Annotated in this window: 30 protein-coding genes, 2 tRNA genes and 1 riboswitch (1 of these 33 running past the window's edge); of the genes, 16 read left to right on the top strand and 16 right to left on the bottom strand. The window is 50.5% G+C overall.

What is annotated here, in order from left to right; all coding sequences use genetic code 11:
* Positions 1-100: 100 nt before the first annotated feature.
* Positions 101-3,256, bottom strand: a complete 3,156-nt coding sequence (gene lacZ / locus GWG06_RS20360; protein ID WP_160715548.1) for a beta-galactosidase, LacZ type — start codon at positions 3,254-3,256, stop codon at positions 101-103.
* Between the two features lie 295 nt (positions 3,257-3,551).
* Here lacZ and GWG06_RS20355 point away from each other — a divergent pair, with 295 nt between their 5' ends.
* From GWG06_RS20355 to GWG06_RS20335, 5 genes are all read left to right on the top strand, one after another.
* On the top strand, positions 3,552-4,433 hold the full coding sequence (locus GWG06_RS20355; protein WP_127034794.1) for an AraC family transcriptional regulator: 882 nt from the start codon (positions 3,552-3,554) through the stop codon (positions 4,431-4,433).
* Between the two features lie 87 nt (positions 4,434-4,520).
* A complete protein-coding gene (locus GWG06_RS20350) occupies positions 4,521-7,226 on the top strand; it encodes a DUF1553 domain-containing protein (RefSeq protein ID WP_160715546.1) in 2,706 nt (901 codons plus the stop codon).
* Between the two features lie 46 nt (positions 7,227-7,272).
* Entirely contained in the window at positions 7,273-8,754 is a 1,482-nt protein-coding gene (locus GWG06_RS20345) for a DUF1501 domain-containing protein (protein ID WP_160715544.1), read from the top strand.
* Positions 8,755-8,886: 132 nt separating this feature from the next.
* Positions 8,887-9,807 carry a sugar phosphate isomerase/epimerase family protein gene (locus GWG06_RS20340; RefSeq protein ID WP_160715542.1) on the top strand — a complete coding sequence of 307 codons (921 nt, stop codon included), beginning with the start codon at positions 8,887-8,889 and terminating at the stop codon, positions 9,805-9,807.
* Between the two features lie 13 nt (positions 9,808-9,820).
* Positions 9,821-11,266, top strand: a complete 1,446-nt coding sequence (locus GWG06_RS20335) for a c-type cytochrome domain-containing protein (protein ID WP_160715540.1) — start codon at positions 9,821-9,823, stop codon at positions 11,264-11,266.
* A 123-nt stretch (positions 11,267-11,389) separates the two neighbouring features.
* On the opposite strand, the gene GWG06_RS20330 is transcribed toward GWG06_RS20335, so the two are convergent.
* Together GWG06_RS20330 and GWG06_RS20325 are read right to left on the bottom strand one after the other, a co-directional pair.
* Positions 11,390-11,953, bottom strand: a complete 564-nt coding sequence (locus GWG06_RS20330) for an HPP family protein (RefSeq protein WP_127034802.1) — start codon at positions 11,951-11,953, stop codon at positions 11,390-11,392.
* A gap of 35 nt (positions 11,954-11,988) precedes the next feature.
* Complete coding sequence (locus GWG06_RS20325) at positions 11,989-12,999, bottom strand: helix-turn-helix transcriptional regulator (protein ID WP_160715538.1); 1,011 nt, start codon at positions 12,997-12,999, stop codon at positions 11,989-11,991.
* A gap of 262 nt (positions 13,000-13,261) precedes the next feature.
* Between GWG06_RS20325 and GWG06_RS20320 the strand changes: the two genes are divergently transcribed.
* The 4 genes from GWG06_RS20320 to GWG06_RS20305 all read left to right on the top strand — a co-directional run bounded on the left by GWG06_RS20320 (position 13,262) and on the right by GWG06_RS20305 (position 17,167).
* A tRNA-OTHER gene (locus GWG06_RS20320) sits at positions 13,262-13,386 on the top strand.
* A 76-nt stretch (positions 13,387-13,462) separates the two neighbouring features.
* Positions 13,463-13,582: transfer RNA gene (locus tag GWG06_RS20315), tRNA-OTHER, on the top strand.
* Between the two features lie 86 nt (positions 13,583-13,668).
* On the top strand, positions 13,669-15,900 hold the full coding sequence (locus tag GWG06_RS20310; protein ID WP_160715536.1) for a hypothetical protein: 2,232 nt from the start codon (positions 13,669-13,671) through the stop codon (positions 15,898-15,900).
* A gap of 115 nt (positions 15,901-16,015) precedes the next feature.
* Positions 16,016-17,167: a BamA/TamA family outer membrane protein gene (locus tag GWG06_RS20305; RefSeq protein WP_160715534.1), complete on the top strand. Its 1,152-nt coding sequence runs from the start codon at positions 16,016-16,018 to the stop codon at positions 17,165-17,167.
* Between the two features lie 9 nt (positions 17,168-17,176).
* Here the strand turns inward: GWG06_RS20305 and xseB are convergent, their stop codons facing one another.
* Genes xseB through lgt form a run of 4 tightly spaced genes read right to left on the bottom strand, consistent with a single transcriptional unit; the run spans position 17,177 to position 20,597 of the window.
* Complete coding sequence (gene xseB / locus GWG06_RS20300) at positions 17,177-17,392, bottom strand: exodeoxyribonuclease VII small subunit (RefSeq protein ID WP_235938442.1); 216 nt, start codon at positions 17,390-17,392, stop codon at positions 17,177-17,179.
* Positions 17,367-18,806, bottom strand: a complete 1,440-nt coding sequence (gene xseA, locus GWG06_RS20295) for an exodeoxyribonuclease VII large subunit (RefSeq protein WP_160715532.1) — start codon at positions 18,804-18,806, stop codon at positions 17,367-17,369. The genes xseB and xseA overlap by 26 nt, the downstream gene beginning before the upstream one ends.
* A gap of 47 nt (positions 18,807-18,853) precedes the next feature.
* Positions 18,854-19,789, bottom strand: a complete 936-nt coding sequence (locus GWG06_RS20290) for a CobW family GTP-binding protein (RefSeq protein ID WP_127034812.1) — start codon at positions 19,787-19,789, stop codon at positions 18,854-18,856.
* On the bottom strand, positions 19,731-20,597 hold the full coding sequence (gene lgt, locus GWG06_RS20285) for a prolipoprotein diacylglyceryl transferase (protein ID WP_202183070.1): 867 nt from the start codon (positions 20,595-20,597) through the stop codon (positions 19,731-19,733). The genes GWG06_RS20290 and lgt overlap by 59 nt, the downstream gene beginning before the upstream one ends.
* 83 nt (positions 20,598-20,680) lie before the next feature.
* Here lgt and GWG06_RS20280 point away from each other — a divergent pair, with 83 nt between their 5' ends.
* A complete protein-coding gene (locus tag GWG06_RS20280; RefSeq protein WP_160715528.1) occupies positions 20,681-21,442 on the top strand; it encodes an MBL fold metallo-hydrolase in 762 nt (253 codons plus the stop codon).
* Between the two features lie 139 nt (positions 21,443-21,581).
* Positions 21,582-23,894 carry a patatin-like phospholipase family protein gene (locus GWG06_RS20275; protein WP_160715526.1) on the top strand — a complete coding sequence of 771 codons (2,313 nt, stop codon included), beginning with the start codon at positions 21,582-21,584 and terminating at the stop codon, positions 23,892-23,894.
* A gap of 6 nt (positions 23,895-23,900) precedes the next feature.
* Here GWG06_RS20275 and GWG06_RS20270 read toward each other — a convergent pair whose 3' ends face one another.
* Positions 23,901-24,779: a DUF4349 domain-containing protein gene (locus GWG06_RS20270; protein ID WP_160715524.1), complete on the bottom strand. Its 879-nt coding sequence runs from the start codon at positions 24,777-24,779 to the stop codon at positions 23,901-23,903.
* A gap of 115 nt (positions 24,780-24,894) precedes the next feature.
* Here GWG06_RS20270 and GWG06_RS20265 point away from each other — a divergent pair, with 115 nt between their 5' ends.
* Positions 24,895-25,653: a hypothetical protein gene (locus tag GWG06_RS20265; RefSeq protein ID WP_160715522.1), complete on the top strand. Its 759-nt coding sequence runs from the start codon at positions 24,895-24,897 to the stop codon at positions 25,651-25,653.
* On the opposite strand, the gene GWG06_RS20260 is transcribed toward GWG06_RS20265, so the two are convergent.
* Complete coding sequence (locus tag GWG06_RS20260) at positions 25,654-26,628, bottom strand: helix-turn-helix transcriptional regulator (protein WP_160715520.1); 975 nt, start codon at positions 26,626-26,628, stop codon at positions 25,654-25,656.
* 164 nt (positions 26,629-26,792) lie between these two features.
* Between GWG06_RS20260 and GWG06_RS20255 the strand changes: the two genes are divergently transcribed.
* Positions 26,793-27,626 carry a lysophospholipid acyltransferase family protein gene (locus GWG06_RS20255; protein WP_160715518.1) on the top strand — a complete coding sequence of 278 codons (834 nt, stop codon included), beginning with the start codon at positions 26,793-26,795 and terminating at the stop codon, positions 27,624-27,626.
* Positions 27,627-27,744: 118 nt separating this feature from the next.
* On the opposite strand, the gene GWG06_RS20250 is transcribed toward GWG06_RS20255, so the two are convergent.
* Together GWG06_RS20250 and GWG06_RS20245 are read right to left on the bottom strand one after the other, a co-directional pair.
* Complete coding sequence (locus GWG06_RS20250; RefSeq protein WP_127034827.1) at positions 27,745-28,200, bottom strand: cold-shock protein; 456 nt, start codon at positions 28,198-28,200, stop codon at positions 27,745-27,747.
* Positions 28,201-28,385: 185 nt separating this feature from the next.
* Positions 28,386-28,817: a preQ(1) synthase gene (locus GWG06_RS20245; protein ID WP_160715516.1), complete on the bottom strand. Its 432-nt coding sequence runs from the start codon at positions 28,815-28,817 to the stop codon at positions 28,386-28,388.
* A 242-nt stretch (positions 28,818-29,059) separates the two neighbouring features.
* On the opposite strand from GWG06_RS20245, the gene GWG06_RS20240 reads away from it, so the two are divergent.
* Positions 29,060-30,346 carry an OmpA family protein gene (locus GWG06_RS20240; protein ID WP_160715514.1) on the top strand — a complete coding sequence of 429 codons (1,287 nt, stop codon included), beginning with the start codon at positions 29,060-29,062 and terminating at the stop codon, positions 30,344-30,346.
* A gap of 138 nt (positions 30,347-30,484) precedes the next feature.
* Here the strand turns inward: GWG06_RS20240 and GWG06_RS20235 are convergent, their stop codons facing one another.
* Positions 30,485-32,362 (bottom strand): M1 family metallopeptidase, encoded by a 1,878-nt coding sequence (locus GWG06_RS20235; RefSeq protein WP_127034833.1) that lies wholly within the window; start codon positions 32,360-32,362, stop codon positions 30,485-30,487.
* A 119-nt stretch (positions 32,363-32,481) separates the two neighbouring features.
* Positions 32,482-33,288, bottom strand: coding sequence for an alpha/beta hydrolase (locus tag GWG06_RS20230; RefSeq protein WP_235938440.1), 807 nt, complete (start codon positions 33,286-33,288; stop codon positions 32,482-32,484).
* Positions 33,289-33,562: 274 nt separating this feature from the next.
* Positions 33,563-33,661: riboswitch (TPP riboswitch) on the top strand.
* 100 nt (positions 33,662-33,761) lie between these two features.
* On the opposite strand from GWG06_RS20230, the gene GWG06_RS20225 reads away from it, so the two are divergent.
* Complete coding sequence (locus GWG06_RS20225; protein WP_160715512.1) at positions 33,762-34,268, top strand: hypothetical protein; 507 nt, start codon at positions 33,762-33,764, stop codon at positions 34,266-34,268.
* Positions 34,269-34,425: 157 nt separating this feature from the next.
* Here GWG06_RS20225 and GWG06_RS20220 read toward each other — a convergent pair whose 3' ends face one another.
* From GWG06_RS20220 to GWG06_RS20210, 3 genes are read right to left on the bottom strand one after another with little or no spacing between them, the layout of a single operon-like run.
* Positions 34,426-36,810, bottom strand: a complete 2,385-nt coding sequence (locus tag GWG06_RS20220) for a WG repeat-containing protein (protein ID WP_160715510.1) — start codon at positions 36,808-36,810, stop codon at positions 34,426-34,428.
* The gene (locus GWG06_RS20215) at positions 36,803-39,088 is read right to left on the bottom strand and encodes a WG repeat-containing protein (RefSeq protein ID WP_160715508.1); all 2,286 of its coding nucleotides are present in this window, start codon (positions 39,086-39,088) and stop codon (positions 36,803-36,805) included. The genes GWG06_RS20220 and GWG06_RS20215 overlap by 8 nt, the downstream gene beginning before the upstream one ends.
* Before the next feature lie 10 nt (positions 39,089-39,098).
* Positions 39,099-40,295 carry a WG repeat-containing protein gene (locus GWG06_RS20210; protein WP_160715506.1) on the bottom strand — a complete coding sequence of 399 codons (1,197 nt, stop codon included), beginning with the start codon at positions 40,293-40,295 and terminating at the stop codon, positions 39,099-39,101.
* 229 nt (positions 40,296-40,524) lie between these two features.
* On the opposite strand from GWG06_RS20210, the gene GWG06_RS20205 reads away from it, so the two are divergent.
* Positions 40,525-41,191, top strand: partial view of a hypothetical protein gene (locus GWG06_RS20205; protein ID WP_127034845.1) — the 5' portion only. 449 nt of this gene lie beyond the right edge of the window; the window shows 667 of its 1,116 coding nt (coding positions 1-667); its start codon is at positions 40,525-40,527; the stop codon falls past the right edge of the window.

The raw sequence follows: 41,191 nt of genomic DNA, 5'->3' as shown, positions 1-41,191 counted from the left end.
AGGAGCGAAGACATAAGCGGATAAAGGACTTTATCCGCTTATGTCTTCGCTCCTCATTCGTAATTCGCAATTCGTAATTCGTAATTAATTACTCCCATCGTTACTTCGAAACTGGTTTAATCCAGTAACTATACGCACAATCTCCAAACGCCACCCTGTACTCTTTCAGCGGCATGGAGCCCCAGCTGTCAATACCCTGAAGGCCAGACTGCTGCAGGTCTATGTGCATATAAACCTGGTTGCGTGGTACCAGTTCACCGGAGTGATATTGTTTTTTGTCGGCTTCAGGATCCAGGTCATCCAAGCTGTAAGGCAGTGCAGAGAAGTTCAGCAGGCTGTCGGCATATTCAATGCGGATGCCTTTACCTTTTCTGTTGGTCATGGTTACCCAGCGGACATCAGATTTGTTGCCGCTTTCCTGCGGACGCGCGTAGGGGAAGTATTGGTCAGCTACTGTTTGTTCGTAGATACCGGTGAAGGATGCTGTTTTTCTGTCCCAGTAGTTTTCCCATGGGCCACGGCCGTAGAAGCGGATCTGGTTGAATTGTCCGTTCAGCTGCAGGTCGTTGCCGATACGCAGCATCAGGGGATATTTACCTTTTATGGCATGAAAGCGGTTGGTCACTTTTATCGTGCCGTCGCCATACACGTGATAGGTTTGTGTGATGGTGGCATCGCCGTCCAGCAGTTCTTTCTGTAATACTACTTCATAACCGCCGGCAGTTTCCTTTACGCCGGCATCCAGCAACTTACCGGAAGCGTAGGCGTTGCGCCATTTGCGCAGGCTATGATTGAAGTCAGCGCCGATGTCGTTATCAGTAGGGGCACGCCAGAAAGCAGGTTGCGGGCCGTTTTCCAGCAGTTGTTCGCCCTGTACCGTATAGCTGTTCAGTATACCTTTGCTCATATCAAACGCTAAGGAGAAGTTACCGCCTTTTATCAGGAGGTTACCGTTGCTTTCCTGTTTGCTGAGTTTACCGCCGCCGGGTGTGATCACAGGCGCCATGCCCTGCTGCAGTGCAAATTGTTCCGCCGCCTGTTCAAAGCCTGCAGGCAGGAAAGGTTCTTCTTTCTTCAGTACATAACGGATGTTCAGGAAATAATCCTTACCGCTTTTCAGGTTAGTTTTTACCGGCAGAGAGATGGTGGCCGACTGTTGCGGAGCGATGTTCAGGTCTTTTACCGTACCACGTTCTGTTATTTTTCCATCTTCCAGTATTTCATAGTTCAGCTGGTAGTTGGAGAGGTCGCGGAAGAAATATCCGTTGTGTACCACTACGGTGTTGTTGCCGTTGTAAGTGGTTTTGATGTGCTGGTATACTTTCTTCACTTCGATAGCCATCGGTGTAAGTCCGCGCCAGGCTGTGACCACACCTTTCACGCAGAAGTTGTTATCGCTGAAAGTCTCGTTCACAGGGCCGCTGAGCGGGAAGTCGCCACCATATGCCAGGATACGTTTTCCGTTCTTTACGGTATCAATGCCCTGATCTATCCACTCCCAGATGAAGCCACCCTGCAGGAACGGGTTATTCTCGATAGCGGTCCAGTATTCCTGGAAGTTACCGAGACTGTTACCCATGATATGCGCATATTCGCTCATAATCATCGGGCGGTCCGGGTTATGTTTGGAATATTTTACCAGCCAGTTGGGATCCGGGTATTGCGGTACGATGATGTCTGTATTGTAGTCGTGTTCCGCGCGTTCGTACTGAACAGGGCGGGAATCTTTCTTTTTCAGCCAGTCGTATGCTTCGTAGAAGTTTACTCCGTTGCCGGCTTCGTTACCCAGTGACCAGGTGACTACGGAAGGGTGGTTTTTATCTCTTTCATACATGCGCTGAATCCTTTCCAGGTGTGGCATGCGCCATTGCCTGTCGTTCGCCAGCGTATAGCCGAGATCGTAGTAGCGGCCATGGGATTCGATGTTGGCCTCATCAATCACGTACAGGCCGTACTCATCGCAAAGCTGCATCCAGTAAGGATCCGGAGGGTAGTGAGAATGACGCACCGCATTTACGTTCAGCTGCTTCATCATTTCCATATCCTTGCGCATATCTTCTTTTGTCAGCGTATGCCCTTGTGTGGCATTGTGTTCGTGGCGGTTTACTCCTTTGAGGAATACGCGTTTGCCGTTAACGAGGAAGTTGCGGTCTTTCAGTTCTATAGAGCGGAAGCCGATGCGTTGCGGCACTACTTCCAGCACTTTGCCGTTCCTGTCTTTCAGGGTGATGTATAACGTATAGAGGTAAGGCGTTTCGGCGGACCATACCTTTACTCCCGGTACTTCTTTCTGAAAGCTGACAGCAGATTTATAGTTGCCCAGCGCACGTTGTACGCCTTTGGTTTCGTCCTGGAAAACGGTTTTGCCGGCAGCGTCCTGCAGCTCGATGGCTACGGAGAAGGTGTCGGGCCGGCTGTGCAGCGTTTTCTGGTCCATCCGGTAGTTGTTTACTTCCAGATCCAGTCCGAATACGCCGTTGGTATATGATTTATCCAGGGTGGAGGTTACTTTGAAATCGCGCACATCCAGCAACGGGGTAGCATATACGAAAACCTCTCTTTCAATACCGGAGATGCGCCACATATCCTGGCATTCCAGGTAGGAGCCATCGCTCCAGCGGTATACCTGCAGTGCTACCAGGTTTTCACCGGGTTTAACATATTTTGTAATGTCAAATTCTGCTGCCAGTTTGCTGTCTTCGCTGTAACCTACTTTCTGTCCGTTTACCCAGATGAAGAAAGCGGATTTCACGGCGCCCAGATGAATGAACACCTGGTGGCCGTCCCAGTTTTGCGGGATATTGAATTTTTTACGGTAAGAGCCTACCGGATTATTATCTTCCGGAATATCGAACGGCGGCTTTAAGGCAGCGCCCATTTTTGCGCGGCCGGTAAACTCATACGGATGATTTACATAGATGGGCAGGCCGTAACCGTTCACTTCCCAGTTGGCGGGTACTTTAAAGTTATCCCATGCTGCATCGTTGAAATCCGTTTTATGGAAATTTTCCGGACGTTTCCGGGGATCCTGTACCCAATTGAATTTCCAGGTGCCGTTCAGTGAGATGAAGTAGCCTGACTGCGTTTTATCCCCCTGGCGGGCCAGGTTAAAGGACTCGTAGGCAAAGGAGCTTGCCCGCATCGGCATTCTGTTGACAGACACCACTTCCGGCGTTTGCAGTTCCGTAGGTAATTGTTGCGCCCACCCCTGCATAGCGCCGGCAGTGAGGGCAATAAGTAGTACGCTTTTTTTCATTGTTCAGATTAATATTTTACTACAGCTGTTCCCTATAAAATAATAAGCGTATAAAGTACGTGTTATTTTTCAGTAAGTTAGATAAAATTGTGATGAGCGTATAAAAAGAGTTTTGGCGGGGAAACGGGCAGGAGGCAAAAAACGGTGACCGGTAGTGACCAGGCAGGAGCCCTTCCCTGTGTGGCGGCAGGTTTCAGCAGCCCCCCACGATGGCTGCATTACTGTAGCAGGCATATCAGAATATTCCCGCTGCTTTGATGGATTTTATTACTTTTATCCCAAACCTCCACGTTACATGATCAGAAAAGGCGAAGGCTTCAAGGGACAGCGCGCGATCGTTATTCCACGTAATATACTCCGCGGGAAATGTGCAGCAGAGCCGGTGATGATGCCGTTATATATCACCGACATCGGATATTATCCCAAGGCACAGTACCACTACCGCAAACGCATACGGGGCGCGGATGAACACATACTTATCTATTGCATAGAAGGCAGGGGTGTTATCACCGTCAGGGGCGAAACCCACCAGATCAGGGGGGGCGACTGCTTCATCATTCCGCGGCGCTGGGAGCACGAATACAGCGCACACCATGACGATCCCTGGACGATCTACTGGGCGCACTACACCGGGCAGACCGCCGATGCCATCACAGCTGCAGCGAGGCAGCACCATAACGGTCATAAGATATTCCTCCCACATTCTGCTGAACGGCTGGCACTCTTCAACAACATCTATCAGCAGCTGGAAAACGGCTACCGTACGGAAAATCTCACCTATGTAAATATGAGCTTCTGGGCATTCCTCTCCTCCTGTATATATCCGGGGAATTACAGTCCGGGTAAGGCTCAGCCGGAACACAGCGCCGTAGACAAAGTGATTGAGTTCATGAACAAACACCTGGACCAGATGCTGACACTGGATCAGATGGCGCAGTCTGTAAACCTTTCCGTGTCGCACTTCTCAGCGCTTTTCAAATCAAACACCGGCTTCTCTCCCATCGAATATTTCAATCACCTGAAAGTACAGAAAGCTTGCCAGTACCTGCTTTTCACACATCTGCGGATCAAGGAAATCGCTACCCGGCTGGGGATGGAAGACCCGTATTACTTCTCCCGCCTTTTTACCAAGGTGATGGGTGTTTCTCCCAATAATTACCGCGAGAAAAAAGGATGATCATAAAATAATCCATCAAAATCCAAATATCCTCTATCCACATCAACAGAATATCCGCCTACTTTTACAGCAGACCAATGAAGAAAAATGCGCCGATTATCCACGTTTATACCTGCGTTAGCATGTACGCTCATGTTCTCCTGCGAGTCGCGCAGGAAGGTAGACTTCAGCAGTGAAGTAAAGCCCATTCTTAATAAACATTGTATCAGCTGTCACGGCGGCGTCAAGCAGAGCGGTGGTTTCAGCGTATTGTTCCGGGAAGAAGCGCTGGGCAATACCAAATCCGGCAAGCCTGCCATCATTCCCGGTCATCCGGATCAGAGTGAATTTATCCGCCGCCTTACCTGTAAAGATCCCAAAGAGCGGATGCCGCAGAAAGGGGAACGGTTGTCTGCCGCCGACGTGGAAACCCTTACCCGCTGGGTGGAGCAGGGCGCCGAATGGGGTGAACACTGGGCTTACGTACCGCTGAAGCCCGTGCAGGCGCCGGATATAAAAGTGGAGGATGGTAATGATATTGATAAATTTATCCGGGAGAAGTTATCCGAAGAAGGATTAAAACCGGCTGCCCCGGCAGATAAGATGACCCTGCTGCGGCGCGTGAGCCTGGATCTCACCGGGCTGCCACCGACTCCCGCTATGGCAGCGGCTTACGAAGCAGATAACAGTCCGCGCGCCTACGAAAAAATGGTAGACAGCCTGCTGGCCTCCCCGCATTACGGCGAACGCTGGGCCGCCATGTGGCTGGACCTTGCCCGCTACTCCGATACCAAAGGTTACGAACGTGATGCCAGCAGAAACATCTGGCATTACCGCGACTGGGTCATAGATGCTTTCAACCGGGATATGCCGTATGACAGCTTCACCATTGCACAGCTTGCCGGCGATCTGCTGCCGCAGCCTACCAACGCCCAGTTTATCGCCACCGCCTTTCACCGCAACACCATGACCAACGATGAAGGCGGCACACAGGATGAAGAGTTCCGCACCGCTGCCGTGATGGACCGTGTCAATACCACCATGGAAGTATGGCAGGGCGTTACCATCGGATGCGTGCAATGCCACAGCCATCCCTATGATCCCTTCCGCTTTGAAGACTATTACAAGCTGCTCGCCTTCATGAATAATACCCGTGATGAAGATACGCACATGGAACATCCCAAACTGCGTTTATACGATAGCGTTAGTACCTCAGAAGTAGCCCGCATCAGCGAATGGGTAAAGCAACACGGCAACGGGTCACAGCTGGCCAGCGTACAGGAGTTTCTGAAAGTGCTGGAGCCCAAGGTACATGCACATGACTGCGACCAGTACATCAACGGCGCCCTGTACGATACCAAATACCTGGGCGTACGGCACAACGGCAGCTGCCGCCTGCCTGCACAGCAGCTGAGCGGCAAAACACAGCTTCTGATGAATTACTGGACCGGTAATAAATCCGGCAGCCTGGAGTTCCGCCTCGACAGCCTGAAAGGCCGGACCATATTAAAGCAGCAACTGGCGCCTACCGGCGGCCGGCAGGTTATCGCCATGAACTTACCGCCGGTAGCAGGCAAACATGACCTGTACCTCGTATTCAGTAATACCACCCTGGCCCCCAATGATCCTGTCTGCATGGTAGAATGGTTTGCTTTCCGGGAAGATCTCCCCGGAAAAGGTCAGCCCGGCTATGAGGCCGTCAGCAAAGAGATGCTGGCGCTTATCAACAAAACGCCCGAAGAGATTCCCGTGATGATAGAAAATCCGGCAGAGATGCAGCGCACCACGCGTGTATTTGAGCGCGGTAACTGGCTGGTAAAAGGTAATGCCGTAACACCCGACGTACCACATTCTCTCAACCCGTTCCCCGCCAACGCTCCGCGTAACCGCCTGGGGCTGGCGCGCTGGATTACCGATACCCGCAATCCGCTCACCGCCCGCGTGATGGTGAACCGCCTGTGGGAGCAACTGTTTGGCACCGGCATCGTAGAAACCATCGAAGACTTCGGCACACAGGGTTTCCTCCCATCGCATCCAGCGCTGCTGGACTGGCTTTCGTATAAATTCATGCAAGACAACCGCTGGCATATGAAAGCATTACTGAAAGAGATTGTGCTCTCCGCCGCCTACCGGCAAAGCTCCGCTACCACACCTGACCTGCAGGAAAAAGATCCCGCTAACCGGTTGCTGGCCAGGGGCCCACATTTCAGGCTGACGGCAGAAGAAGTACGCGATCAGGCCCTCGCCGTAAGCGGATTGCTCAACCAGGCCATGCATGGCCCCAGCATAATGCCGTACCAGCCGGAAGGCATCTGGCAGAGCGTCTGGAGCGGCGAATACTGGAAACAGGCACAGGATGGCAACCAGTACCGCCGCGCGGTATATGTGTTCCAGAAACGTACCAGCCCCTATCCGTCCATGATTACCTTCGACGGCTCCAGCCGCGAAGTATGCCTGCAGCGCCGCATCCGCACCAATACACCATTGCAGGCCCTCGTTACGCTCAATGATCCCGTATATATGGAAACAGCGCGGCAGCTGGCGCAGCAGATGCTGAGAAATGGTGGTAAAGATGCTGCAGCGTGTATCCGCTGGGGTTATAAGGCTGCTATGTTCAGGCAGCTGCCCGATAATAAGCTGACCGTTCTGCAACAGCTCTATAACAATGCGCTGCAGCAGTACCGCAAATCGCCTGCAGACGCCGTAAAGCTGCTGCAATGCAAAGAGCAGCCACCACAGATAGCCGAACTGGCAGCCCTCACCGTAGTGGCCAACGTGATGATGAATATGGATGAATTCCTGACCAAATCATAAGATAACAATTACGCATATACGCAAACGCACGCTATAACTGACTACCATGTACGAAAAACTAATCCGAGAAGCGAATGAAGAAACGCTGCGGTATATTACCCGCCGCCACTTCCTGCTGGACTGCGTTACCGGGCTGGGAGCTGCCGCCATGGGCTCTTTCCTGCTGGGATGCGGCAGTAGCAGCAAACAGCAGCCCGCTATTACCGGCGACCCGATGGCGCCACGGCCTCCCCACTTCCCGGGAAGGGCGAAAAGCGTTATCTACCTGCACATGGCCGGCGCACCCTCACAACTGGAATTATTTGACTATAAACCGGAACTGCAGAAGCTCCACAATCAACTTTGTCCGCAGTCACTGCTGGAAGGAAAACGTTTTGCCTTTATCCGCGGCGTCCCCAAAATGCTGGGGCCGCAAGCCGTATTCGCCCAGCATGGCGAATCCCGCGCCTGGGTATCTGACCACCTGCCGCACTTCGCCACCATGGCCGATGAGGTGAGCTTTCTCAAAGCCGTGCAGACAGATCAGTTCAACCACGGTCCGGCGCAACTGCTGATGCAGACCGGCAGCGCCAGACTGGGCAGGCCCAGCATTGGCTCCTGGGTGACTTACGGACTGGGCAGCGAAAACAGCAACCTGCCCGGCTTTGTTGTACTTACCTCCGGGGGCAAAACGCCTGATGCCGGCAAGAGCGTCTGGGGCAGCGGCTTTCTGCCGTCCGTGTACCAGGGCGTACAATGTCGCACCAAAGGCGAACCCGTACTGTACCTCAGCGATCCTGACGGTATGAACCGCGATATGCGCAAACAAACCATCAATGCCATCAACGAAATCAACCGCAAGGAATATGAAGCGTTCGGCGACCCTGAAACGCTGGCCCGCATTGCGCAATATGAGCTGGCCTACAAAATGCAGATCTCCGTTCCGGATGTGATGAACATCAACAATGAACCGGAATATATCCATGAAATGTACGGAACTCAGCCAGGCCGCGAATCTTTCGCCAACAACTGCCTGCTGGCCCGTAAACTCGTGGAGAAAGGCGTACGCTTTGTACAGCTGTACGACTGGGGCTGGGACAGCCACGGCACCGACGAAAACCTCGCTATCGACTACGGCTTCCGCAACAAATGCCGGGAGATCGACCGTCCTATTGCCGCACTGCTCCAGGATCTCAAGCAACGCGGCCTCCTCGACGAAACACTCGTTGTATGGGGCGGCGAATTTGGCCGCACCCCCATGCAGGAAAACCGTGACGGAAAAGATACGCCCTTCCTGGGCCGCGACCATCACGTAGAAGCCTTCACCATGTGGATGGCCGGAGCTGGCATCAAAAAAGGCTTCAGCTGGGGCGAAACCGATGAAATAGGCTACTCCGCCGTAAAAGGGAAGGTGGCCATCAACGATATTCACGCCACCATCCTGCAGCAGCTGGGCTTCGACCACGAAAAACTCACCTACCAGTTCCAGGGCAGACCGTTCAGGCTGACGGACGTAGGAGGAAAGGTGATAAGTCCCATCATTAGCTAATGATTTTATTATTTTATTATTTGAGATTTTGTATCCCATCCCGGTATTCCTTTGCACTGGCAGGTCGGAGGAGTATCAGGATGAGATACAAAATCTCAAATATTAAAATAATGACATGATAAAATAAACCTTATGGATAGAAGAAACTTCCTCAGACACTCTTCACTCGCGGGCGCTGCCCTTTGTATCCCTGCCTTGCCGGCATTTTCCGCTCCCCTGGCTGGTGAAGCGAAAGAGGGCTTTAAGCTGATTATTATGGCTACCAACTGGGGCTACGAGGGTACAACGGATGAATTCTGTGCAGCCGCCAGGAAAGCCGGGTATGATGGTATTGAAGTTTGGTGGCCTACCTCTGCGGAAGCGCAGCAGGAATTGTTTGCCGCGCTTAGTAAACATCAGCTGGAGGTAGGATATCTGTGTGCCGGTTACGACAGCGACTATACGAAACATGCGCATCAGTTTGAAGCAGCGCTGAAAGCCGCCACCACGCAAAGCAAACAGCCACCGTTATATATCAACAGTCATTCCGGCAGAGACTATTTCACTTTTGAGCAGAATGCAGCGCTCATTGATATTACCACCCGCATATCCGCTGCGTCCGGTATTCCTGTTTATCACGAAACGCATCGTTCCCGCATGTTGTTTGCCGCGCATGTAGCCCGCCAGTTTATTACCGCGAAGCCTGCATTAAGGCTTACGCTGGACATCTCCCACTGGTGTAATGTGCATGAATCGTTGCTGGAAGATCAGCAGGAAACTGTCAGCAAGGCGCTGGAACGCGCGTCCCATATACATGCACGCATAGGTCATGCAGAAGGGCCGCAGGTGAACGATCCCCGTGCTCCTGAATGGGATAATGCCGTGAAAGCGCATTTCAGCTGGTGGGATCAGGTTGTGCGCCGCCACCGCGAAGCGGGGAAACCGCTGACAATACTCACGGAATTTGGTCCGGCAGACTACCTGCCGGCATTACCCTATACCCGTCAGCCGGTAGCCAACCAGTGGGATATAAATGTTTACATGATGCAACAGCTCAGACAACGGTATAAATAAGAATTTGAAACAGATGAATTTATTACTGGCAGCCACCTCCGGTAACTGGAGTTTATTTCTTGGCAGGATACATCCGTTGATCGTACACCTGCCTATCGGCATACTGATCATCGCCTTTGTGCTGGCGCTGGCAGCGCGCAGCAGCAGGCATACCGCGCTGAAAGCCGCCCTGCCCCTGCTGTTGCTCGCAGCGTTCCTGTCTGCCGTATGCAGCTGTGTGGCAGGTTACCTGTTATCGCTCGATGGCGGCTATGATGAAACACTGCTGGACACACATTTCTATCTCGGTATAGCCGTAGCCGTTATCAGCCTGGTATTGTACCTGCTGGTAAAAACCAGCCGCCTGCCCCGGCTGCACCTGCCGCTATTTGGCGTCACCCTGCTGCTGGTCAGCGCCGCCGGCCATTACGGCGGCTCTCTTACGCACGGCGACGACTACCTCACACAGGCTATGCCGCCGGCCCTGCAACGCCTTGCCGGACATAAAACTGCCGTGGCTACCGCTGCCGCCTATACGACTATCAGCGATGCCCGCGTGTATGAAGACCTGATAACACCGGTGCTGACTACCCGCTGCTATGGCTGTCATAATGCACAAAAGCTGAAAGGCGGCCTGCGGCTGGAAACTATCGCACTGATAAGGCAGGGAGGAGAACACGGCCCGGTGCTGAAAGACAGCATGCCCGAAGAAAGTGAATTATACAAACGCCTGATCCTCTCTGAAAATGACGAACACCGGATGCCCCCTAAAGGCAAGCCACAGCTGTCGCCCCAGGAGCTGGAACTCCTCTACTGGTGGATAGCGCAGGGTGCTCCTTCCGGCAAAACCGTTAAGGAACTGGGTAAAACACCCCGTATACAGGCTGTGCTGGCAGCTATGGAGCCGGCAGCACCGATGGATCACAACGAGTTTGTTCCGGAAGGCAATGCCTCCGCAGCCAGCGGGAAAAGCATACAGGCCCTGGAGGCAAAAGGCGTGAAAGTTATGCCTGTAGCTACTGGCAGCAACTATGTATCCGTCAGCTGCATCAATGCCGCCGCCTTCAGCGATGCGGACATGCCCCTCCTGCATGCCATTAAGGATCAGCTCATCTGGCTGGATCTCTCCCAGACAAAGATCACGGACGCCGCACTTCCCGCCATCGGGCAGCTGCAGCGCCTTACCCGCCTGGAACTGAAGCAGACAGCCATCACCGGCAGCAACACCGCAGCACTCAACACCTGTAAGGAACTGCGCTACCTGAACCTCGCCGGCTCCCGGCTGCAGGCAACTGCCCTCGCAGCCCTGCAGCAAAACAAAAAACTGCAGCAGCTCTACTTATATCAATCCGGCACAGATGCCACTGCTATCCGGCAACTACAGCAACAACTACCCAAACTGAAAATAGATACCGGCGGCTACCACCTGGAGAAACTGGCGAGTGACACACTTATCTATAAAAAGGCGCCAGCCATGTAAATATTTGATTATTTGATTATTTGAGATTTGGTTATTTAAAATGCAGCGGAGATATTAGCGAAGATGACATACGCTAATATCTCCGCTGCATTTTAAATAACCAAATCTCAAATAATCAAATAATCAAATCCATTTGCCTTTATCCGGATACTGCCGGATAGATGTCATGTTATTCACGATCACTGCGATCAGGAGCATGATGGCTACACCGCTGGCGACAGGTGATAATACGTACCAGTAGCCCAGTTTACGGATGGCGGGGGAGCCGGCGATGGCCAGCAGGGCGGTGGCGCCGCCGGGAGGGTGAACGGTTTTGGTGATCTGCATGACAACGAGGGCCAGGGCCACAGCGAGGGAGCAGGCCAGCCATTCCCATTCGGGCCAGGGAACGAGAAAACGGATAGTGACGCCGATGATGGCGCTGAGTATATGACCGCCAACCAGATTACGGGGCTGGGCCAGCGGACTTTGGGTATGTCCGTATATCAGTACGGCAGAAGCGCCGAAGGAACCGATGAGGAACAGGTTATCTTTTACCGGTAAATAAAAGTGGCTGAGTAATCCTACACAGGCAATGCCCAGGAAAGCCCCGGCAAATGACCAGTAAATATTTTTTTTATCGATAAGTGTTTCGCGGTAAACAATGTAACGCGCAACCCGCATACCTCTTTTTATCTTGTGTCTCATTTCTTTTGGCAAGTGCGCCGCAAAAATATAAAAGATTAGCGGTAATGTCCAGCCATTCCCTCAATTCTGCGCTGCAGGCGAGTCACCAGGGACCGGGGAGATACAACCCGGATGCTTTCCCCGAAGCCGAGCAATTCCCTTTCCAGCTCGAAATTGATCACCACCCGGATACTGAACAGCAGGTGATCATCGGCCTCCTTCAGTATTTCCTGTGAGGGGTGCAGTGGTTTGGTCAGAATATAGGGAGCATCTCTTTTATTGATCTGTACCACCACTTTGTGGGCCACATCTTTTTCGGATTTGGTAACGCCTATCAGATCGTTGTAGTAGCTGTCAAAGTCAATGTCTTCACAGGCCGTAAACTGCTCTCCTGCCGCCTCCCGGAAGCTCACGATCCTGTCCAGCGCCATGGTCATCAGCTGGGGCTTTCCTTTCTGCCGGGCTATCAGGAACCAGCGGTTGCGGTATTCTTTCAGGAGGTAGGGATAACAGATGCTCTCCTTTGCTGCTGCGGCCTTGAAAGATTTATAGGATATCAGGAGCGGCTGACGGTGCAGGGTAGCCTGGTACAGGGGATTGATATGCGCCAGCCCCTGCAGGAGGTGGTTATTCTCAAACTGGATACAGTTGCGGTATTCGTGGGTTGATTTATACAGGTTACTTTCCAGCCTGGCGATCATGTCGTTCATGTCTGAGAAGTAGCTGAATCCGCTGAACTGTTTCAGTACCGCTACAATTTCCTTCATGGTGCTCACGTCCGCATTGTTGATGGGCGCGTTGGTGATGCTGTAGGAAGGGTCGCTGTAGGTATAGTACTTTTTATCCTTTACAATGATGGGCGCATTATATCCCAGTTTATCGCTGCGCATCAGCTGTATATCTGCCTGAATGGTGCGCCTGCTCACGCCGGAGTCGATGCCTTCGCATTCATATAATACCGCTGCTGTTTTATCGATGAGGTCTTCCAGCGTCCATTTACGCAGGCGGTTACGCAGACAATCATCTATTGTCTTGTAACGCATCAGTGCCAGTTTATTAACAGACATAATTTATTCGTTTCGTATAGTCGTGAAGGTAAAAATATATTTCTTCTGCGCAATACATCTGCGCAGCTAAGTTATCTCAAAAAAACTTTTCAACACAAATCACTAAAAATCAATTCATTAAAAAATATTTTTCTACAATTTTAAACTGCGCAAGTGCATTGCGCAGTTAGGTGGACATCTTTGTGTCATCGGAAGGCGGTCAACGGAACGATACTTCAACCATCTGTTAAATGTTCGTTCAACATTACAGCTTCTGATAAACCAAGCGGTGGTCTAATGGTCAGGACGCCGGCCTCCTTAAAGAGTTTCATCATTACCAGTCAGGTCAAGTGAAACTTACTTCAGGATTCCAGGCTGGAGATACCGGTTCGAATCCGGTCCGCTTTACAACATTTACCAGGTCAATTGCTGCCTACTTCTTTTTCTTCCACTGAAAGCCGTGCAGCACAATTACCAGGTAAACAAAGCGGTGGTTAAGGGTAAACACCGGTACCATACAAGTTTTCGCATTACCAGCCAGGTCAACGGAAACTTACTACAGGAACTTATGCCGGAGATATCGGTTCGAATCCGATCCGCTTTACAAAAGAATCGAGGTCAATTGTTGCATACTTCATTTTTTTTGGTAAAAACTGCAACAGCATTATCTGATTTTAATTTTTCATTATCATGAACACTACTTTAAAAGCAGCTTTACGTCAGCATGCCATTTTCATTCCGGCAACTGCTTCCGCGAACAAAACCCTTTCTCCTACCACCGGCCTGCTGGTAGCCAACATCGCCAAAATGGGATTTGGTGTTACCGAAACATTGTTACATGCCCTGAACAGCACTACCCCGGCGTATCACCGCCAGATACTGCAGCTGCTGCGCGAAGTAATGGGTATAGATAAAAACTGGACACCACTGGTGAAAGAATGGAATATTCCTACCGGAGAAAGCGTGACAGACCACCTGACTACCTGGTTCGCCAACGTGTTGCAGAACAGGAAAGCCGGTCCTGCACTACGCTGCGGCCATATCATTCCGCTGAATACCTTTCCGCTGGAAAGATATAATGGTTGTCCATTCTGTGGTACACCTTTCCAGGCTGGTGAAATAGAATATTATCAGCAGAACAGTAAAGTGCGTGTACTGGATCTGTGGACAGAAGCAAATGCCGATGCCTTTCTCCGTGACCTGTTAACCTCAAAAACAGCACTGGATGCAACGCAGACAGATACACTGCAACTGTTGCTGGAAGAACGTCCGCTGCCGCAGGTGAATATTACCATGAAAGAAACACAGATTACCGTGATCAGCTTCCTGGTAAGTAAAGACAAGGCTGCAGATGCACAGGCACTGTTTACTACGCCAACGGATATACTCCGTTACCTGTGGTATAAACATACCGGCTTCCTGCAGATTGTAGCGCCTAAAACCATCATCAAAAGACAACTGCGTAACAATCAGCACCTGGCATTCAGAAAGCAGCCTGACCAGCAGAGCAAAACAGCCATGGCCGCTTCCCTGAAGCTGAAATATGGCCGCCGCGAAGCCCTGACAGCAGCCCGCTGGCTGAATGAGCTGACTATGGATACTGCTGCCATGTGTGAAAACATGCATGCTAAACGCAACATGTGGGTACGTTTCATACGCGCCCTGCGCCTGGCTGAATTCAGTCACCGTAAAGGATTTGAAAAGCTGCATACGCTGCTGGACAAATTCTATAACGAGGATTACGTGGTCATGCAGGGTCGTATAGATCATTTCAAACTGCGTCACGATGCGGCAAGTACCTTTTACCTGTTGCAGCAGCGTCCGGGATTATTTGCCCGCTCCCTGTTTGCCAATATGCTGTGGTTCGGCCCTGAGCCTACCCTGCAGGCCTTTACGCAGATCGCAGATAAATTACCGGTACGCCTGTTGCTCACACTGCAGATGTATGCCGCCTATTACTTTAACCGTCATAACATGCGCAGCGTAAAACCGCTGGGAGGTACTTCCAAAAGAATACCCGCCAACAGCCTGCTGTCACTGTACACGGATAAAGACCTGCAGGCCATGCAGGGTGCGGTGACAGACATCTACCTGCATGTGATGCAGCAACGCTTTGCCGCGGCTCCGGTTACGGCGCGCACCATGTACATTGACCCTGCGTTGTTCTATATTCCGCTCGCTATCGGCGACCGTAGCGAACAGATACAAGACCTCCCTTCCGCCTTAATGGGAACACGTTTCAAAGTAGATGGCGATACCGTTCGCCTGTTCATGCAGTGGGGTAAAGGGTTACCGGCCCAGCACCTGGATATGGACCTGAGCTGCCGCGTGTCTTTCGGAAACCGGATGGAAATCTGCTCCTATATGTACCTGACAACTACCGGATGTAAGCATAGCGGTGATATACGTTCTATCCCGCATATGACCGGTGCGGCAGAATACATTGAGCTGAACATACCGGAACTGGCAGCGGCAGGTGCGCATTATGTGTCCTTCGCCTGCAATGCCTACAGCGCCGGCGCCCTGGTTCCGGAACTGGTGGTAGGATGGATGAACAGCCGTTATCCGATGAAAATATCCAAAAACTCCGGCGTGGCCTACGACCCGTCCTGCGTACAACATCAGGTAAGAATTACCCGCGGATTAACCAAGGGATTGTTATTTGGTGTGCTGGATGTAAAAGCAGGAGAAATCATCTGGCTGGAGATGCCGTTCGACGGACAGATTATACAGCAGCTGGACCAGAACAACATCTCTGCCCTGCTGAACAAACTGGAAAGCAAGATGAACATCGGGCAGCTGTTACAGCTGAAAGCTGCGGCGCAGCAGCTGGAAATCGTGAACGATCCCGGAGCTGATGAAGCCTACACCGCTCAGTGGGCCATGAATACCGCCGCCGTGACGCAGCTGTTTGCCGGCTGATTGTATGTCTGACATAACCCCAAAACAATAAGGCTGACAGCCGGGCTATCTTTTCTGCCCGAGCTGTCAGCCCTTTTTACCAAAAATGTTGTTATCTTCATTCCTGAGGAAAGCCATGGTAAAAAAATCTCTAGTCCTTATTCTTGTCTGTGCCGGTCAGGTTGCATATGCCCGTCAGGCCGTCCCTGCGGATACTAGGGCCCCGGCGGCCCCCAAAGGAGTATACAACCGTATTCTCCATTATCTTCAGCATACCAACGAGGTAAAGAAGAAAAAGAAATTTGACATCAGCTTCATCGGCGGGCCGGTGTATACACCCGAAACCAGCGCCGGTATTGCCGTTATGGTCGCCGCACAATACCGCACCGATCATAAGGACAGCCTGCTGCCCGTTTCCAATGTGGCCGTATACGGATCTGTAGCACTCACCGGTTTCTACGGACTGGGATTGAACAGCACGACCATTTTTCCGAAAGACAGATTCCGGCTCAGCCTGAAGGCGTCTTTCAGCTCAAGGCCAGATAAATACTGGGGGATCGGATTCGAAGACGGATCTAACAAAGACGACTATACGAAATATATACAGCTGACAGAAAAGCTGCAGGCCGATTTCAGCGTGAGAGTCAGCCGTGCGCTGTTTGCCGGCGCCAGTCTGCAGGTACAGCATACCAGTGCCGCCGATATAGACAGCATCGCCGGGCATCCGGTCATGCAGCCGGGCACCGTACTCGGCATAGGCATAGGACCTTACGTGGTATACGATACCCGTGATTTTATTCCGAATCCCTACAAAGGTATTTACGTGCGCTTCGGCTTCCGCAGCTTCCCTTCCTTTCTGGGCAACAACGATGTTTTTTCAAAATTTGATTTGCAGTTCGACTGGTACCGCCGCCTGTGGAAAGGCGCGATACTGGCCACCGATCTGTATGTAGAAGAACGCAGCGGTACTGTTCCCTGGAGTATGCTGGCAGAAGCAGGCGGCTCCAACAGGCTTCGCGGCTACTATGAAGGACGCTACCGCGATAAGAACCTTCTCGCCGGACAGGTGGAATTGCGCCAGCATATTTACCGGCGCAGCGGTATGGTAGCCTGGATAGGCGCCGGAAATGTATATTCAGAGTTTAAGCATCTTACCTTCTCCAAAACACTGGTGAGCTACGGTATCGGTTACAGATGGGAATTCAAAAACCGGGTGAATATACGCCTGGATTATGGCCGTGGCCAGGATCAGCAGGGTTTTTACTTTGGTATCAATGAAGTATTCTGATGCGCGTCGTTATTTTCCTTCTTTATTACCTTCCATCTGCCTGATAATATTATTCACTTCCGTTTCCGTGGCACGCAGCTTCTGCTGGCAGAATTCTATCAGCACTGCAGCGCGCTTTACCCTTTCTGCCAGTACATCTACAGAAACGGTTTCATTTTCTATTTCGGCTGCGATCTGCTGTAATTCGTTATAGGCAGCCTCATATGTCAGTTCCTCGCTCATCATGTGTTGTTTTTCCGGTAACGGCAGCCGTCAGTGTAGCATCATGGAGTTGCACGCTGATATTACTTCCCGGCGATACGGTTCCCGCGTTATTGATAATTTTTCCATCCTGGTAAACTATGGCAAAGCCGCGCCGGAGGATATTATCCGGGCTTACCAGTTTGAACAGTGTTTCATAGTGCGCCAGCTGTCCGCGGCGGTTCTGCGTATACAGGCGGTTAAAAGCCCGTATATTGGCAATGAGATTAGTGAGATCATTGCGTTTGCCTGCCACCAGTATACGCGGCGTTGACAATATCTCCCCGGAAACAGTCATCAGTTCCCGCTGATGCTTTACCAGCAGGGATTGTGAGCCATGCAGCACCGTGTGGTGATAATGATGCAATACTTCTTTCTGTATGCTGATAATATTTCTCGTCTGGTTTATCACCGCTGCATTCAGGGCAGACAATGCCTGATAATGTGTAGAGAACAGCTGCTGTGATCTGATGATGATACGCTGCCGCATTTCCAGCACGGCATCTTCAAAGGATTTATTATGCGCAATAATCAGCTCTGCCGCTTTGGTAGGCGTTTTCGTAGGACTGTGCGCCATCATGTCCGTGATGGTTTCATTTTTCTGGTGACCGATGCCTGTGATAACGGGGATCGGGAATTTAGCGACCGCCCTACCCAGCAGGAACGTATCGAAAAGCAGGAAATCCGTCTGGGCACCGCCCCCGCGGATAATCACCACGGCATCATAAGCGATGCCGCTGTTGTAGATATCTATCAGCTTTTGCTGCACCAGTTCCGCTTTGGACTCTCCCTGTACTACGGTAAAATAGGTATCTGTCTGAAACGTATAGCCGAAACGGTTATGTTCCAGCGTATGTCTGAAATCCTGAAATCCTGCGGAATTGCCGGAGGTGATGACGGCGATGCGTTGTATCACCTCTCTGAACTGCAGCTGGTTATTGCGGGTAATGTAATGGTCGCCCGCTTTGCGGATGAAGTCCGCGCACTCCGTCTGCAGCCGCACCAGGGTCTGCTGTTTCTGCTGTTCCAGCATTCCCACGGTGAAGTTAGTATCGATATCCAGCAGGGAGATCTGCAGGCCATGTACCTGGTGATAGCTGACAGATACCTTCACCAGCACGTGAATATCATTTTTAAACGGCTGGCCTGTCACCACTTCAAATTCCCTGATGCGCACCGCGCCGTTGCCCCAGGCTACAGCAGCCACTTTAGCTACAATAGCACTGGAGGCGGTATCTTTCTCCACCAGGTCAAAATAATGATACCCTTTCTGTGCGTAGTAAGAATGGTTGGTAACATCTGCCACTACCCAATAGGTTTGTGCAGCAAACGCATCATTAAGCGCCTGCTGGATCCTGCCGGTGAGTGCCGAGAGTTTTATGGATTCAGATGTAATCATCAGTGGCCATAAAGATAGGGAAAAGCGCGTTCATGACAGACAGCGCGCTATTTCAGGGCCGGCTGCAGGATACGTTCAATGGTAGCCGTTTTCAGTTCTCTGCCGATGAACACCAGCACAGAGGCCGGTGCATCATTGCCCCAGCTGCCTGCGGGCGTGAGATGCAGGTACCTGCCGGTAGATTGTAACAGGAAGCGTTCCTGTTCCCCTTTGAGGGCCACATAACCTTTGATGCGGTATAACTGGTCCGGATATACGTTGAAATGGAAATCCAGCACATACAGCAAACGGTCGAGATCAAAAGGCCGGGAAGATTCAAACAGTACGGAGTTGATTTTATGCCCGCCTGTTAACGGCGCACCTGCCGCTGCGGGACGGGCAATTGATGCTGCCCGGTGCAGGTCTGCCACGGAGAGCTGTCCGTTTTCAGTGGCGGTGTAAAAAGCCAGCGGGTTGATTGCTTCCAGCTCCTGGTATAGGGTAACCAGTTCCGGTACCGTCAGACTCCCGGTTTTGTTGATAACCACCACATCTGCGCAGGCCAGCTGGCGGCCGGTTTCAGGCGTCTGTTCCAATCTAGTGCGTACGTTTTCGGCATCTGCCACACAAATGGTTTTTTCCAGCGCATAATGTTTTTTCACCTGTGGCATCTGGAACATACCGATAATATTGCCGGCATCAGCAATACCGGTTGTTTCAATGAACAGTTGATCAGGGCGTTGTTCCAGCTGCAGTATGTCGCCCAGCACTTCCAGCAGGTCATTATCCAGCGAGCAGCAGATGCAGCCGCTGGTCAGTTCGTAGAGGGTGTCCGTCTGCTGCGTGACCAGGGATGCATCGATGTTTACTTTCCCGAATTCATTCTCAATAACAATATTCCGCCGGTCCTGGTACTGCTGCAGCAGGTTATTCAGCAACGTGGTTTTACCCGCGCCCAGGAAGCCCGTGATGATGTACACCTTTATCGGTAGTCTTTCTTCCATATCTTCTTCCGTAAAAAATCAAAAAATATATACCACACAAAATCAACGGGATGCTGAGCAGCTGCCCCATATTCAGCCACCATCCCTGTTCAAATATCTCCTGGTCTTCCTTGACAAATTCCAGCAGCAGGCGGGCGCTGAAAACTAATACCAGGAAGGCGCCGAAGAGATGCCCCGGTTTTTTTTCCGCGAGATGACTGTTATACAGGAAGATGAGGAAGATATAAATAAGCAGATAAGAGGCAGCCTCATACAACTGGGCCGGATGCCGGGGCAGTGCGTCTGTCCGCTGAAAGATCACCGCCCACGGCAAGCCGGAAGGGATACCAATGATCTCTGAATTGAAAAAGTTGCCGATACGTATCAGCGCTCCTGCCAGTGGGATGATGACCGCCAGGCGGTCCAGTACCCATATACAGCTGATCCGGTGTTTCCGGGAAAACAGCCATACCGCTACGAGTATGCCGATAGCGCCGCCATGGCTGGCCAGGCCCTGATAACCGGTAAATAACAGCCGCCCGTGACTGATGGTTACCGGTAGTATCAGTTCCAACGGATGTTTCAGAAAATAAGCCGGTTCATAAAAGAAGGCATGGCCCAGCCGTGCTCCTGCTATGGTTCCCAGGACCATGGATACAGCCAGTTTGTCTGCTATCCGGCGCGGCCGCTGTTCTATTGCCAGCATACGCGTGAGCAGTGCGTATCCCAGCAGGAATGCCAGCATAAAAGCCACGCTGTAATAGCGTAATGCAAAACCGCCGATGCGGAAAATTTCAGGTGACTGGTTCCAGGTCAGGTACATCAGCATAAAAGACATTCAATTATTTGCAACATTGTTGCAAATATATAGATCTCTGATCCAATCAGCAAATAGTTTTTATCTTTGGCGGTATGTCATTACAGATTACGTCATTGAATTCGGGGAGCAACGGTAATTGTTACTATATCGGTAACGGGCAGGAAGCGGTGCTGATAGACGCAGGCATTTCCTGCCGGGAAACAGAGCGGCGCATGAGCAGGCTGGGACTGACCATGGACAAGGTGAAGGCGGTATTCATTTCCCATGAGCACACTGATCACATCAAAGGCGTAACCGTACTGGCAAAAAAATACCGGCTGCCGGTATACATTACCAGTCACACCCTGACACACGGCCGGCTTACCCTGAGCAACGTATTGTCCTTTACCGCCTATCAGCCGGTACAGATAGGAAGTTTATCCGTCACCGCCTTTCCCAAACAGCACGACGCCATCGAGCCACACAGCTTCATCATCACGGATCAGCAAATCAGCATCGGCGTATTTACCGATATCGGCGTACCCTGCGAACATGTGATCCGTCACTTTCAGCAATGCCATGCTGCCTTCCTGGAAGCCAACTATGATGAACAGATGCTGGACAAAGGCAGATATCCCTATTTCCTTAAAAACCGCATCCGCGGCGGCAAAGGGCACCTCTCCAACCGGCAGGCGCTGGAGATATTCACCACCCACCGCCCCCCTTTCATGACACACCTGCTGCTCTCCCACCTCTCCCAGGACAACAACGACGCTACCCTGGTACAATCCCTCTTTGATGAACACGCAAACGGCATAAGGATAGTGGTGGCGTCAAGGCATGCGGAAACACCGGTGTTTGAAATTATGAATTAAGAATTAGGAATGATGAGTTGACGAGAAGACCTGAGCGGATGATCAAATCTATTATCCGCTCAGGTCTTCGCGTCAACTCATCATTCATCATTCGTAACTCATAATTTTCTTTATATTAGTAATGCCCAACACCATCACTATGCTACCTTATTTTAAACAGGCGCTGCGATTCACGTCGCATCTGCTGAAATCTTTCTGGTTGTTTTTTCCGGGTATATTTTATCTGTTGCTGATTATGTTCGCAAGCTGGACACTGGATCAGGGTAAGGATGTGATTGTGGCTTTTACGGAGAATGTGTATCGTATCAGGATTGTTTTCTTTCTGGCGATTGGGTTCTGGGTATATGTGAGCTGGTATTCATCCCGGATAGTGGCTTATACCAAGCGGGCCAGGCAGATCATGGATCTGCAGCAGTTTGCGGAGATGCCTGCCAACAAGGCTACACTGACATATACGGCCAACAACCGCTACTTCAATATCAGCCAGTCTTTTCTGGATCAGTTTCCGAGGATGATGGGGCATTGTTGTTTTCTGATGCTGGAACTAGCCATATTGCAATCTCCCGCCTTGTATCACCCGGTTAGCTTTTTGCAGGCATGGATCATTTTTGCCGTGGCATTGACAGCCTTGTTTTTTACGGATCGTCCGCTTTCAAATATTGCCGTACAGCCCTGGTTTCAGCTGCTGTTCTATATGCTGCTGACAGCCTGGCTGATTATTACCTTTGCCACCGGCTTTATTCCGCATACCGGTATTATGCTGCTGTTTGTGCTGTTGCTGGGGCTGCATGTCGTCTTCACGGTGTATATCCACCTGCGGCAGTTTAAGCTGGCTGAAGATTCCATGAAGCCGCAACTCAACACCAGGACGCTGCTGGACATCGTGATGGATTTTTTTCATATTCCCCGTGCGGAGAAGGCATTTTTCAGATGGTTCAATATTACCGGCGTCGCCGCGCTGATAGTATATTTTGCAGCGATCCAAAGCCTTGACTTTGCCCGTAAAATAGGGCCATTCCCCTACCTGGTACTCGCTTTCGGGATGCTACTGGGATTTGGTAATATTATTACTGCTTTGTCTGTCCGTTACCGGATCAGTTTTCATTTCATCCTGCTGGTGATAGCATTGATTTTCGGGATCAAGGAAACGCACTATGTAAAACTCACACCGGCTACGGCGGGGAATAATTACAACGAACGTCCTTCACTCGATACTTATCTGCGCGCCTGGCTGCGCAGCAGACCCGTTGCAAAAGACAGCGCCTATGATGTATATTTTGTGATGGCTAACGGCGGCGCTTCCCGTTCCGCCTACTGGACTGCCGCCGTGCTGGGAAGTATTGAAGATGCCAGCATCAGGCAACATCCCGGCGACAGGTTTTCCCGTCATCTCTTCTGCCTGTCCGGCACTTCCGGCGGCGGTGTCGGGATGGCCGCGTACTTTGCATTGCTGAGGGATAAGTCGCAGCAGCAGCCGCTGTATGCCCGTTCTGCCATGGCCTATCTCCGCCAGGATTACTTCAGCTACACCTTTGCACGCATGCTGGGCCCCGATTACTTCCGGTACATTGTGCGTACCTCCCGTGCAGCCGACAGGGCCGCAGCGCTGGAAGAATCCTTTGAGAAAAGCACGGACATTGCCGGCGACTCCCTCTACCGGGTACCGTTCGACAATGCCATGTCTTCCTTCCCTGCCATGCGCGGCGACACTGCGTTCATGCCTGTACTGTGTATCAACACCACCCGCATGCAGGACGGCAATCCGGGCCTGGTATCTAACCTCCGGCTGGATTCGGGCATCTTCAACAACCGGGTGGATGTATTAAGTCTGCTGCGCCACGACTCCGATATCACCATTACCTCCGGAGCCATACTGGGAGCGCGTTTCCCTTATCTCAGCCCGGCCGGCCGCATACAGGATCAATACTTCGTTGACGGAGGCTACTTCGATAATTCCGGCGCCGGTGTGATACAGGAAATCATCCGCGGCATCATCAATATCGGGGAAGATGACCGGCATCGTTACGGCGATACCAGCGCCCTCTATCAGCAGATCAGCCGCCTGCACTTTAAGGTGATTCATATTACCAACAGCCGTGTAATTCCAAAGTCTAACCAGTTCCGCAAAATAGCGCCGGTGAACAATGACCTCTTCGCCCCGCTGCTGACTATTGCCGGCGCTTACGGCATGCAGACGACCGTCAATGATATCCGCCTTCAGCATTATGTCAGCGATATCAATGATTACTACTACAAGCGCGCTTCCTATGTACAGATCCCGCTGTACAAAGACAGCGCAGAGTGGCAGTCAGATCCGCTCAGACAAAGGTTTCCCAAAGGAGAACCCTCCTACACGATGAATTGGTTTATGTCGGATACTACGATCAGGAGAATTAACAACCGGCTACAGCATAACCGGCATTTGCAGCAGTTGCTGCAGGAGATGAAGTAATTACAATTACCTGCTTTTGGCAAAGTAACGTCTGTAGGCTGCAATACCCGCTGCTACGGCAATCCAGAAGGGCCATACCTGTAACATGCCCAGCAGGATATTCCGCATCATAACGGCGCCATCGCGGAGAGCGGTACGCACTTCTGTGCCGAAAGGGGCACGCTTAAACTGCTGCGGGTTCACCACTACCTGCACATCGGCCACCTCCGGCTGAAACAGCTGCACTGTAAAAGTGGAATAGGCTACATTGTCCAGCAGCTGCATGTTGGAGATACTTCTGTCTACCGATTTTTCATGCTGCTCTTCTTCAAATTTTGCAATATCAAGAGAAGATGTTCCGGCATCAGGCTTTATCTTTTTCACTGGCGCCAGCTTATCGTTCTTCAGGGAATTGGATAAATAATTCCAGGTGTAATCCTGATCCGTCAGCGTACGGTATTCAATGAAAGCCGCCATAGACGTGAGTGTATGTACCACCGAATCCAGATGCCCCACTGGTACACGCAGCGTCAGGCTGGCTGTGGGCGTGTACAGCTGTACCTGTCTGACAGAATCGGAGGTATACGGCAGTTCATGCTGCTGTACAGCTTCGTTCTTCATCCTGCTTTCTACTACTATGCCTTGTACGGCAGTCACGGTCTGCTCCAGGCGGGAGGCGGCCCTGAATACATCCTGCACCCGGCAGCGTACATCGGCGGTGCGCACACGCTTACGGGAAGGTGAATTAAGTGCGGAAATGTCACTGGAAAAATCGGTGGAATCTGCAGCGGCAACGGCCTGCTGCTCGGGGCTATGGGCAGCATCTTCGGCACTGCGGTAGTGGCGCTGGCCACAGGCAGCCAGTACCATCACAGGTAGAATTAAACAGGAATAAGCTTTTCGCATAGAAGGATAATTTCCCTTTTATACATCTCTGTCAGAAAAGGTAACCCTTACAAAATGTTAAAATAAAAAAAGGATCTTGCCAGATAAACAGCTTCCGCTAAATTAGCCTATGCGTATGAAAATTGTTAACTTATTCACTACAGGGCTGGGAATGCTGTTGCTGGGCGCATGCAGCGAAAAGCAGGAGTATGGCCCGTTTACAGTGATTACCGGCAAACAGCCATACCGCAACGGCGATACCGGCAGCAAAAGCAATCACTACACTTACCGGATAAAATACAAGGGAAAAAATATTTCACCTGCAGACGTAAGCCATAAAAGCGGACGGGATCCGGGATCATTCCTGCATGTAGTTCCGGTAGACAGCGTACCCGGTAAACTACTGGTACATATTGCGCATACTTTTGAATCTCCCGTTTATCTCATCAGCGAAAAACAACATAAACCCGGTTATCATTTTCTTTATAATAACAGTAACGACCTGCCTTTCCAGCTGATGCAGGGCCGTTATCTCGTATATGAAAAAGCGTATGCACAGCAGGACGGCTGCTTTATTACCAGCATCTTTGATCTGGATACAGAGCAGCAGCAGCATTACCGGCTGCCTGCCAGCACACTGCCATATGATCTTTCGCCAGACAGAAAAAAGATAGCAGCCGGCAGCGCATTTACAGATAATGACACGACTGCTATGTATGTTGTTTCCCTGGCAGATAATCACACCACTGCCCTTCCGCTGCCGGAAAGTTTCCGCGCAGAAATGAAAGCGCACCTGGATACTTTGTTAACATCACAGGCGCGCCGCGCATGGTTCGTAAGACATTTCCGCTGGGTATCCGCAAACGGCGTATATACGTTGCAGTTAGTAAAGTAATTATCGTATACGCGACGGCGTTACACCGTACTGTTTTCTGAATTCATTACTGAAATGCTGGACAGTGGTATATCCTGTTTCATATGCCACCTCCGTGACTGTTTTGCTGGCGCTTGTCAGCAGCTGATGCGCCAGCGCCAGCCGGTGATTTTTAAAATAGCCGAACACCGTATTATTAAACACCTCCTTGAAACCTGTTTTCAGCTTAAACTCATTAAGTCCTGTCAGCCTTGCCAGCTGCGGCAGTGATGGTGGATTACAGAAGTCCTGCAACAATATTTCACGCGCGTGATGCAGCTTTTTAATATCTGCGGCAGAGAGCCTGGCGGGAGCCTTGCAGGTATTCTCCGCCTGTTCAAGCTGATCGAACTGCAACACCAGCAGCTCCAGCGCCTTTGCCTGAAGATATACATCCCGCAGTGCACCGCTATAGGGGCACTGGTGAATATCTTCCATAACAGCGCGCATACGGGGAGTGACGCGCAGGCATTTCTCAGAAATATACGGCTCTCCTCCCTGCACCAGTTTTTCAGCGATGCGATCCATGGCAGGGCCACCGTTTTCTGCCAGCTGCAGAAAGCGTTCCGGCTGAAAGCTCAGCACCATCACCTGCACGCGTTGCTTACGGAAATAGCTCAGCCGTGCATGAAAGGGATTGGTCAGTATATTATGGTCGCCGGCACTGAAGTGCCTTGACTTCTTCTGATCACTTGAGTTGGTAAGAATCTCCCCTTCTTCAATGAAAACAAGACTGGGTACTGGCGCATCCTGGCTGCTGCTGACCATGAGGTCTTCATGTACATCAATCCTGCACTGTCCTATATGAATACCTTCATAATAATGCTGCCTGTACAGCACATCCCAGAAGGGCAGCTGCTCGCGGACATCCCCGTTGGCCATCAGCCTTTTCATGTCCATACTTTCATCCTGCCGGTACAATAATTCTTCCGTAATATTTCTGAATTCCACACCCATAAAAAATACGTTTTACGCAAATATTTATTCCTTTTTCTGCAACAGCTGCTGTGATAAAATCGGTCTCTTTGTTATTGTGCAGTAACTGTTGCTGCATGATGACACCTGACAGGACACATACCCTGCGAACAACCATGCCTTTAACTTTTCTTTAACCATTGATCATGAAATATCAGAACGGTATATACACGGAAGAAACGGCACAGAAATCAGGCGTAGCCTGGATTTTTTACTTTCTGTTATATAGGGTGATGCGTTACCGTTATGCCGAAGTCATTCAGAATCTTTCCCGTTCCTTTCCGGAGAAATCCTACGGGGAGATAAAAAATATAGCGACGCAGTTTTACCGGCATTTCAGCCGCTTGTTTATGGAGATACTGGAATTGTTTACCATTCCGGAGTCGCGCATTAAAAAAAGGGTGGTATTGCATCAGGCAGCATTGCTGGATGCCTGTCATGCCAGGGGCAGGAACATCATCATTATGCTGGGGCATTATGGCAACTGGGAATGTGTTACCATGCTGCCGGCATTTTTCTCCTTTGATATTTACGGGGTATATAAACCCTTGCACAACGGGTTCTTTAACAGGCTGATGAAAAAAATCAGGGGGAGGTTCGGGTTAAAGATGCTGCCGGTAGAGGAGGCGCCTAAACATTTGCTGAAGTCCCGCAAACCGGGCGCATACATTTTCATATCGGATCAGTCGCCGGCAAAGGGCGGCAAATACATTGTCAACTTCCTGAATCAGCCTACGCGGGTAATAACGGGCGCGGAACGGCTGGCCAGGGCTACGGATGCGGTGGTAGTATATGCGGTTATCAACCGGAGCGCCACGGGCAGGCGTTGGGAAATTACTTTCTCCCTCATCACCGATGATGCCGCAACCACCCGCTCCGGTGAAATCACCAGTCGCTTCAACCAGCAGCTGGAACAGGATATACGCAAATCTCCGGCGTATTGGTTATGGACGCACAGACGCTGGAAGACACAGGTGTGAATATTTACGGATGTTGGAATTTTTTGATTTTGAGATTTTTTAATGCAGCAAAGATCTTTGCGAAAATATCCGCTGCATTAAAAAATCTCAAAATCAAAAAATTCCAACATCCGTAAATCTATTTAAGGAGCTTCACCCCTACCGCATTCGGTCCTTTATGGCCCATCTGCACTTCGAAGGTGACCTTGGAATGTTCTTTAACAGGATCGACTAAGCCGTTAACGTGCACAAAAATGCTTTCCTGCGTCTTCTGGTCTTTGATAAAGCCATATCCTTTAGACTCATTGAAAAAGGTAACCACACCCGTACGGATGCTGCTGCCTTCTTCTTCCTCCTCCTGCTTTTTAACGCTGATCTGGATTTCGTCGAGGCTGACTTCTTTCATTCGGGCGGGATCAGGAGGGGTGGAGGAAATGTTTCCGTTTTCATCGATGTAAGCCATCATTTCTTCCAGGCTTTTTCCTTTCTTACTGTTGGCCTGTCTTTCTTCTTTTTTCTCCTGTTTTTCCTGTTTCTTTTTTTGTTTCTTGTTTTCTTTTTCTTTTTTACTAAATGGTTCTTGTGATCTACCCATATTTTTACAGACCTGGTCCTTACAGCTGCTCTGAATGAAACAGACAACCAGGCGCATACTAAGGTACAAAAAAAATAAAGAACAAGCGCGCTGTAACTACCTGCTGTGCTGACAGGGCAGCCAATCACATGAAATTTTAAATCAATATATCTACCGCCAAAAAAGGGCCTTAGCGGCCCCTTCTGTTACATTAAAACACCCCATTCGTCATCGCGTTCCGGGTAGTCCTTATACTTTTCTTCTCCCCCTCTGTCTTTCCAGTCGGAATCAATCACCAGTTTGGAACTGATCCCGCCGCGGGGATTACAGATCAGCGTAAGCCTTAGCCTGTCCGGCCCGTAGGTTTCCATGAAGTGGTCATACATAATATTGATCAGCCGCTCGTAGGAAACGATAATATCCCGCAGATGATAGACGTACTGCTTGAGCGCTTTCAGTTCAATGATCCTGTTTTTCGGATAGAACGTGATGTACAATCTGGCAAAATCAGGTTGTTCGTGTACCCCCAGGAAGGTAAACTCCGGCACCTTGATCTTCATCTCATACTTTTCGTTTGATGGATTGGGCAAGCCTTTTAGCAAAGACTTGTCTATTTGCTGATACAGTTTTCGGGTCATAAATGATTGGTTAGACAGTATAATAATCTCAAATATAATATGATTACCGTTGTTTCTTTTAATGTTTACAGTTAAATAACTTCGCGGTATGGCTGCCATGCTTATCCTGAAAAAAAATGCGGTTCTGATGTGAGATTATTCTCAGTTCCGATAATAATATATGTAACGTAACTTTACATACCTGTGGCATTCCTGACTGTTGACTGCCGCCAGTATTACCTTTTTATTGAAAACAAACTACCATGAAAAAGCTCCTTATCCTCACCGGCATATTCATATGGGGAACAGCCGTCCATGCACAATTCCTGGATCGCATCAAGAACAAAGTCCAGCAGAAAGTGAATGAAAAGGTGGATAAAAAAATAGACGAAACCATAGATAAAGCCACGGCTCCTCAAAAGAAAAACGCGCCGCCTGCGGAGCATCCTGAGGCCGGCGCCCCTGCCGTCAATAACGGTACGCCCGCTGCCGGAGGAGGGATCAATACCAACATTACCTCTTATTCCAGGTTCGATTTTGTTCCCGGCGAGAAAATTATTGTCGCCGAAAACTTCGCCCAGGACCCCGTAGGCGAATTCCCCGGTCAGTGGAACACGCATTCCGGCGCGGAACTGGTGACTGTCAGCAACCGCCCCGGCAAATGGCTAAACATCCGTCAGGACGGAGTTTTCTATCCGGAATACCTGACGGGCAACCTGCCGGAAAACTTCACGCTGCAGCTGGATATCATGGCTAACGATGAAATAGCTTCTATCTCCTATCTCGTCATCGGGTTAATCAATGCTGGCAATACTGATGAGAAATTCAGCCGTGCACCCGGTCTGGGACTCAGCACGGAAGCCCAGGGATTTAAAATACAGCTGACACCCAAGTCCAGCGGACATGGCGATTTCGGCTATGCCTCGCATGTAATCGGCTCCCATTCAACCGGATCGCTGCCGGAATTTCATGTACCGGAAAAAAACAGCGTGCGGCTCTCCGTATGGCGGCAGAAACAACGCGTACGCGTGTACCTGGACAGCACCAAAGTACTGGACCTGCCCAAAGCACTGGACCCCGGCACCATACTTAACAGCCTGGTGTTTTCCACCTATGCGCCGGCCTTCGATGATAATAACGGAGGATATTTTATCAGCAATATAACCCTGGCAGTAGGCGCGCCGGACACACGCAACAAACTGATCACCGAGGGAAAATTCACCACACACGGCATCCTCTTTGACACCAACAGCGACCGGATCAAAGCCGAATCCTACGGAGCACTGAAAGACATTGCCAATGTGCTGACCGAAAATCCCTCCGTACGCGTAAAGATCATCGGTCATACCGACGCCGACGGCTCCGACCAGGCTAACCTGGAACTTTCCAGGCACCGGGCCGCCGCAGTAAAAGCTGCGCTCAGCAAAGACTTCAATATAGACGGCAGCCGCATGGAAACAGACGGCAAAGGCAAATCCCAGCCGGCAGATAACAACAATACAGAAGTGGGGAAAGCGAATAACAGGAGAGTGGAGTTTGTAAAAATGTGATTATTTGGTTATTTGAGATTTGGTTATTTGAGATTTTGTATCCCATCCTGGTATTCCTTAGCACTTATCAGTACAGAAGAATACCAGGATGGGATACAAAATCTCAAATAACCAAATCTCAAATAACCAAATACCCGGCTATTTATGCCAGTAGTTATTCTGCACGGAGGCATCCATAAACAGGTTACCTTCCAGCATAACGGTATTCACAGGTTTGCTTGCCGGCACGGTCAGGGTTACCTCGCGGGTATTGGCTTTCCAGACGGCGGGCGTATGATGGGTGGTAGTTGAGGTTCCGTCTTCATACCTCACCAGTATATCGAACGGGATGGCAAAGCCACCGTTGTTTTTGATTTTTACAGTTACCTTATTGCTTTTCTGCGATACGGTTTCTGCTGCCAGGTCAATATAGTTATTGCTGAAGAACCAGTTGTTCCAGAACCAGTTCAGGTTCTGCCCGGCGGCAGCATTGAAGGCGTTGAAGAAATCCCATGGAATAGGATGCTTACCATTCCAGTCGCGCATGTAGGCATGCAGACATTTTTTAAAGAGGTCATCGCCCAGCAAATCCTTCAGGGCCAGGTAAGCCAGCGATGCCTTACCATAGGAGTTGCTGCCATAGCCCATTCCGCTTACCTGGTGCGACATGGAGATAATAGGCTGGTCTTCTTCGGCAGAAAGATCGCTGATATATCTTTTCACCCGGAATTTCCGGTAGAAGTCATCCGCTTTTTCCTTTCCTTTTGCCGCGATACCGGCGAGATATTCAAAGGTAGTAGCCCATCCTTCATCCATAAAAGCGTAGCGGCTTTCGTTGATACCCATATAGAAAGGGAAATAGGTATGCGCAATTTCATGGTCCTGTAACAGCTGCGCGAAGTCCAGGTTGTTGCCACCTACGGTAGCGTCGTTCACCATCATCGGATATTCCATATCGGCATACCCCTGGAAGGCGGTCATCACCGGGAAGGGATAGGCCACACCCGGCCACTGGTGCGAAAAAAAGTTCAGCGCTGTATGCGCATAAGTTACAGAATGACGGAAGTCCGCCGCCGTATCATTATAGGCAGCCTGTACACTGGCCCTGCGGCGGGTGGTACTGTCTACCATTACGCTGGCGGCATCCCAGACATAATGATCACTGATACCTGCGGCGACATCGGCGATGTGATCGGCCTTGAAGCGCCAGGTATTCCAGTCGTTCTGCCTGGTTACCTTTCCGCCGCGTACTTCTTCCAGTGTAGCAATATGCTGCAGGTCATCTGCCCCCAGTGATTTTTTAAAACGTGTAAAGATCTCCGGCTGTAATACCTCTTCCGCATTGAGCAGTTCGCCGGTTCCCCAGACGATAAAGTTTTTTGGCACCTTCACGGCTACACGATAATCATTGAAGTCACTGTAGAACTCCACCCGGCCGGTATGCTCCAGCAGATCCCAGCCATTGTAATCATCGTATACGGATATACGCGGATAATAATATGCCAGGAAGAAGGTAGTGCTGTCGATAGCGCCTTCCCGGCCGCTTTCCACGGACAGCTCGTAATGCCAGGCCACAGACAGCTTCATACTGTCGCGCGCCACCAGCGGAGCGGGCAGCCTCACCAGCGACACAGTGCCGGCGTCATTGTCATATTTTACCTTTGTGCCGTTGATAATCAGCGTATCGATCACCACGCCAGCAGACAGATAGTCTTTACCGGAATACCCGGAGCGCGGCGCTTCCGGCTTATGCACATTGCAGATAAGCCGCATGGCGATGGCGGACAGGTCGTTGGGACTGTTGTTGATATAAGTGATACTCTCCCGGCCGTATACGATTCTGGAAGGCGGAGCAGCCGTAATCTGAATATCATAGCGGGCTTTGTTCTGCCAATAGTTGTTGCCGGGTTTACCATTCATATTCCTGGTGCCCATTGCATAAGCCTTACTGACATTACGCGGCATGTACAGCTCCTGCGCGCCGGCATGCAGCGCTGCAGTACCCGACAGCAGGAAAGCAAAGATGAATTTTCTCATAGCAGTATTTTAGACGCTTAAAAATACGGAAATACAAATAGTAACATCCGGGTAATACATGTTGAGCGGGCCATAAAGCTGATGCTCTGCCGGTATGATTTATTGCTGTTCCGTAAGACCTATTGTTTTTTGGCGAACAATGCGCCCAGCGCTTTATACAACGCCCTGTGCAGGATAGTCAGGTGGTTTTCTTCCGGCAGGAACATAAAGGCTACCCGGAGTTGGTCATTACCAGCAGCACGGATAGCTGTAGCCAGCTGGGCGGCATCGCCTTCCATCTGGGGCCCTTCGCTACCTACGAGTACATATACCCTTGTCTGCTTTTTGAAAGGCGTTTTTAACAGGGCCGGCGCTTTATCCAGCAGGGACTCGTCATCCCACCACAGGCTGGGGCTTACAATAATATACTGATCAAAGAGATGGGATTTTTTCAATAGCATCTCCGTAGCAAGCAGCCCTCCGAGCGATTGCCCGATCAACGTACGGGAGCCATTGGTATGCAGGTTCTTTTCCACATAGGGCTGTACTTCCTGTTCCATAAATTGCAGGAATTTTTCGGAATGCCCGGTGGTAGGCCATTGCTGCAGATCCTTCTTGTTCCGCGTAGGGAACGTAAAATCTCTTTTGCGGTCTGTATTGGCGATGCCGACAACAATAGCCGGGGGCATCTGTTCCGTAGCGCAGAGGAACCTGACCAGTCCGGCAACATGCAGGAAGTCTTCCGACATAGCCCCATCCAGCAGGTATATCACCGGATACACTGCTGTATCCTTTTCATAACCTTCCGGCAGATAAATATTCAGGGTCCTGTCTTCTCCCATTACGGAGGATTTCAGTACGGCTGTCTGTCCGATGCTGAGCGGCTGCCTGCTGATCTGTTGTGCCTTCAGGGCGATGCCGCAGCATAGTCCTGTAAAGAGAAGCATAATTTTTCTGTACATATGGATTGAAAGTTGGCCGGTTAAATTAAGAAAAGATGGGAACTATGAATGACGAATTATGCCTGACGGGTTAACACAGCCCATAAGCGGATGGCTACCAGCTCCGGCAATATTGGCTGAGTGCGCCACAGCAAAGGATTTGCGGTCATTATTCTACGTGCGCAGCCATTCCTGCTACACAGGCTGTAGAAAAAAATACAGCTTTCCGCCTCAAAAAGGACCATTTACCCCGGCACAATTTTTTCACTCCTGTTATCGGATGTTTCTAACGGGGTGGCCTCCTAAAAACAGGTCTGAGATCATACCCATAGCACCTGAAACGGGTAATACCGGCGTAGGAATAAGGAACAACCGAAGACTCCGGTAAACATACCGGAGTCTTCTTTTTATTGACTGGTATAGCGTTTCTCAAAAAAAATTGCAATTTTTGGATATATTTAATCCATAACCTATTGCTAATGATGAAACAACTTCTATGCGCGTTGGTTGTTCTGCTTACCTTCACCAGCCAGGTATCCGGACAGAAAAAAACCGGCAACGTTGCACTCAAAGCCATTTTTAACAGTGCGGGCAACATCACCCTGCCAACCACCATCCCTAACCTTACCCGGCAACTGGGTAACAAGCCGAAAGAAATTAATGACGATGTTCACAGCACCGCCTATGAATGGCAGCTGCCCAACGGCGTAAACATCTCCACCCTGGGCGAGCCCAATGATATTTTTGCGGTCTTCCTGGAAAGTAAAACCACTACCGCCGTTGGCGGCCTCCCCTACAAACTGGTGCTCAACGAAACCAGTAAAACCAGCTGCAACACCACCTTCAGGGCCTTTAATGTGCAACCCTGGGGAGAAAGCGGCCTTACCTTCAAACGCGACGGACTGTTTAACTATCTTGATTTCAACATGGACGGGAAGCTGGTGAGCGTGAGTCAGAGTACGTTTGATTTTAATACTATCAATTAGGCGTTGAATTACGAATTACGAATTGCGAATTACGAATGTAGAAGCGAAGAAAAAAGCGTAGATATAGGAGGATTAACTATTGGGAATCTCCTTATATCTACGCTTTTTTCTTCGCTTCTACATTCGTAATTCGCAATTCGTAATTCGTAATTTAAAATTAAAACCCAATCACTTCCTTCACTTCCACCTCCCACATTTCCCCCTGGGCAGTCACAAAGCGGTATTCGCCATCTATGCGGCAGAGTAACGGGAAGGTATATACGGCAGAGAGAGAGCGGTAGCCGGGGGTACGTGGAATCATGACATCGTTGAAACGTCGGCTGGTGATGGGTTTACCGTCAGGGCCGAGGATGCTGAAAAATCCTTTTTCCTGTACCAGGAATCCTTTCCCTTCTTTATTACAGAGTACCCTGTCGTAGATGGGGGGTAGTTTGATGTTACCCTGCATGTCCGCAACGCCGGTTTTAACACGGTAGTTATTCGCATCGTACTTGTATAGCGGCAGCCAGGTGCTGTCTTCAAAGTCTGAGGTGGTTAGCCGCTGATCGCAGTCATATTCCGGCGGCACCAGCAGTTTGCCGGTGCTGTCGGCATATCCGTACTTGAATTGCCCGTCAGCGGTTTTACGGAACAGCAGAATGATCCCGTTATCCAATATGGTAGCGCCGTCGTATGTGAAAGGTATTATGATGGCGCCTTTGTTGTTGATAACACCGGCTTTGCCGGCTTTTACCAGCGCGGACAGGTTTTTTCTGAATCCGGATATCCCTGGCAGTCCGTTCATTTCTGATAAGGGATAGGTGTCGGAGATATTTTTTCCTGTAACGGCATTCCAGAGAAAGCTGTTGCGGCTGTCGGAAACGATGAGAATATCCGGCTGACCGGAGAGTGCAGCATAGTGGTATGGCAGGGTCGTAACCTTTCTGGCATCGCTGTCGTACACCAGCCACCGGGAGGCGGTATCGCTGATTCGCTGCTGTAACAGGTAACGGTTGCTACCTGCAGCGCTGATACTGTTATAGGCGGCCGGTAGTATTTCATTGCCTTTGAAATCCCGTAGTCCGTACAGGAAATCATAGCTGTCTTCAGGAGCGGCGCCTACACGCAACCAGTTATCGTTGCCGGAAAATATTTCCAGTTCCCGGTAAACGGGCGCAAAGATTTCTTTACGGCTTTCCAGGTCATACACTCCTCTGCCTTTGTCTGTGGTTACGCTCAGCAGCGTTGGCGTCAGGAAGGAATAGCTGTTATAGGCCGGCGGCAGCAGCTGTACACCGTCGGTTGTATAGAGGCCGGTACGTTCCCGGTAAACGGTTTCAATGAGTTCCGGATGCCCCTGCAGCGGCTCTACTTCATGGAATGCCGGGGCCACCAATGTCCGGGTGCCGGGGTTGTAAAAGCCGTACAAGGCTTTTTCCTTTAGCACAAATACCGGTGGATAGCCATGGCTTTGCCGGTCGCTCAGCAGCGGGGATATTTCGGTGTAATCCTTCTTCAGCAGCACTTTTCCGGTGCTATCCATAATATTATACAAACCATTACGGGAGATAATCAGGTAATCGCCCTTACAGGTAATATCACCATCGACAGACGGCGGGATCACGATGCGGCCGTTTTCATTGACTACGCCGGATTTGCGGTTAGCGGTAATAATAAGATAAGGTCCGCTGGCATAGTCGCCGTAAGGATCGGTGATGTCGTCGTATATGAAATCCAGGACGGTAGTGCCGGCCGCGTTGATAAGTCCGTAGCGGCCGTTCTTCTTTGCTTTCAGCAGACCGTTGCCCATCAGCTCCACTGCTGCGAATGCGGGAGGCCCGTATTCTTTCTTCAGGTCCAGGTTGATGACTACCGGTTGTTTGTTTTTCTGAAAGCTCAGCACCCATTCATCAGCGCGCATACGCATGTGGGAATGTTCATAGCGGAAAGGTATCAGGATGTCGTTTTTGAAAGATACCACTCCCCATTTGCCCTGCTGCTGTGCGTATACGTATTCGCTTTTGCTGCCGCAGCCACCACAGTAATCGATTTTTTCATAGATAGCAGGCACTATCAGCTTATTTTCCGGTACGCTGAAAATACCCCATTTGCCGTTTTGTTTTACATCGAAGTGAGTATCATCCAGGATGCCGGCTTCTTCGAACAGCAATGGCAGCAGTATCTTCCCTTCTGTGCTGGCGTAGGTCATTTTTTTGCCGCGGCGGAGCAGCAGGTAGGAATGCCATTCGTTGGAGATGGTATCATAGGCTGCCGGTACCAGCCATTTACCGTGATCGTCTGTAACGCCGAACTGGCCGTCACGTTTCACGATGAATACATCCCGGTTCTCATTGAGGTAAACGGAACCGCCGGCAATGCTGTCTACCGGATGATAGGTGCTGATGATGGTATCAAATACCTTTTCGCCGGCAGTATTGATATACCGGCCCTTCCCCTTTTCTTCCAGGCGCGCCAGGCCGTTGCTGAACAACGATGCGCGCTGGGCTGTACTGTAAAGGGTGATACCTGTAAGGGCTGCTGTTAACAAACTTCTCCTAATCATTATATCCTTTTTCTTTCTTTGATTTAAATGGTAATGGATTTCCCTGCTGATCGAGATAGAAATACCATTCCCCCTGCTTCACCAGTACCGGGAAGGTGCGGTTGCCATATCCCCGGTTGGTGTTCAGCACTTCATATTCCGCAGGTATTATCACTTTCCCGGAAGCATCTGCCAGGCCGTTTTTTCCGTTCCGGGTCAGCTTGAAACATTTGCCGGAAGAGGAATAGCCGGCTTCGTCATACTCCGTCGGGATAACTGTCTGACCGGCTCCGTTGAGGACCCCTGACTTCCTGTTCAGAGTGACCTCATACAAGGTAGTATCGTAGATCTGCCGGATAGATGCATACTGTACAGGGATAATGACAGTGCCGTCTTTTTTAGCTACCCCAAAGCGTTCACCCTGGCTCAGCTTCAGCATTTTGTCTCCCAGTTCTGTAATATTATCATAGATAACGGGCAGTACTTCTTCCTGTTTACGGTTGATGATACCATACTTACCATCTTTCCCTGCGATAGCCAGCCCATTCCAGAATTCGCCCACATATGCGTACTGATCGAATGTAACGGGATTACCCTGCCTGTCGATAAACAGGTTATCTTTTCTGTTGGCTGTAATTTTCAGCAGGCCATCTGTAAAGGTGGTATCCAGGCGGCGTACAGCGGCGGGGCGTAATATGCTGCCGTTGGTATAGGTGTTAAATTCCCAGTCCTTGTTCTCATATAGTTTTTTTCCGGAGGGATCTGTCAGTGCGGTCAGCCGCCCGTTGTCCCCATAAGTGGTTTCAACCAGCAGGTCGTTGCTGAGCGGATGAAAGAAACCGTAAAGTTTCGGTCCCCTGATACGCTCCCCGTTACGGGTGAAGATGCTGGAAGTATCGCCATCCCTGGTTTCCAGCAGGCCGCTGCTCTTCCAGGTGATGGTGGTAAAGGCCGGTGGCAACACTTCCCTGCCGGTGGCCAGGTTATATAGTCCTACTTTTTCTTTCCTGCTGACCATAATAAAATCAGATTTGTCAGCGCCGGCACGATCATCATTATACGTATAGCCGGTACCGTAGGAAGCCATTATATTATCCCAGGAAACGGGCAGGAGTATTTTGCCGGAGAGGTCTGCCAGCCCGGCTTTTTTGTCTTTTATCATCATGACTACAGGGCGCTGATGGTGCATGACAATACGCAGAAAATGGTATTCTACCGGCAGCAGTGGTTTACCGGCAGCGGAGAAAAGCCCTGCCAGACCGGCTTTTTTCGCGACGATGAAATAGGTCAGCGAATCCGTGTCACGAGGGGCATAGGCGCCGTTGCCACGATTATCCATTACTTCTATTTCATCGTGTACCGTTGGCAGCACTTCCTTGCCGGCAGCGTTTACGACGCCGCATTTATTACCTTTCCATACGACTACGAGGCTGGCGTTGACAAATGCTTTGGAGTACTGCGGAGCCAGGATGGTTTTGCCTTGCCGGTTAATGAAACCGGTCTTATCCTGTTGTTCCACCATCAGTAATGCCGGCGAAGGTCCTCCAGCGATGCGGTTGTACAGCGCCGGGGTTACTTCCTTCCCGTTTTTATCCATGATGCCTGATTTATTATTCAAAGTATAACAAATCAGATCTCCGGATTTATCTCCAAAGGAATAGAACTGATGGTATCTGACAGGTGTCAGCAGCGAGCCGTCGTGGCGGGCGAGGCCCGTCAGTCCGTTGAGCGTTACACTGATGATACCGGGAAGCACATAGCTGTTATGGACGTTTTCATATTCAGGTGTCTGAATTACCTTGCCTGTTTTCATTTCAGCCCAGCCCCACAGGCCATTTTTCCTGAATTTGATCAGCCGGGGATTCAGGGCATCCACATCCTCGTATACCGGCTCAAGGAGTATATTTCCTGAGCTGTCTGCCGCGCCGGTTTTTCCGTTCAGCTTAAAGGTCACGAAGCAGTAATTATTATCGGGGTTATCCTTTTTATCTTCCGACTTAATTTCCACTGCATCGTACTTAAAGGGTACGATGACTTTACCATGGCGGTTGATTGCACCATAGGCATCCTGTTGTATGCCGCTTACAATTCCGTAGTAGCCGTAATGGCTGGTTTTATCCAGTAATACTTTTCCGGAAGCATGCAACCATTTTTTCTGATGCTGCACCATCACCGGGGCGAACACACCATCGAAATTACCGAGATAGTCTGCTACTGCCGGTTGCGGCGACTGAGCAGATACAGGCAGGGCCAGGGCAGATAAACCAGCTAACAGTACGGATAAACAATTCCATTTCATAGACGAATTCCTATTTTTTAAGGGTAACATTATTTTTTCCCGGATGGCGGATCACGCGCAGGCGGCCTTCCGTTGTGATGACTGTTGCCAGCCCTTCGCGGAAGGGTGTTACCTGATCAAACTGCGGCGGGATGGCCATATTGCCGGAGGTATCCATATAGCCCCAGGTGCTGCCTACTTTAACGGGCAGCAGTTTTTCCGAGAAGGCTGCGCCAGCATCGAGGATACACCTGCCGGAAGCATTACACAGGGGCACTGCAATAATACTGCCGGAAGCGTGGAGCAGCAGCAGTTTTCCATTCCTGACACCGGTAGTTTCACCGCCTGTCTGAACAATAGCGGTGCTGTCAGTAAAAGGCAACGGCCGGTTGTCAAACCGGGCGGGGAATACAGTTTCTCCTTTTTTATTGAAAAAGCCCCACAGGTCATCTTTATTAAAAAGTGCCAGGCCGCTGGAAAAATCGCCGACGATCTCCGCATCTGTGGTGAACAGCAGTTTCCCGGCGGGATCGATGACGCCCCAGGCGAAAGGTACTTCATCCGGGTTGTATGTCTGCATAGTTTCGTGCCGGTTGTTTTTAACGCCTGCGGATACCAGTGCCACACCATCGGCAAACTCTCTGGCTATCCGGTATTGCGGTGGTATGCGCCAGTTGCCGGCAGTGTCCGTATAGCCGTAGAGGTTATTCTTCCGGACCAGGAGCAGGCCGTTCCGGAACTGCATCGGGTTTACGCGTACTTCACGGTACATACCGCTGTACAGGTGATCGCGGAGGGTATCTGTTCTGACGTAGCGGCTGTTCAGTACCGGATGGCCGGTAGTGCTGATATACTGCCATACACCGTTTTTACTGACTGCGGCGCGGTGGCCGGAGAAGTCTTTTACCTCATCGTAGGCATACGGGATAACCAGCCTGCCGCTGCGGTTGATAAATCCGAAGCGCCGGCGGCCATCGATTTCTTTTCCAACACTGGCCAGTCCTTCATGAAAATCGCCGGCAGCCTCAAAGCGGGGGCTGATCACAACAGTGCCGTGTGTATTCATATAGCCATACCTGTTATTACCGGCTTCCATACGGGCCAGTCCTTCACAGAAGCTGCCTATGGTCAGGATTCCTTTCCTGACAGGAAAAGCGTCTGCCGGCGCCTGTGCAGGCACTGCAGCCGGGGGGCAGCAGAGAAAAAAAGATATGACGATGCTTTTCATCAATGGCAGACCGGGTTTGAGAATCAGGACATTGTTTGCATTTCAATGTGTATGGCCGTGGTTATACACTGCAAATATGGTATTTTTTTCCCGTCTGTCACTATACTTCAGTAGATGACTGTAGATTTGCGTTCAGCGAATGTACCCCTTTGTAATCCCGACCTGGCTAAAAACCCGTTGAAATGCTATCCATCTCTTTTCTTTTTCTTTCATCTCAAAAACAAAAAACATGAACTCCAACTTCATCAGAAACGTGTTCTGTGTTGCAGTACTGGCATGTAGCATGAGCGCCTGTACGAAACAACTGAAACAAGACCCTGTAACAGACGCACAACGTTTAAATGCAAACGGCGCAGCTGCTGCCGCAGCGCCGGCAGTTGACCCGGATGGTGCAGCTTTAAGAAAATTACTGAATGCCTATGGCCCTTCCTTTGAAATCTACCGTGTAAGCGGTGAGCAGGGCGGCAAGATTGTTTCCAAAAGAGGGACTATCTATTCCATTTCCCCGAATTCATTTGTTACCAAAAGCGGCGCACCAGTCACTGGTCCCGTTACCGTTGCTATCAAGGAAATCCGTGATGCCAGCAACATGATCTTCGCTGACAGGCCTACACGTACCAATAATGGCCAGGCGCTGGAATCTTTCGGCGAATTTTTTGTAAGAGCCAACGATGCCGGCGGCCAGCCGCTGAACCTGCGTAAAGACAGCGCCATTGCCGTGCAGGTGCCTGTTAAGCCGGGTAATTTCGACAGAGTGCCGATGTGGGGTGGCGATAGCACCATCACCCGTACGCTGTCCGGCTTCAACCACCTGAATCAGCCTACCACCGTTACACAGGACGTAGCAGTGGTAAAAGGTATCGACTGGACGCCTAACGGCCAGTTCGCCCTGTTCA

It is taken from the genome of Chitinophaga solisilvae, from assembly GCF_009928525.1.
Taxonomy (GTDB): domain Bacteria; phylum Bacteroidota; class Bacteroidia; order Chitinophagales; family Chitinophagaceae; genus Chitinophaga; species Chitinophaga solisilvae.
The sequence above is the reverse complement of the archived record's forward strand: the minus strand, read 5'-3'. Positions and strand labels throughout refer to the sequence as shown.

Bases quoted from the DNA above. Each gene is read 5' to 3' on its own strand.
- lacZ (WP_160715548.1), bottom strand. From the start codon at position 3,256: ATGAAAAAAAGCGTACTACTTATTGCCCTCACTGCCGGCGCTATGCAG.
- GWG06_RS20355 (WP_127034794.1), top strand. From the start codon at position 3,552: ATGATCAGAAAAGGCGAAGGCTTCAAGGGACAGCGCGCGATCGTTATT.
- GWG06_RS20350 (WP_160715546.1), top strand. From the start codon at position 4,521: ATGCGCCGATTATCCACGTTTATACCTGCGTTAGCATGTACGCTCATG.
- GWG06_RS20345 (WP_160715544.1), top strand. From the start codon at position 7,273: ATGTACGAAAAACTAATCCGAGAAGCGAATGAAGAAACGCTGCGGTAT.
- GWG06_RS20340 (WP_160715542.1), top strand. From the start codon at position 8,887: ATGGATAGAAGAAACTTCCTCAGACACTCTTCACTCGCGGGCGCTGCC.
- GWG06_RS20335 (WP_160715540.1), top strand. From the start codon at position 9,821: ATGAATTTATTACTGGCAGCCACCTCCGGTAACTGGAGTTTATTTCTT.
- GWG06_RS20330 (WP_127034802.1), bottom strand. From the start codon at position 11,953: ATGAGACACAAGATAAAAAGAGGTATGCGGGTTGCGCGTTACATTGTT.
- GWG06_RS20325 (WP_160715538.1), bottom strand. From the start codon at position 12,999: ATGTCTGTTAATAAACTGGCACTGATGCGTTACAAGACAATAGATGAT.
- GWG06_RS20310 (WP_160715536.1), top strand. From the start codon at position 13,669: ATGAACACTACTTTAAAAGCAGCTTTACGTCAGCATGCCATTTTCATT.
- GWG06_RS20305 (WP_160715534.1), top strand. From the start codon at position 16,016: ATGGTAAAAAAATCTCTAGTCCTTATTCTTGTCTGTGCCGGTCAGGTT.
- xseB (WP_235938442.1), bottom strand. From the start codon at position 17,392: ATGATGAGCGAGGAACTGACATATGAGGCTGCCTATAACGAATTACAG.
- xseA (WP_160715532.1), bottom strand. From the start codon at position 18,806: ATGATTACATCTGAATCCATAAAACTCTCGGCACTCACCGGCAGGATC.
- GWG06_RS20290 (WP_127034812.1), bottom strand. From the start codon at position 19,789: ATGGAAGAAAGACTACCGATAAAGGTGTACATCATCACGGGCTTCCTG.
- lgt (WP_202183070.1), bottom strand. From the start codon at position 20,597: ATGCTGATGTACCTGACCTGGAACCAGTCACCTGAAATTTTCCGCATC.
- GWG06_RS20280 (WP_160715528.1), top strand. From the start codon at position 20,681: ATGTCATTACAGATTACGTCATTGAATTCGGGGAGCAACGGTAATTGT.
- GWG06_RS20275 (WP_160715526.1), top strand. From the start codon at position 21,582: ATGCTACCTTATTTTAAACAGGCGCTGCGATTCACGTCGCATCTGCTG.
- GWG06_RS20270 (WP_160715524.1), bottom strand. From the start codon at position 24,779: ATGCGAAAAGCTTATTCCTGTTTAATTCTACCTGTGATGGTACTGGCT.
- GWG06_RS20265 (WP_160715522.1), top strand. From the start codon at position 24,895: ATGAAAATTGTTAACTTATTCACTACAGGGCTGGGAATGCTGTTGCTG.
- GWG06_RS20260 (WP_160715520.1), bottom strand. From the start codon at position 26,628: ATGGGTGTGGAATTCAGAAATATTACGGAAGAATTATTGTACCGGCAG.
- GWG06_RS20255 (WP_160715518.1), top strand. From the start codon at position 26,793: ATGAAATATCAGAACGGTATATACACGGAAGAAACGGCACAGAAATCA.
- GWG06_RS20250 (WP_127034827.1), bottom strand. From the start codon at position 28,200: ATGGGTAGATCACAAGAACCATTTAGTAAAAAAGAAAAAGAAAACAAG.
- GWG06_RS20245 (WP_160715516.1), bottom strand. From the start codon at position 28,817: ATGACCCGAAAACTGTATCAGCAAATAGACAAGTCTTTGCTAAAAGGC.
- GWG06_RS20240 (WP_160715514.1), top strand. From the start codon at position 29,060: ATGAAAAAGCTCCTTATCCTCACCGGCATATTCATATGGGGAACAGCC.
- GWG06_RS20235 (WP_127034833.1), bottom strand. From the start codon at position 32,362: ATGAGAAAATTCATCTTTGCTTTCCTGCTGTCGGGTACTGCAGCGCTG.
- GWG06_RS20230 (WP_235938440.1), bottom strand. From the start codon at position 33,288: ATGCTTCTCTTTACAGGACTATGCTGCGGCATCGCCCTGAAGGCACAA.
- GWG06_RS20225 (WP_160715512.1), top strand. From the start codon at position 33,762: ATGATGAAACAACTTCTATGCGCGTTGGTTGTTCTGCTTACCTTCACC.
- GWG06_RS20220 (WP_160715510.1), bottom strand. From the start codon at position 36,810: ATGATTAGGAGAAGTTTGTTAACAGCAGCCCTTACAGGTATCACCCTT.
- GWG06_RS20215 (WP_160715508.1), bottom strand. From the start codon at position 39,088: ATGAAATGGAATTGTTTATCCGTACTGTTAGCTGGTTTATCTGCCCTG.
- GWG06_RS20210 (WP_160715506.1), bottom strand. From the start codon at position 40,295: ATGAAAAGCATCGTCATATCTTTTTTTCTCTGCTGCCCCCCGGCTGCA.